Here is a 57,671-nt window from a genome sequence, read left to right as displayed (position 1 = left end):
TGGTACCGCGGGGCACTACCAGGTAATCGCCGTAACCAAATTTCAGCTGGCCATATTGTGTTTTGAGTGTACCACTGCCTTCATGCACAAAGATCATCTCATCCGCATCCGCATTTTTATAGAAATAATCCTCCATGCTTTTACGCGGAGAGGCCAGTACAATGTGCAGGTCGCTGTTGACCAGTACCGCTTTGCGGCTTTTCAGAAAATCGTCTTCCGGCTGAATGTTGAACCCCTGGAAGCTGCGGTGTTTCAGCATTTTCTCTTCCGCCACCTTTGGTGCTACGCTGTAAGGTTCATCTACGCGGACGATTTCGGTAGGCGGGTGACAATGGTACAAGAGGGATGAATGGGACGAAAATCCTTCCGTAGAAAAGAGTTGCTCCGAATAAAGGCTCCCATCCGGTTTGCGAAACTGGGTATGGCGCTTATGCGGAATCTGTCCTAGTTTATGATAATGTGGCATAACAGGGAATATTGATAGAAATAAGGTGATTGAATTGGTGTATGATTAAATAATATACCGTCTGTGAATAATAAATGATGCTGATGTAGTAGTTACCGTAGTAATTAACGGACCGCAGTATGCGACCGGATAGTGCAGGTTATGAACGCTGCTGTAAAGTTACGCTAATTAAAAAGGTAAAATCCCGGCTGAGCGGGTACAGGAAGGTTAAGCAATAGCCGAATCCATGGCGAGGGTGGCCATAAGGAAATAGTAGCGGAGCTGACTATTGGAAGTATATTTCAATAATTCCGGCAATGCAGTTTGATTTACCTGTTAAAGTTAATGGATTTTTATATTAAACCAATTTTTTAGTGGGGAGTGGGTGTACCGGCAAAACCTTCGGTTTTGCCGGAGCTGGGTTCCGCGCTTCGCGCGGAACATGCTGAAGCTGACGCGTGAAAGCCCGATTATTGTCATTGTAATGTCATGGTATAATACAAATAAATAATTAAAAGTACAGAACATTGATTTAACGCCTGCTATCAATTCGCATATAATTCATAATAATATTCAATTATCATCTACCTAAATTTAAAAACGACTAATAAAACATACAAAATTTGAAATTTTTATAAATATCCACACTGCGCTTTTATTTACCGTTGTAATTATAGACTTTTGTAACGTAATCGTCATACAAACAATAGTGCTACAGAAAAATACATATCACTTCTCCTCCACTCCCACCTCCCAGCGGGAATGCATGAGCACTATTATTACAACCACCATTATTACAACCCCAGTGCGGGGTTAGTTTTCACATATCATCCAATGACCACGCAGGTGGTAACCAAACCGGAAGGATCGGAATATTTCTACGTATAAATATTATTCATTATGCAAGTTTTAAAATTCGGCGGCACATCCGTTGGAAGCTCCAAAGCAATAGAACAAGTATGCCAGATATTAGTGAAGCATAAACCCGCAGGTAAATACGCCATCGTAGTATCTGCCATGGGTGGCATCACCGACAAACTCATCAACGCTGGTCAACTCGCCGGCGCTGGTCAGGAAGAATATAAATCTGTATTACAGGAAATCGAGACACGCCACCTCGATGCTATCCGCGAATTATTCCCGATTACTGCTCAAAGCAGTCAGATAAGCCAACTGAAAAAGAAACTCAACGCCCTTGAAAACCTCTGTGATGGCATCTTCCAGGTAGGTGAACTGAGCGCACGCTCCCTCGATAAAATCATGAGCTTCGGGGAACTGATTTCCTGCGTGCTGGTAGCAGAGAAACTGAAACAACAGGGCCTCAACGCCAACTGTAAAGATAGTCGCCAGCTCATCGTTACCGATGGTAACTTCGGTCATGCAGCCGTGAATTTCCCAGCTACTAATCATAATATACAAGCCTACTTTGCTGAGTCAGCAGCCGACTACACCGTACTCCCGGGTTTTGTAGCCGCTACTGCCGACGGCGAAACTACCACCCTGGGCCGCGGTGGCTCCGATTACACCGCTGCCATTGTTGCAGCAGCTGTAAACGCCAGCGTTCTCGATATATGGACAGACGTGAGTGGTATGATGACCGCCGATCCACGCATCGTATCACAGGCCATTCCTATTGCTCATATTTCTTATGAAGAAGCAATGGAACTCTCCCACTTCGGTGCTAAAGTAATCTACCCGCCTACCATCCAACCGGTAATGGATAAACGAATTCCTGTTTGGATAAAAAATACCTTTGCCCCTGAAGATTATGGCACACTCATACAGGACAGCTCCGAGCGCAGCATGGCCGTTACCGGCATCAGCGGCATCCAGCAGATAGCGCTGCTGACCCTGGAAGGCAGCGGCATGGTGGGTATCCCCGGCTTCTCCAAACGCCTGTTTGAAGCCTTATTACGGGAACGCATCAACGTAATCCTCATCACACAAAGCTCTTCCGAGCACTCCATCACCGTGGGCATCCACGAAGGGGAAATGCTCCGTGCCAAAGCCGCCGTAGATGAAGAGTTTGCAACAGAAATACACGAGAAGAAAATAGAGCCGCTGCAGGTAGAAAAAGACCTCAGCATCGTAGCAGTGGTAGGTGATAAAATGAAGAATCACCATGGCACCAGCGGTAAACTGTTTGGTACACTGGGCCGTAACGGAGTGAACGTGCGTGCGATTGCACAGGGTTCTACCGAAAAAAATATCTCCGCAGTGATCAACAAGGCGGATGTTAAAAAAGCACTGAACCTCATCCACGAAACCTTCTTCGAAAAACCGCTGAAACAGGTGAACCTTTTCGTAGCAGGCGCCGGCAACGTAGGTGGTAAGCTACTGGAACAACTGCAACAGCAACAGACCTTCCTCCAGGAAGAGCTGGGACTGCAGATCCGCGTAACCGGCCTGGCCAACAGTAAAAATATGCTGCTGAGTGAATACGGCATCAAACTGAGCGACTGGAAAGAGCAGCTGCCACAGGCCGATGCCAGCGACATCCCCGCCTACATTGCCCGTATCAAAGCACTGAACCTGCGCAACAGCGTATTCGTTGATAACACCGCCAGCGCCGAGGTAGCAAAAACATACCACGAGTTCCTCCAGCATGGTATTTCTGTGGTCACCTGCAATAAAATTGCCTGCTCGTCCGACTATCAATACTATAAAGAGCTGAAAGAGCTGGCGAAGAACTACAACGCTTCCTTCCTCTTTGAAACCAATGTGGGCGCAGGATTACCGGTGATCAACACCCTCAATGACCTGATCCGCAGCGGCGACCGCGTACACAGCATCGAAGCGGTGCTCAGCGGCAGCCTTAACTTTGTGTTCAACAATTTTGTAAATGGTGCTAACTTCCGTGATGTAGTACAGGCAGCACAGGACGAAGGATATACCGAACCAGATCCACGCATCGACCTGAGCGGCGTTGATGTAATGCGTAAAATCCTCATCCTGGCCAGAGAAAGCGGCGCCAGAATGGAAATGGAAGATATCACCAACAACCTTTTCCTGCCACAAGCCTGCCTGGATGCCCCGTCTGTAGCCGATTTCTACGACCAGCTGGACGTACACGCCGACCACTTTAAACAGTTACTCAGTAACGCGGTGGCCGCAGGCAAACGCCTTAAGTTCGTAGCCCGTTATGAAGAAGGCAAGGCTTCCGTAGGATTGCAGTGCATAGCACCAGAACACCCCTTCTATAACCTGGAAGGAAAAGATAATATCGTACTTTATACCACCAGCAGGTACCGTGAACAACCGCTGATCGTGAAAGGAGCAGGTGCAGGAGCTGATGTTACCGCTTCCGGCATATTTGCTGACATTATCCGAACCGCCAGATAGGGTTAATAAAACGTTATCCTTATCACCACATTTCCGTACCTGAAAATCAATGATTAAATTAAGTATATGGATTCTATAAAAGTATTTGCTCCCGGCACTGTTGCTAACGTTGCCTGCGGATTTGATGTAATAGGACTGGCTATGGACGCACCTGGCGATGAAATGATCCTGCGCAGGAGCAATGAACCCGGCATCCGTATCACCGCCGTTCACGGGGCAGATCTTCCCCTGGACCCGCTGAAAAACGTTGCAGGCGTGGCTGTACAGGCACTGCTGCAGAAATATGAAAACCCGGAAGTAGGTATTGAAATCGAAATATTCAAAAATATTCACCCCGGCAGCGGTATCGGCTCCAGCGCCGCCAGCAGCGCAGGCGCGGTTGTAGGCGTCAACTACCTCCTCGGTCAACCCTTTACACGTAAACAACTGGTGCGGTTTGCCATGGAAGGCGAACGACTCGCCTCCGGTTCGGCCCATGCCGACAACGTAGCCCCCGCTATCCTCGGAGGGTTTACTATGGTGCGCAGCTACCGCCCCCTGGATATCATTGCCCTCAACTCCCCTGCGGAATTATGGGTATCCGTGATTCACCCGCAGATAGAAGTAAAAACTTCCGATGCCCGTGAAATCCTAAAACAAAAAGTACTGATGACGGACGCCATCCGCCAGTGGGGTAACGTTGGTGCCCTGGTAGCCGGCCTTTTCCAGGAAGACTATGAACTGATTAGTCGCTCCCTCGAAGACGTGATCGTAGAACCGGTACGCAGCATCCTGATCCCTGCTTTTCACGAACTGAAAGTAAAATGCAAGGAAGCAGGCGCCCTCGGCGGCGGCATCAGCGGCTCCGGCCCGAGTGTGTTCATGCTCAGCAAAGGCGAAGCCAACGCTCGCAAAGTCGCAGCAATGATGGACAAAGTATATGCACCACTGGGTGTGGATTATAAAATATACGTTTCCCAGATAAATACTGCAGGAGTAAAAGTGATTGATTAACTAATTTAAAGAATGCATTATGCAATATTACAGCTTGCAAAATCCAGCTCTCAAAGTATCCTTTGAAACCGCCGTTACTGAAGGAATGGCGCCCGACAAAGGATTGTATTTTCCGGAGCAGATTCCACAACTGGATCCTACGTTTCTGAAAAACCTCCATCAGTATACTGACCAGGAAATTGGTTATGAAGTCATCAAAGCATTCGTAGGAGATGAAATTCCTGAACCACAGTTAAGGAAGATTGTAGCAGACACGCTGCATTTTCCCTTTCCCATACAAAAAGTTTCCCGCGCCACGTACGCGCTGGAGCTGTTTCACGGCCCTACCCTCGCCTTTAAGGATGTAGGTGCCAGGTTTATGGCAGGGTGCCTTGGCTATTTCCGCCGCAACAGCACCAAGCCGGTAACCGTACTGGTAGCCACTTCCGGGGATACCGGCGCCGCGGTGGCCAGTGGTTTTTATAATGTACCGGGTGTAGAAGTGGTGATCCTGTATCCTTCAAAAATGGTAAGTACCCTACAGGAAAAACAGCTGACAACGCTCGGTGGAAACATCCGTGCACTGGAAATCCTGGGCACTTTCGATGACTGCCAGCAGATCGTAAAAACAGCTTTCCTGGACCAGGAAATACAGTCCAAACGACCGCTGACATCCGCCAACTCCATTAACGTGGCCCGCTGGCTACCACAGATGTTCTATTATTTCCTGGCCTACCGTCAAATGAAAGCAGCGCATCCGAAACTGGTGTTTTCTGTGCCCAGCGGCAACTTCGGCAACATTTGCGCCGGCATGATGGCAGCAGCTATCGGCTTGCCGGTGTCGCACTTTATTGCCGCTACCAACGCTAACGATACCATTCCCCGCTTTATGCAAACGCAGGAATATAAGCCAGGCCGCGCCGTTCCTACGCTGTCAAACGCTATGGACGTGGCTGACCCGAGCAACTTCGTGCGCATCCTGGAGCTGTACGGTAAAAACTTCCCACAGCTGGCTGCCAGCATGAGCAGCTACAGCTTTAACGACAAGGACACCGCCCGCGCCATGGAACGTGTATATAAAGAATACCACTACATGCTGGACCCTCACGGTGCCGTAGGCTACCTGGGCCTACAGCAATACCTGGCCGAAGATCCGGATGCTACCGGCGTGTTCCTGGAAACTGCCCACCCGGTTAAGTTTGAGGACACTGCTCCAAAAGCGATCCGCGACGAAATCCATACACCTGCCAAGGTGATGTCGCTCTACGGCAAAGAGAAATCTTCCATCGTATTACCGGCAGATTACCAGGCAGTTAAAAAAACATTATTACAGTTAGAATTTCAGAATTCAGAATTAAGCCATTAACTTGGCGCTGTATGAGAAAACTAACTATCCTTGCCATAGGACTGGCTATTGTGGCCTGCAACCAACAGCAGGCACACAATAGTCAGCAGCAGGAGCCCGCCGTGGACTCCGTACTAAACGCTGATATAATACAACCTGTCACCGACTCCCTGCAGCAATTCCCTGACAATCACGCGCTGTATTACCGTCGCGCTCTCCTCCTTTTCAATACCCATCCTGAGCTGGCGCTGAAAGATTTTCAGCAGGCCGCCAAACTGGATGCAACCAATACGGACTATTGGGCAGGTGCCGGCGAAGCCGCACTGGTAACTGGTAATAATAAACTGGCTACTGAACTTTTTACGAAAGCACTCACCACTGCTCCCGGCTACCCATACCTGCAATACAAACTGGCGATCGCGCATGTGGAGGAAAAGCAGTATGCGGCGGCGGATAGTTTGGCTGACCTGCTCACACAAAGCAAAGATGCCAGGGACCAGGCCTTTTACCTCAAAGCCCGCATAGCAGAAGATCACCAGGACACCACACGGGCGATCCAATACCTGCGACAAGGCGTGGAAGTGGCTGCCAGACCGGAGTACGAGGCGCTGATGGAGCTGGGGGATCTGCTGAGCAGCCGCCGTGATGCAGCTGCCATTTCATATTACGTACAGGCGTGGAAGTTAGACTCCGCCAATGCGGTACCAATGTATAACGCCGGCCAGCTGTATGAGCAACTGCAGCAAACCGATGCGGCGATCAGTGCCTATCGGAAGAGCATAGTGGCCGATCCCGGGTACGAAGCAGCCTACATGGCGCTGGCTCATATCTCCCGTAAACAAAATAACTGGAAAGATGCTTTTACATTTTATAACCTGGCCGCCAAAGCCGCGCCTACAGATGCAGAAGCCTACTACTACCGGGCTATGAGCAACGAAAAGCTGGGCAAAAAGGAACTGGCGCTGGAAGATTATATTAAGGCTTCTTCGTTCAGAAAGGATTATGGAGAGGCAAAGGAAGGAATAAAAAGACTGAGCAAGTAATTGCTTAAATTTACACGGACCAAAAATATTTGCCTTTGGAAAACAGACCTGTATTAATTGCCCCCTCGCTGTTGGCGGCTAACTTCCTGGAACTGGGAAAAGCTGCGGCTATGCTCAATGAGAGCGAGGCCGACTGGTTTCACCTGGATGTGATGGATGGAAGATTTGTGCCCAACATTAGTTTTGGTTTACCTGTTATTTCGCAGATCAGCAAGGTCGCAAAAAAAACCTGCGACGTACACCTGATGATAGAAGAACCTGAAAAATATGCGGAAGCCTTTCAGAAGGCTGGTGCCAATATGCTCACCGTGCATTACGAAGCTTGTCCGCACCTGCACCGGAATATTCAGCAGATCAAAAGCCTGGGCATGAAAGCCGGTGTGGCATTGAATCCGCATACCCCTGTAGGGCTGCTGGAAAACATTATCCGGGATGTGGACATGGTGCTGATCATGAGTGTGAACCCAGGTTTCGGCGGACAGTCGTTCATCGAACAAACCTATCATAAGATTGCGCAATTACGCCAGTTGATTACCGACAGCAATGCGCATGCACTTATTGAAGTGGATGGTGGCGTAAGTGCGGACAATGCCGGCCAGCTGGTGCAGGCAGGTGCAAATGTACTGGTTGCAGGAAGTGCGGTATTTGCTTCAGCGGATCCCGCTAAAACGATCAGCGAGCTCAAATCTGCTGCTGTGGCAGGCTTAGGAAAGATGTGATATAATCTCTTTCGACAGAGGTTTGGTAAGATAACCACTTACAAACGCATAAGAACGGACTCTTTCCTTGTCTTTTTCATCAATGCTGGAGGTGAGCACAAAGATCTTAATAGACTTAGGCAGCTCCGCCTGGAAGGTGGCATATTCGTCGAGAAATTCCCATCCATCCATCACCGGCATATTCAAATCCAACAAAATTAAATCAGGCAGTGCAGCTGCCACATTCGTGTTTTCTCTGAAATAGTCCAGCACTTCCTGGGCATCAGAGAACACACGGATATTACTGCTTATACCCTGCCGCTCAATCATAATTTTGGCGATTTGCTGGTGAATCGGGTCATCATCCACAATAAAAATCATATCGATCAGGTTCATATAAGCATATTATTCAGGCCTAAAAGTAATAATAAATTTTGTTCCAAAACCGGGCTTACTTTCTGCTTTGATGCTTCCGCCCATCGCTTCCACCTGAGTTTTGGTAATAAACAAGCCTATCCCCTTCGCATCTTTATTTTTATGGAATGTTTTTCTGAAGCCAAATAATTTGTTGCCGAACCGTTCCATATCTATTCCCACGCCGTTATCTTCCACGGTGAGAATGATGGCATCGTTTTCTACCCACGTCTGTAAACGCAGTGCCGGCACACGTTCCGGCGAGCGGTAACGAATCGCGTTAGTGATAAAATTTTGCAGGATGCTGTCGAGATAAACTTTGGAATATACCAGTGCAGGCGCTCTTTCAAAGTCGGCCGTAATCTGAATCTTACTATTCTCAATATCTACCAGCAAAATATCTTTTACTTTCTGCAACCGGTCGGTGAAGTAGAGTTTTTCTTTTTCCACGTTCACATCTTTTCTGATCTGCACTACTTCTACGAGGTCGTTGAGGGTTTCATCTATCTTTTTAATCACCTCATGCAGCATACCCAGGTAAAGCTCCCGCTCCTGGCTGGATGTAGCCTCGTTATGCATTTGCATCAGCGCTTTCAGGTTGGCGATTGGTGCACGCAGGTTATGGGAGGTGATATGTGCAAAGTCTTCCAGTTGTTTATTCTGGTTAACCAGGTTTTTATTCAGGTTAGAGAGTTGATCATTCGCCTTCCGCAGTTCCTTCTGCATTTTACGGCTTTCCGTGATATCGCGGATAAACACGGAGATGCCGCCGTCCTGCATGGGCGTGAGCAGGAAGTCGTACCATTTATCCGGGATGGGAAAATAGATACCGAACGACTGGGAAGTATTTTGTTTGATACACTCCTGGAGTCGCGCATAGAACACGGTACCGCTGAGTTTCGGGAACACTTCAAAGATATTGGCACCAGCCAGTTCTTTGCGACCGATCATTTTCTCCGCTTTCTGGTTTACGAAGTTAAGGAGGCCATCCGGTTCCATGGCGGCGTAACCCATGTCCATGGTATCAAAGAAAAGCCGCATCAGCTCTGTATTTCGGGTGAGTGCGTCCCGTATGGCTGATTGTTCAGTGATATCCTGTACAACGCCGTATATGCGTTTAGGTTGGCCGGTAGTAACATCTGCGCGGCCTATACAGCGTATACGTTTGGTAATATTTTGCTGTAGGGAGATGGTGAGCTGCACATCGAACGGCTTACCGGTACGGATACACGTTTCGATGTGATGTGCGAGGTTCAGTCGTGACTCTTCCAGGTAGAGTTGCAAAACGGCATCCAGGGTGAGGCGGGTACCGGGTATACATTCGTGTATGTGGTAGGCCTGGTCGGACCAGCGGATGGTATTGGTTTCCACTTCCAGCTCCCAGCCACCTATTTTACCGATCTGGCCTGTTTGCAGCAGGAATTCCTGGTTTTTAACATTTTCCAGTTCCTGCATTTTTTTATCTGTGATATCGTTTACCAGTGCCACTACGATGCGTTCTTTATCCATCGGATTTTCTACCGGGAACACGGTGAGGTCCAGGTATACTTCCCGTTCTACGGAGGTCCAGCGGGCATCTTTGGTAAAGTCTACTTTCTTTTCCAGGCGCAGGGTTTCGTTTTCCTGCAGGGCACGCTGGAAGAGATCGTCGAGTTCAAAGGTGGTGGCAAACTCGTCGTTCATCACGTTAAACTGCCGGCGGGCGGCGGGATGCGGCGAGTTAAAAAAGTTACGTTGTGTTTGGTTAATGCGACGGATAAATCCAAAGTTATCGAACTGGATGTAGCCGATCGGCAGGTTTTCGATGATATTATCGAGCAGGCGTTCACTCTTCTGGAGGCTGATTTCGGCGAGTTTCTTTTCGGTGATATCGTCGAGGATCAGGAAGAGGTTAGCCATATTGGACTGCTTATCTACCACGGGAAACACGGTGGCTTCATAATATACCGGGTAGATGCGGGTGATATCGTCGTAATTTTTTTCCGTGAAGTTCAGTAAGATTTCTCTTTTCTGTGTTTTACGGCCCTGGCGAACCTCTTCGAAGAGTTTGGTGAGTCCGTTGAGGCGGTATTGCGGATCTTGCAACCAGTTATAATCTGCCTGCTGAAAGAAAGGGTGTGCCTGTCCCCATATTTCCCGCTGGCGGCTATTCATTTCCATGCTGGTTCCTTCGGGAGAGAATTGCTGGAGGCCGATGGGGAGGTTTTCCAGGATTTGTCTGAAATACTGTTCATCTTCCTGGATGCGGAGTTCCGATAATTTCCTTTCGGTGATATTGAGGCCGATGATAAGGAATTGGGTGAGTTGGCCGTTATCGGCTATGATGGGATTGATACCAGCTTCGATCCATAGCGGAGTGATGCCATTGATGAGGAACCCTATTTGTTCCTGCACCGGGGTACCGAGTGCGAGTTTTTGGCCAATAGCGGTCCATTGGTCCCTGTTAGCAGGGATCAGGATAGACTCGAACAATTGACCTTCTATGGCCGAAACGGGTAGCTGCAGCGCGTTCAGCATCAGGTTATTCACCGAGGAAATGGTACCGTCTGCATTCACAGAAACTGAGAGCGCACAGGCATTAATGGCAGCTTCCAGGTGTTGTAGATGCCGGTAATGCTGATCCAGCATAGCTATGTTCATATGATAGCGGAACTTAATATCGTTGTCTGCAAAGGGCCTAAAATAGCTATTCTACAGGAAAAAACAGCTTTAATTCCATAAATGTACTTAAAATGTTGATGGGCAGGGCTATTATGTGGCCGGAGGTTATCGAGATAGCGGGCAAAAAGTTGTGGTACAGTAAGATTGTTTATCCACGTTTGTGGATTAACTGTTTTCTGAAATTGTGTTGAAGGTAATATATTCGCATTCAGATGGTACCAGCAAACCAGTTAGCAGGTAGCCAGCGGTACAGAATTTAGTATTAGCTTAACAAGATTGCTATCCTGGTTGCGTAAGAATTAAATATATTCGGTATGAGAACACCGATTTTTCCTGGACAATTAAATCTTTAGATCATTGACTGAAACCATTATCAACTTAGACAGTATTAATCCCATTGAGTTTTTCGGTGTCAATAACGGAAAGCTGGATTTACTGAAGAAAAAGTTCCCATTGTTGAAAATCCTGTCCAGAGGTACCCAGCTAAAGCTTAGCGGCTCCCCTGAGGAGGTATCAACAGCGGAGGAAAAGATTGGCCAGATTGTGAAGTATCTGGAGCGCAACGGCAATCTTACCGAGAACTATTTTGAGCAGATCCTGGGAGATGAAGAGGGTACTGGTATTGATAATTTCAGTGACCGTAACCCCAATGAGGTATTGGTTTTCGGACCGAATGGCAGAACTGTCAGGGCACGCACAGCTAACCAGAAAAAGATGGTGAACCTGGCGGATAAAAATGACATAGTGTTTGCCATTGGCCCGGCCGGAACCGGTAAAACCTATACCGCCGTAGCGCTGGCAGTGAGAGCGCTGAAGAACAAGGCTATCAAGAAAATCATTCTAACCCGTCCGGCGGTGGAAGCAGGTGAAAGCCTGGGTTTCCTGCCAGGAGATTTGAAAGAAAAGATTGACCCTTACCTGCGTCCGTTGTACGATGCGCTCGATGATATGATACCGGCAGAAAAGCTGAGTTATTATATGGCCAACCGTATTATTGAGATTGCACCACTGGCGTATATGCGTGGCCGCACCCTGGACAATTCCTTCATTATCCTGGATGAGGCGCAAAACGCCACAGACCTGCAGATTAAAATGTTTCTGACACGTATCGGCGCTTCTGCCAAAGCTATCATTACCGGTGACCTTACCCAGATTGACCTGCCTAAAAACCAGAAATCGGGGTTGGACAAAGCTACCCGTATCCTTCGTAACATTGACGGGATTGGGTATGTAGAGCTGGATGAAGAGGATGTGGTGCGTCACCGACTGGTGAAAGCCATTATCAAGGCGTACGATGCCAATAAAGATTTATAGGGGTGTTGGCACTCCTCATAAGGGGAGTGCCACTACTTTTAACGCTTCGTTAACGAGGTTTCGCGTATGTTCACCGCCGCTAAGGGCAAACATTTTAGTGACGTTAAAGAGACGGAACTTTGCAGAATTGATTGTTTAACCCTATTTTTGTTAGCGATATATTAATAATTTATCCACCGCATGACCAATATTCGTCGATTCCTGTTTTTGGCAGTGATACCAACCTTACTGCTGAGCAGTTGTAAGAAAAAGGCCACCCCTGATGAAGTGGCACTTGCTTTTATGCACGCCATACAGGATTCGAATTTTGACAAGGCAAGGGATTACGCCACTAAAGAATCCCAACAGGTAATACAACTCTATTCCTTCTTTGATGCCCGCCGCAATGAGGCGGAGAGAGAAAAGATCAAGAATGCCCAGATTAAGGTCGTAAAAACGGAAGAAAGCGAATCAGGCGACAAAGCCTCCGTAACTATCCTCAACTCTTCTGCCCACCAGGAGGAAATATTGCAACTGGTGAAGGAAAGTGGTCAATGGAAGATTTCCCTGACGTTTGAAAGCATTATTCCTAATTATATCCCACCTCCAGACGGGGCTATCATGGATAGCGCCACTGCCGTACCTGTGGATACTACCCTGCCGGGTGGTGCCAACGTGCCACAGGCCCAGTAGCAGCCTGTTTTCCCGGAACATAACTGCCGGGATAATAATAATTTAGCTATTAACGCTGAGTTATGTAATTTTGCACCGCAATAAGCACTGCGGGGGCAAAACTTATTATTTTGTCTTAAGCTTGCATTGAACTATAAACTTATAACGTAAAGATCTATTATGATGACAAATCCCTGGCATAGTGTGAGTCCCGGAAATGAAGTACCACACATCGTAAATGCCATTATTGAGATTCCAAAGGGATGCCGTGCCAAATATGAACTGGATAAAGAAAGCGGATTACTGAAACTGGACAGGGTACTGTACTCATCTGTTTACTATCCTGCCAACTACGGGTTTATACCTCAGTCTTACTGCGATGACCATGATCCACTGGATATCCTGGTATTATCGCAGGTTGATTGCGTTCCGATGTGTATTATCGAAGCAAAAGTAATCGGTGTAATGCAAATGATCGATGGCGGTGAAGCGGATGACAAGATCATCGCAGTGGCGGCTAACGACATGAGCGTAAACCACATCAACGATATCTCTGAACTGCCTCCTCACTTTATTGAAGAAATGCGTCATTTCTTCGAAGAATACAAAACACTGGAAAGAAAGACTGTGAAAGTGGAAGAATTCCAGGATAAAGCGAAAGCAGAAGAAATCATTAAGAAAAGCTTTGAGGATTATCGCAAGATTTTCAAACAGAGTTAAATAGCTTGTTATGAGCGAAGGAAAAGACTGATGCTGCGGTGTCAGTCTTTTTTTTGTTTCGGAGATGTTTGGTGCTGGAAAAGGACTGGCAGGTCACCTTCGGTGACCTGCGCGCGAGGAGCCCGACGCAGTCCGGCTCTACGGGAACCGAACAAGAGCAGCATGATGGTATTACAGGAACCGCTTTATTATCCTGAGTTTATGCGTCCTTTCCCCGGTGTCAATATTGGTTATTCCCTGATTGTCTATCGGATCAACGCGCACCCTGCCGGAAGCGTGTATGATTCTCTCGTCACTTAATAAAATACCCACATGGGTAATCCGACCCTCCTCATTGTCAAAAAAGGCCAGATCGCCCGGCTGAGCCTCCTGGAGGAAATCCACGGTTGTACCCTGGGTAGCCTGCTGGTAAGCATCTCTTAGAAGAGCAATCCCCACCATTTTGTAGACATTTTGGGTAAAACCGGAACAATCTATCCCAAAAACGCTCCTGCCGCCCCATAAATAGCCCGTTCCGAGGTATTTGTAGGCTGTAGCAATCAATATGCGCTTTTTATCCTCTTCCGCCAGGCGCAAAGAGCCTAATTCACGTGGATAGAATACGGTATAACGCCCCCATGTCGACATCAGCCTGTCCCCTTTTACGAGGCAGCCAAAAGGAACCTGCATGGCAGAACCCTGGAAGTTAACTTCATTAACATATTCTGGCAGGTAAGCCAGTGCCGAAGCATTGTACACACTTTCCTCCACCTCTTCTATCTGATTTTCAGCAATCCAGCCTACATAATCATCATATTGATTTTTGACCTGTACCCAACCACCCGGCGCGGAGGCAAGAATTTCCACACATTCGCCCCAGAGCAACTGAGAGATCATCTCACTTCTATGCGCTGATTCCATGCGCAAAGGCGCAACAGGCACAATAACAACCGCGTATGGCATATGAATTGTATATATCCGTTTGGTGATCCAATATTATTAATTCAGAAATGAACTTTTTCCGATTCTATACGTAAATATAAAATAATAAGTTTATGCACCAGCAGTTAACCAGTTTATCGGATAAAGAGTTGATATCCCGGACCAGAAAGCAAAAAGACCGGGAGGCAGAAGGCGTATTGATGGATCGCTACAGTCATTTACTGGTCGCCATCACACTGCCGCAACTGCAAAAAAATCCCAGCCTGGACCCCAACATTGTTTTCCCTACTTTATTACAGCGACTCAGCGCCAGTTTACGCACACAATCCATTTATAAAGCCAACGAATGGATTTTGCATATGCAGCGGGGTTATCTGAATAACCAGGACAAAGCAACGCCTTTTTACCCCTCCAGGGAAGCGAGAGATTTACTGCATATCGAAAATAAGGTGGATAGAGCATCTACCAATACTATAGACCGCCAGGAGATCATCGTCCGGCTTGAACAGGCGTTACAACGACTGGCACCGGAGGAGAAAAAACTCCTGGATGAATTTTATGTAGAACAAAAGTCATTCAGTGAACTTGCTGCAGCCAAAGGCTGGAACCGCGATAAGGTACGCAACCAGCTGAAAGCTGCCAAAGCTAAACTGGCGAAGCTTTTCATTAATCAAGCCTATGTTAAGTAATTCAGTCAACAACGACAAGGTGATCAAAATCTTCTCAGGCATCCGTTGCGTGAGTAAAGATCAGCTCCCCCGTTATCTGGACGGAAGGCTGACCGAAGTGGAGAAACACCTGGTAGAGCAGCACCTCACCGATTGTGACCTCTGCTTTGAAGCATTACAGGCGCTGGAAAAGGAAGGCAGTACTGAAAAGTATGCCGACCTCACCTCCAAGCTGCAACGCTATATCCAGCAAAGCATCCGCCCGGTATCGCAGGAACAGAAGGTGGCCCAGTATACCCGCAAGGAACGCAACAAGGAAAACCTCCTCGTATATTTCTGGGTACTGGCATTCGCCATCCTGGGTGTAAGCGGCGTGTACGTCCTGAAAGGGCATATGCGCAATAACCCTACCATTCCCAGACTAATGGTATCAGCCATTCCGCCGGCAGAAGCAGCGAAACTGCCCTCCTCCGAAACTGCGGTGACTTCGCAACCAATTGTAACCGCAAACCACCCCAGTAATATTCCCAGCGCGCCGCCGGCAGTCGCTACTACCGCCCCTGCCAGCAGCACTGCTGCGCCAGCTGCGGTAGATTCTGCCAGAATAAAACTGCTGGCAGCAGAAAGAGCCGCTAAAAGAAAGGCCCAGGCCGACAGCCTCCTCAAAGCCAATCAGGATGCTGCCGAAGTTAGGCGCCAGGACAGCCTGAAGAAACTGGCAGAGGAAAAAGACAAGGAACAGAAGGAAAAGGATGCTGCTGAAGCTGCCGCAAAAGCCGCAAAAGAAAAAGAAAAGGAGCCGGAGCCCGCACCTAAAAAAGAAGAAGTAAAGAAAGAAGAAGCAGCTCCTGCTACCAACAGCATAGAAAGCCTATACAAGAGTGCGCTGCAATATCAGCAGCAAGGTAACTTGAGCGAGGCCATGGACCGGTACAAACGCATTGAAGCTAACGGCAGCGGAAAATACGTGGAAATGGCCCGCTACCAGCTCGGCATCTGCTACCGCAGTAAAGGCCAGAGCGCCCGCGCCAGACGCATGTTTAAGGAAGTGGTGAAGATGGACGGCAGCCTGAAAGCAGCCGCCCAACAGGCGCTCGATACCATGTAATTTAACAGTGAAAAAATAGTAGTTGATGAATCCGCGCCTAAAGCGCGGATTTTTATTTTCAAAAACTTTATGGAATTTTGCAATATGCTGCATCATATGAACAGCATTCCATTTTTTTAGCCTGTGAATAACTCAGCAATAAATACACTAACAGACCAGGATTTACTTCAACGGTACAAAGCTGACGGCAACAGCGAATGGATAGGCGTACTATTCGACCGCTACGCGTTACTGCTACTGGGTATGTGCATGAAGTACCTGAAAAACGAAGAAGACGCCCGTGACGCCGTCCAGCAGATCTTCCTGAAAGTATTATCGGACGTACATAAGCACGAAGTCCAGTTTTTCAGAGCATGGATTTACCAGGTAGCCAAAAACTACTGCCTGATGCAGCTGCGACAGCAGCATATGAAGTACAGGGAGGAAATCACCGACAGCACCATGGGCAAAATGGTAGCTGAAGAAGAAGACAAGCGCGTACACCAGGAAAAGGACATCATGCTGGAACACATGGAACAGGCAATGGTGTTGCTAAACGCCGACCAGCGCATTTGCCTGGAACTTTTTTATCTTCATAAAAAATCCTACCAGCAAATTGCCGACGAAACAGGTTTTAACCTCATGCAGGTGAAAAGCCATATTCAAAACGGGAAGCGTAACTTAAAAATCATACTGGAGAAACAACAACGCGCAAACAAAAGTTAATTTGCACAAAGTGATATGAACGAGCATTTGAAAGATATATTTGTCGCTACAGGCTGCCCTTCCCAGCAGCAGTTGCTGGATTACGTCCAGGGAAAACTGACGCCGGAGGAACAGCATGAGGTGGAAATGCATCTGGCAGACTGTGAATTATGCAGTGAAGCGCTGGATGGATTGTCTGCGTTTAACGACAAAGAAAAGCTGCCGGCTCTCGTGCGGGAGATGAAGTGGGACCTGTTGAAGAAACTGCATAAGAAATACCGGAAGAGTCGCCGGCCGGAGAATTTTAATATATACATTGCCGTTATAGTGCTGGCAATTATTTTTCTTGTGCTTGCTTTATTTTGGGGGTATCATTTTTATACGCAGCCGAAGTAAAAATTTTGTCTTTTTTTCTCGCAAAGCAGCATAAGCAGGTAAGCAGCTAAGGTTTGTGTTTTGTTGATAAAATGATTTTGCCGATGCCTTCGGCATCGGCTGGAGGAGACCGCACTGCGTGCGGCACGGCTGCAATTAATGTTTTAGACCCGGCATACCTTTTCCCGCATCACCTGAGTAGAGCAGCACTGCCTGCGGCGCGGCTACAATTAATGTTTTAGACCCGGCATACCTTTTCCCGCATCACCTGAATAGAGCAGCACTGCGTGCGGCACGGCTGCAATTAATGTTTTAGACCCGGCATACCTTTTCCCGCATCACCTGAGTAGAGCAGCACTGCGTGCGGCGGAACTACCACCCATCATTTGGGGAAGGCCTGCCCAGCATAAATTCTTTTAACCGGCGCCAATGCGCCGGTTAAAAGAAAAGCGATAGCCGAAGGCTATCGCTTTTCTTTTAATACAAAGTTCTGTTCTCCTTCTCTTTCCACTGTCCAAACACCTCCAGGGCTGCCTTACTTGGCATATGTACTAACGGAATTTTGCGCGCTTCCAGCGGCAGTTGCATCTCCCTGTAAATAAAAGAATCATCAAAAGCGATGGCTGCTGCATCCTCCTTTGTATTGGCAAAATAGACCTTTGCCGGCCGGGCCCAATATATAGCACCCAGGCACATAGGACAAGGCTCACAGGAGGTATATATCTCGCAGCCGTCTAGCTGGAAGGAATTGAGTCGCCTGCAGGCATCACGGATGGCCATTACTTCGGCATGTGCGGTAGGATCGCTGTTGCACAACACCTGGTTCCAGCCCTCGCCTACTATCTCATCTCCCTTAACCACAATGGAACCAAAAGGGCCACCATCACCATTGTTCATGCCACGGGCCGATAACGCGATGGCATAATCCATGAATTTCTTTTCTCTTTCTCCGATCATAATTTGAGGGTTTTGGACTTATACTAATATAAGAAAACCCCGCGAGGAATCGCGGGGCTTATTGTAAACTATGTATCGTCGTATTTAGAATTGCTTTGTTATTATTTGTTCCTCACAACCACCACACCGTCAAATACATCGATCAGTACTGGTTTGGTTTTGTCGATATCGCCTGCCAGAATCTTTTTACTTAACAGGTTAATGATCTCTTTTTGAATGAGGCGTTTCAGCGGTCTTGCACCAAACTGCGGATCGTAACCCTGAACAGAAAGGTACTCTAACGCATAATCAGAAAATTCCAATATCATGCCATTCTTTGCCACCATGTCCTTCAATTGTTGTAATTGAATGTTAATTATTCCTTTGATCTCATCGCGCATCAATGGCTGGAACATGATTACTTCATCTACACGGTTCAGGAACTCCGGACGGATCGTGGCTTTCAGCAATGACATCACCTCTTCTTTGGTTTTGTCCACGATTTCTTCCTTGTTTCCTTCGTCTATATTTTCGAAATTTTCCTGGATAATATTGCTACCCATGTTGCTGGTCATGATGATGATGGTGTTCTTGAAATTCACCACGCGACCTTTATTATCGGTGAGGCGGCCATCATCGAGCACCTGTAACAAAATGTTAAAAGTATCCGGGTGGGCTTTCTCGATTTCATCCAGCAACACTACGGAGTAAGGCTTACGTCTAACGGCTTCGGTGAGCTGACCACCTTCATCGTATCCCACATAACCCGGAGGCGCTCCTACCAGTCGGCTCACGCTGTGTTTTTCCTGGTATTCACTCATGTCGATACGCGTCATCATGGTTTCATCATCGAAGAGGTATTCGGCGAGTGCTTTCGCCAGCTCTGTTTTACCTACCCCGGTGGTACCGAGGAAGATGAAGGAACCGATCGGGCGGCGCGGGTCCTGCAAGCCTGCACGACTCCTGCGGATGGCGTCAGAAACGGCGATAATCGCTTCTTCCTGCCCTACTACACGCTGGTGCAGTTCCTGTTCCAGGTTCAGCAGCTTATCCTTTTCGCTCTGCATCATTTTAGATACCGGGATGCCGGTAGCTTTAGCGACGTTTTCAGCGATATCTTCTGCGTCCACTTCTTCTTTGAGCATGCGTTTGTGGTTAGCAGAGAGATCTTCCAGGTCTTTCGTCAGATCGCTCACCAACTGCTCCTGCTCTTTCACTTTCCCGTAGCGGATTTCAGCTACGCGGCCAAAATCACCGTTACGTTCTGCCTGTTCTGCTTCTAGGCGCAGGTTTTCGATGGCAGCTTTCGCGTTTTGTATTTTGTCGACCACTTCTTTTTCTGCCTGCCATTTTGCTTTGAAGGTATTCCGTTCATCGCTGAGGCGGGAAATTTCTGCGGCCAGTTCACTCAGTTTATCTTCGTCGTTTTCACGTTTGATGGCCTCTCTTTCGATTTCGAGCTGGCGGATACGACGTTCCAGTTCATCCAGTTCTTCTGGCATGGAGTTCATCTCCAGGCGGAGTTTAGCGGCGCTTTCATCGATCAGGTCGATCGCTTTGTCCGGCAGGAACCTGTCGGTAATATAGCGATGGGAAAGCTCCACTGCTGCGATGATGGCTTCGTCTTTGATCAGTACGTGGTGGTGACTTTCATATCTTTCTTTGAGGCCACGAAGGATGGAGATGGCATCTTCTACAGATGGTTCATCTACCAGTACTTTCTGGAAGCGGCGTTCCAGGGCCTTATCTTTTTCAAAATATTTCTGGTATTCGTTGAGGGTGGTAGCACCGATGGCGCGGAGCTCACCGCGGGCCAGGGCGGGCTTCAGGATGTTGGCAGCATCCATGGCACCTTCCATGGCACCGGCACCGATCAGCGTATGGATTTCATCGATAAAGAGGATGATTTCTCCATCACTTTCGGCTACCTCTTTTACCACACCTTTCAGCCTTTCTTCAAACTCACCGCGGTATTTGGCACCAGCCATGAGCGCACCCATATCCAGGGCGTAGATGGTTTTAGACTTAAGGTTTTCCGGCACGTCGCCATTGATGATGCGGTGGCCGAGCCCTTCCACGATCGCCGTTTTACCAACACCAGGTTCCCCTACGAGGATCGGGTTGTTTTTAGAGCGGCGGGAAAGGATGTGCAGGGTACGTCTGATTTCCTCATCGCGACCAATCACCGGATCGAGTTTACCTTCCCGGGCCAGTTCGTTGAGGTTTTTGGCGTATTTCTGCAAAGTATTGTACTGGGCGCCCCCGGACTGCGAGTTAACGGTTTCGCCCTTACGTAATTCTTTAATAGCCGCTTTCAGACCTTTTTCAGTCAGGCCTGCATCTTTAAGCAGTTTGGCGGTATCATCGCTGCCACCGAGGATAGCCAGCAGCAGGTGTTCTACGCTGACGAACTCGTCTTTAAACTCTTTCAGCGAGGCACCGGCCCGCAGCATAACGTTGTTAGCGTCGCGACTGAGTACCTGACCAGGTTCTCCGCCCTGAATGCGCGGGTATTTGTTGATTTGTTCATTGAGCTTGCTGTTGAGGAACGTGGTGTTCACATCGTTCTTTTTCAGCAGGTATTCCACAGGGCTGTCCTGATCTTCCAGGAGGGCTTTTAACAGGTGACCTGTATCGATGGCCTGGTTCTGGTTGTTGAACGCCAGTTGCTGTGCTTTTTGCAGTATTTCCTGCGATTTAATAGTGAAATTATTCAGATTCATAAGTTACTTTTTCTCCTTTTTTGTGTCATCAAACTTGGTATAGGTAACAACAAAGGACGATCCAATGTTGAACTACCGGAAATTTTGACAGAATGTGCTAAACAAAACTGCAGTTTTAGCAGAAAATACTGGTAATTACTGCTAAATTAGCATCAACTCCCACCAAAAAGCGATGGTATATTAGCAGCATACCAATTCAATATGAGGCAGCTATTTCTGTTTTTCGTACACGCATTATTGTTAGTTGTATTTTTTTCTCCGTTGCAGGCGCAGGACTTTGTAGTGGACGTGCATCCTGCCAAAACGGTGCAGGTAATCCGGCAGTACCGTTCCCAATACCCCGACTGTAACCTGACCATCCGTTATAAGCCCGGCACTTATTACCTTGACAGTACGCTGGTGATATCCGCTTCGCTCACTAACGGCAAGGGGTATACGATCATCCAGGGAGCTCCCAATCAAACTACCACGATCAGTGGCGGTAAGGCGCTCACCGTAAAATGGCAGGTCTATAAAAACGGGATTTATCGTGCACCGGTAAATATTTCCTGGGATTTTGATCAATTGTATGTAGATGGTAATGCCGCCGTAAGAGCGAGGTATCCAAATTACGATACTACTGCTTCCCACTATAACGGCTATGCGGAAGATGCGCTTAGTAAGGCGCGAATTGCCAGCTGGAAACATCCGGTGGGCGGGTATATTCATGCCCTGCACCGGGCGGAATGGGGTGGTTACCACTATATGATTACCGGCGTAAATGCGGATACCAGTCTGCAACTCACCGGTGGCTACCAGAATAACCGACAGATGGGCATGCATAAAACGATCCGGTTTGTAGAGAATATTTTTGAAGAACTGGATACCGCCCGTGAATGGTACTATGACAAGGCAACGCGCTTTTTGTATTATAAACCAGCTGGTGCCAAGGCGCCGGCAGCGGACATTGTGGTATCACGGCTGAGTGGTTATTTTATTTTTACGGGAGATGCCAGCGCACCTGTGCAGCGTGTAACCGTAAAGGATATACGGTTTACACAGGCCAAAGCTACCTTCATGGAAACGAGGGAACCGTTACTGCGCAGCGACTGGGCGATTTACCGTGGCGGCGTGATCCTGCTGGATGGCACCCGCGATTGCACCGTGCAGCACTGCGTGTTTGAGCAGAATGGCGGCAACGCCATCTTCCTCAGTAATTTCAACCGCCATGCGATGGTACTGGGTAACCGCATACAGCAACTGGGCGGCAATGCCGTTGCGTTTGCGGGTAATCCGGATGCGGTAAGATCTCCCTTATTTGAATATAATAGCAGACAGGATTTTGCAGCCATGGACACTGCCCGCGGCCCTAAAACCGATAACTACCCCGATTCCTGCGCCGTGGTCGATAACCTGATTCACGACATCGGCCTGATTGAAAAGCAGGTGGCCGGGGTACAGATTTCCATGAGCGCCCACATACAGGTATCACATAACAGCATTTACAATCTCCCCAGAGCCGGCATCAACATTAGTGAAGGCACCTGGGGCGGGCATGTGATCGAATACAACGACGTTTTTAATACTGTGCTGGAAACAGGTGACCACGGCTCCTTTAACTCCTGGGGGCGGGACAGGTGGTGGTACCCCAATCGCAGGGAAATGGACAGCATTGCCGCGCTGTACCCCTGGCTGGTAAAGCAGGACGCTGTATATACCAACGTTATCCGGTATAACCGTTTCCGTTGCGACCATGGCTGGGATATAGACCTGGACGACGGATCTTCCAACTATGAAATTTACAATAACGTGTGCCTTCACGGCGGGCTTAAACTGCGGGAGGGCTTTGACAGAAAGGTTTACAATAACATCATCGTGAACAATTCCTTTCATCCGCATGTATGGTTTAAAAATAGCGGAGATGTATTTACCAACAACGTTGTAATGACGCGCTATAAGCCTATTGGGATTAACTATTGGGGCAGGGAAATTGACAGGAACTTTTTCCCGGATAGCGCCGCACTGGCTACAGCACAGGCTAATGGCACGGATGTGCACAGTGCTTATGGCGATCCGCAGTTTGCAAATCCGGCGGCCGGTAATTATACCGTACGTAATATAGCTGCCAAAGACTTTACAAACTTTAATCAGTTCGCTTTCGGGGTGATATCCCCTTCCCTTCGTGCGCTGGCAGCCAAGCCGTTATTTCCGGCTCCCGGCAGCAGCACGGAAGCCACTACTGCCAGCTGGCAATGGCAAAACGGCACGTTTAAGAACCTGGAAACGCTGGGCGAACGTTCGGCCACCGGCATGGCCGACTACGAGGGCGTGCTGGTACTTAAAGCCCCTGATCCAAGCGCAGGGCTGCGGGATGGCGATGTGATCCTGTTAATAGGGACGCATAAAGTGCGCAACATTCATGAATTGCAGCAGGTGCTGAAAACCGCCGTATATCCGTTGAAGCTGACGATTTTCCGGAATCAGCAGCAAATGACTTTGTAAACCATGCTTTACATCACCCATAAATGCGAAGAGGAGCCCCGTGAGGCTCCTCTTCTTGTATTGGTATAGCTGTTACAAAGCAATTACTCCCAGGTGGCTATAACCGCCTGATTTTTCGAAATCCAGTTTTTTACGCCTTCTTCTTCATGCCAGTCAGCGTCTGCGATAGCAGCTATCAGGGAGGAAAGCTGTTCCGCATTCAATTTGAACTTCCTGAAAAAGTTGACGGCGGTGGTATCTGTAACGGTGAATTCGTTATTGGCGATAGTCAGTATTTTTTCAGGTTCTCCAAATGCTTTCTTTGGATCTTCGAGGAACCGGAGTTTGAATTGGCTGAACATTAAATGCGGCTGCCAGCCGGTAACTACTACCTCCTGCTTTTCGTCAATATTCTTTTTCAATACAGCCAGCATCGCGGCCTCTGAAGAGGTTTGGAGCTGGTAGTCGAGTCCATAGGAGATAATGGCTTCCTCTGCGCTTTTCATAATACCGGCGCCCGCATCGATGCCTACTATTTTACCACCAAACTTACTCTTCATTTGCTGCAGGTCTTCAATGGTTTTTGCTGCCGAATAGTCGGGCACCACCAGACCGATCCTGGCCCCATCGAAGATGGTGTTCAGCACCGTAATCTTTTCTCCGAAATTGCTCATATAGGCTTTGTGCGTAACCGGCATCCAGGCATCCATGAAAATATCCGCATCGCCGCTGGCTACGGCTGCAAAAACGGGGGCCACATCTGCATTCTTCAGCGTTACCTTATACCCTTTTTTCTCCAGCAGGTTTTTAGCCAGATAAGTCATAGCCTGCCCTTCGGACCAGTTTACGTAGGCGATGGTAATTTTTTTGGTATTGGAATCGCTCTGCTGACAGGCCGTAAAACCTAGTATCAGCAGCGCGAAAAAAGCAGTTAATATGGTTCTTTTGTTCATGATCTCTATTTTTTATTTCCCGGCTTTCTTTTTCCCGAAGGACTGTGTAATACGATCCAGTATAATGGCGAGGATCACCACTGCGATTCCACCTTCAAAGCCGATCCCGATTCTCAGTTGCGTAATCCCTTTCAGCACGATTTCACCCAGGCCTCCGGCGGCGATCATGGCAGATATCACTACCATGGATAGGGCCATCATAATGGTCTGATTTACGCCAGCCAGTATGGTAGGTAATGCCAGCGGCAGTTCTACTTTAAACAGCAGCTGCGCGCGGGTGGCACCAAATGAGCGGGTTGCTTCCACAATATCTTTCGGCACGCCCTGTAAGCCGAGCGTGGTGAGTCGCACCGCAGGCGGCATAGCAAAAATGATGGTCGCAAAAACGCCCGGTACTTTACCCAGTCCGAAAAACAACACTGCTGGTATAAGGTATACGAAGGCCGGCATGGTTTGCATCAGGTCCAGTACGGGCCGCATTATTTTAGCTACCAGTTTGTTTCTGGCCGCCCAGATACCAAAAGGTATGCCAATAAGGAGGGCTATAAAAGCTGATACAAGGATCAATGCGAGTGTTTCCATGGTTTGCGGCCAGTATCCCATTCCATAAATGAGTCCTAACCCCAGCAATGCAAATATGCCGATGGACAATCCGGCCCGGCGCCAGGCCAGTACTGCCAGCAGCACAATTAAGATATAGGCCGGCACAATGTCCAGCAGGCCTTCCACTCCATTTACCATTACTTCTACCATCTGTTTGATGGCATGAAACAGCGGGCCAAAGTTGTGTGTAAGCCAGTTAATGAATTGTTCAATATATTTTCCGATTCTAATCATATGCTTCGTTTAGTCATAAGGGTTATAATGTCTGACTACCGGTTGTTTCGATAATCAGGGCTGTCTGGGAGATGAGTCCCACCAGCTTATTGTTTTCAGGATTCACTACTGCCACTGGTTTATCCGTTTCGGCGATAAACGGCAGCATTTGTTCCACGGTGGTATCCGGGTAGGCTACCGGCACTTCGCGGTGGATAACGGATTCGATGGTAGGTTCGCCGCGGCGTTTGACTTCGAGAATTTCTTTGAGGTATACGAATCCGAGGAAATGTTTGTCGACTGTAACGGCGGGCAGTATATCCAGGCCGGTGGCGCGCATTTTACGCAGGCTACCTTCCGGACCATCTTTACGGAATACGGCGCTTACCGGTTTGGTATCCATGAGAGAGGAGGCGGTAATGATGGCTTTGCGGTCTACCTTTTCCACGAAGGAGGATACATAATCGGTGGCGGGCGCCGTGAGGATTTCTTCCGGCGTGCCTACCTGTATCACTTCCCCGTCTTTCATGATGGCGATGCGGTCGCCCAGGCGGATGGCCTCATCCAGATCGTGTGTAATGAAGACGATTGTTTTATGCATTTTTTCCTGCAGGTCGAGCAGTTCATCCTGCATTTGGGTGCGGATGAGCGGATCGAGGGCGGAAAAGGCCTCGTCCATCAGCAGTACTTCCGGATCGTTTGCCAGTGCGCGGGCCAGGCCTACGCGCTGCTGCATACCTCCGGAGAGGTTGGAAGGCAATTGTTGTTCATAGCCTTTTAGGCCAACCATTTCGATTACGGCGGCCGACTTCTGATTCCTTTCAGCTGCCGGCATGCCTTGCAGCTCCAGGCCGAATCCTACATTTTCAAGGACGCTGCGGTGTGGCAGGAGTCCGAACTGTTGGAACACCATGCTGATTTCCTTGCGGCGTATTTCCTGCAGCTGTTTGTCATTGAGCTGGGTAATATTGGTTTCGTTGATGAAGATATTACCTGCAGTAGGTTCAATTAACCGGTTGAGGCAGCGCAACAAACTGGACTTTCCGCTACCGGAAAGGCCCATGATCACAAAAAACTCTCCTTTCTGAATATCGAAGGAGGCTTCCTTTACACCTACGGTGCAACCCGTAGCGGCGAGGATATCCGCTTTGCTTTTGCCTTCCTTAAGCATGCGCAGGGCGGTTTCCTTATCGCGACCAAAGATCAGTGTAAGATTTTCTATTTTAAGTTTAGGTGTCATCGTTAGTTGATTTAGAAGTAATACCCGATATTGATATTAAAGCGGCTATGCCATTTTTCGCCGGGGGTACCGGCGGCAAAAGCTTCGTTCCAGACGGGTCCCAGCCAGGAATGATTTTTTCCTGCTGCCCAGTCGATATAAGTAACTACAGGACCTGCGGTGATCATACATCCCAGTACATTCATCTGTGAATCCTGAAATCCTGCCACTTGTTTATCCATATAGGAGTAGTCGTTATAAAATGTCAGTGCACTTATCGGCCCCCATTTTACCGGATGTGTGTACGACACGGAGGCGGTATGGATAAATGCATTAGCAGCAACCTGGTAGCTGGCGCCGTAGGCGGCCATATCAATTGCATCTTTGTATTGGGCTGAATCTGCTACATTGTATTGATAATACATCGATTGCAGCTTCAGGTTCCACTTACGAAAGTTAAGATTGGCATGGATGGCGGCTGCGTAGTGACTACCCATTTCACGGGTAGGGATGTTATAGAGTCCACCAGCCATAACAGAAGCGCCGATACTATTGTTGGCATTCAGGAAATATTCGGCCCTGGCGTTACCCTGGTTTACCTCTTTATTTCTGCCGGCAACATCGTAGGAGTAGCGGCCCGGATCAGTGGGCGTATCATCTCCAAAATTCAGTTCTTCTGCATTTTTGAAGAAAGCCAGTTGGTATTTCCATCGGTTGCTGGTGCGTTCAAATTTGATTCCCATATCATAGTCGTCTTCTTTTCCAACATAATAGGGGAGATTGAAAAACCAGCTGTGTGAATTGTAGGGCAGGTTCCCGAATGGTACCTGGGTAAGGCCGATATCGATACGCGTGCTATCGTTGAAATGCCAGGTAACATAACCTTCTTTGAGCATGGCACCACCAAAATCTTTTGAATAGAAGCGGTATTCCGCATGCAATGATAAATTTTTCCAGGAGGCATCCGCGTTGATGCGGAATACGTCGTATCCGAAGTCGCCCCCACGCTTTACCTGTTCTTTTTTCCAGGAGGAGTTATTGTAATTAAACCGCAACGCACCTCCGATGTGGAGTTTCGGTTTTTGTTTTGTTTTCGTACTATCCTGACCGTTAGCAACTAACGGACAAAGCAATGCAAAGCAGCAGATAACTTTAAATCCATTAGAGACGAGGCCGGAAATTGCTGATTGAATGACATAGGTTACCCTTGCCACTGATGATCGCACAATCATAGCAGTCATAGTTCTAATGTGTTTTATGCTGATCGTTTCCTCTGCGACATAGGAATCCTATATGCAGGAACTGCATGTTAACAGTTAGTCGGAAATGAAACCGGGCGCGATGTGGCCCGAAGTGATCAATACCAATAAATATTGACTGTTCTATCGTAATGAGCGTGCTCGGAAGGCACATTAAACAGTCGAAATTGCGTCAAAGCTTTGCGAAGATACGAAAAAACGGAGAGGAAGCCAAACGATTTCTTAAAAAAATGTGAACAAGGCGGTAACGAGCATTGTTATTGACTAGCTACTATTGCTTTTTACAGCGCAAGAGAACTATTCCGCACGTAACGATTTTTTCATCTTAAAACCCTTAAAATTATGTCATTCGACTTATTAGAGAGTGCAAAAAATCTTTTTAACGGCAACGTTATCAGCCAGGCGTCCGCGCAGTTAGGCGAGAGTGAGGGAGGTATTCAGCAAGCGTTGTCGGCCATTATTCCGACAGTGTTAACTGGTTTGTTACACAAAACAGAGAGCACCGGAGATGTGGGTGGCTTATTAAATTTAGTAAAGGGGGCGGCTTCAGATGCATCGCCGGCGGCGCTGGGCAGCGCCTTACAGGGCGGTGCCGGCACTTTGCTGAGCAAGGGTACTGATTTACTCAGAAGCCTGTTTGGCGACAAGGTGGGGGCGATTGCGACCACCCTGGCCGGATATGCCGGCATTAAAGAATCATCAGCTACTACCCTGCTGCAATCCGCTGCACCGGCAACGCTGGGTACGGTGGGACAGTATGCGATCCAGAACAACCTGAATGCAGGCGGGTTTGCGGCCTTTTTAAATTCGCAGAAAGATAAGATTTTAAATGCGGTGCCCGGAGGAGTGAATCTGGCTGGCATATTAGGTTTAGGTAGTTTATCCGCCATTGGTTCCAAACTGAGTGGCCTGGCCGGTAGCTTTGGCAACGCAGTTGGCGGAGCGGCAACATCTACCGTAAACACAGTAAAACAAGCGGGCAATGGTAAGTGGATATGGTCATTACTCCTGATACTGGTAGCCATTATTTTGCTGTGGTACTTGATGAAAGGCTGTGGAGGTAACAAAAACAATGACGTGGTTACCGATAGTATTACTACCAGTCAGCTGGCAGATTCAGCCGTAGCGCCGGTACCGGCCACCACAGAGGTGACCCGTGAAAGCATACAGGTGAGCCTGCCGGATGGTACGGTGCTCAATGCCTATAAAGGTGGTATTGAAGACCAGCTGGTCAACTTCCTGAAAGACGACAGCAAAGCTGCCGGTAAGGATGTTTGGTTTGATTTCGACAACCTCAATTTCAAAACAGGTAGTGCGGAGATTACGGAAGAGAGTAAAGTACAGCTCAGTAACCTGGCCGCGATCCTGAAGGCGTTCCCTAAAACAAAAATTAAAGTTGGTGGCTATACGGATAAAACCGGTGATGCTGCTATTAATAAAAAGCTGTCGCAGGACAGAGCGGATGCTGTAGTAAACGGACTGAAAGCCCTTAATGCAGATGCAGCACAGCTGCTGGGCGCCGAAGGCTATGGTGCCGAGTTTGCAAAAGCAGCCGCCGATGCACCTGATGAAGAAAGGAAAAAAGACAGACATATCAGTGTAAGCGTACGCGAAAAATAATCACGCTGTAGTAATCAATAAAAAGGCGCCACAGATTGGGTTCTGTGGCGCCTTTCCTATTTGTGAATATGCTATTCCTTCACCAGTACCATGGTGTTTCTTTCTGCTTTGTACACGCTGTTGATAAAGCTGGCATAAGCGGAAAAATCAGCTGCCGGGAAGCGGCCGGACTGAATGTTATATTTTCGTATATACGTTACCGTGTTACCGTTCATCTTCACCGCTGCGTCGTAAGTACCGAACTTCGTTTGCAGGGAAACAGGTTGCGGGAGCGACTCAATTTTATAACCGGCAGGGATGGTGATATTTACGGTGTCGGCATATTGCTCTCCGTAAGGGATATCCACCGGGGATGTTCTGGCCGTATCAGTCGCAATCTTACGCCCCATCCGGTTGGTAATATTGGGCTTCAGGAACATGCGCTTACCGGTGAGGGAAGCGTAGTTATTAGCGGTTAATTCGATCGTTTCTGTGATATCCGGCAGGCGGTTGGCGTGTACTGCTGTAGTATAGCCGGTAATGTCGAAACTGGAAATCTCCATGGTTTTACGGAGGTATTCCTTTTGTTTTTCCTTACTCAGCAGGTGTACCATCTGAAGAAGATCATCCTGCAATATGCCTGTGGTATTTACGGTAGATACCACCTTCAAATTACCTGCATCATCCATGGTGGCATTGGTGGTACTGAACCTTTTATTATCCTGCTGCGTATAAACCGGCGTGTGTATCAGTTTACTGTTGGTTTCATCCAAAAGGAGCACTGCACGGTCGGCAGTGAAGCTGCCGAGGTAACCAGGCGGATTGAGGTTGCTGGTGCATTCCAGCCACGTAGTATCTTTACCGTTAGGTACCATGGCGATCACGTGATTGAACCAGGTGGTGGCAAAATCTTCCGGAATGTGCATAGGCACTTCATCGGCGTTTACCAGTACGGAGTGCGCCCTGATACCCACTTCACCAAGCATGGCACACATGAGGTTAGAGAGGCCTTTACAATCGCCATAACTGGTTCTGGCAGTGGTGATCGCATCGATGGTCTGCATCCCTCCTACTCCCAGGGAGATACTGATATAACGATAGTTTTGCTGTAGATATTTATACAACGCGGACACTTTTTCCTCCTGCGTTTTCAGTGGATCCGCAATAGCATGGACTTTTGCTTTCAGCGCTTCCGGCAGTACATCTCTCCCTTTATTAAGGGCATAAAAGAAGTTGCCTAATTCCTGCCAGGTGGTGAATTTCCCTTGCACCTCGCCGTATTTAGCTTCCGGAGGTGCCATCAGCAATAATGGATAGCGTTCGTGCATGCCAATTGCCCTGGTTTCCCGGCGCATGGGTGAAAGGTTGGATAAAGTCCAGGTATAGCTCTTACCCTCCTTCACCTCTTCCACAGCAGGCTTTACGTCTGACTGCAGCATGCGGTAACGTAAGTCAGCGCCGGCTGGCATAATCACATTGCATACTGCTTTTTCAACCGGTTCGTCGAACCAGCTGAGGGGCCCCCATCTGCTGAGGTAAATAGCACTGTTATACTTGTATTCTTCTTCAAATTCGATGGTATAAGGATAACCCACACCGGTAAACGAATATCTTTTACCACGGGTATCTGAAATGAGGCTTACATCGCCACCTGCAGGCAGGTCCATCATATCGCTCTGGCGCACTTTTTTCACCAGTTTTCCGGCGGCATCATAATAAGCGGCAGATGCGCTGCGTAACTCCATCAGGGAGCTGTAATGAAAGGTAAGGTCGCTGCGGTGATCCGCTTCTGCATCCAGGATTGTCACCACCTGGTGGTGCACGTAACGCACTTCTTTCGGGCTCACATAGCGATAGGAAGTTTCATCCAACCGCACTACACTATGTGCATTTTTTTTCAGTGCTTCCGGGATAGCAGAAGCCGGGTAATAGGGGTCTGCTGCCAGGGCGGGCGATGCCAGCCCACACAGCAGCAGACAGGTAGCTATATACTTCAAGGTTAAGCTTTTTTCTTTAATACAATTTGTTCCGCCTGTTTTTTAACCACTACATCGTAGAACTCACGCAGGCTGGCGTAATCTTCCGGCAGGAAGGTAGCCTTGTTAAATTTGATCCTGCTGCGCATCTGAATGCGGCCGCCTACATCCTGGATCAGGTACTGGAAGAAACCTTCATCGTCATTGAACTTCACCATGCTGGATTTAGGCAGTTCATCCACTACATAACCTTCCGGGATGGCGAGGTTCAGGGTATAGATTTCATCCATCACAGCGTTCATTTCTACCGGGAACTTCCGCTCTTCTGATTTGAAGATATTATGCTTGTACTCCTCTCCCATCATAGGTTTGATGTACAGGATATCATCATTGCCGGCGTTATTCATTTTAAAATCATAATCTACCATTACGGAAGCGTCGAGACTATCGAGATCTGCTACGGTAGCGTTAGAGATTTCAATCTCTTCCCCGAATGCCTTTTGCAGCGACTCCTTATACCCTTCAAGTTTTTTATCCTTAATGGTATTGCGGATATTATAGGATTGCAGGTAGGTAGGTCGTTTCTGGAACTTACCTACGAATGCCCCTTCGGCGTTGCGCTCCATGGAAATGGTGGTGATAGCGATTTCGCGGAGAGAATCCGCTGAGATGGAGATGGCCGTACCGATACCATCCACCACTCTGGCGTCACCGTTATAGGTTTCCGGCATCAGTTTATTGAAGCCCAGCAGCGGGTGGGAAGCATCCAGTTTCACCTGTTGTCCGTCTATTTCCACTACTGCAATTACGTAGTTGAAGGAAGACAGCAGCGGGTAGAAACTTACGTAGCCATGATCACGGGTGCTGAGGATTACAGGGTATGCGTTGAGGTTAGCACGGCGCAGGAGCCCTACCAGCAGCAGGTTGATATCAGATACTGCACCTTTTTTACTGGTGAGGGTTGTTTTCAGTTTCTGCGTGGTACCGAGCGCGCGATCGTCTGTACAAACCACATTGCTTTTAACCCAGTTAAAGATTCTTCTGGCCTTTTCTTCATCGGTGGTGGCACCTTTGATGATATCATTGGTGGTGTTGTCCATGAAGTTGTTATTCTTTTCCATGGCGGCACCGAACTCCTGGTTTTTATTCAGTTCTTCCATCAGTTTAGGCCAGGTATTAGAGTAGGCTTTTTCTACCCCGTCGAAGTTGGTGGCAGCCAGCTGGAACTTGATCTGGGCAACGTAGTTGTTAACAGAGGTGATAAAACTTTCCGGGCGTATAGGCATTACGTTTCTGGCACCGAGGCGGAATTCCGTAACGTTGGCCGTCATGGTGTAGTTTTGGGAAGCTCCTGCACCGCCTTGTGGCTCGTAGCGGAAATTATAGGAGGCCCTGTAATCCCGTTTTGAATTCACTTCAAAATCGATGTATCCTTGTCCCACTCGCATAAAGCGGGTGAATTCAGGGATACCGACGGTATATTCCGACCAGAGGGTAGGTATACTGTGCTGGAACTTCCAGGCAGGTATTAAATGCCAGTATGGGTAGGTGATCGTGTAGCTGTACTCGATGATACTGCCAACTTTTACACCGGGGATAGCGAACTTCTTAATTTCGCCCATATCGTCCACCTTTTCAGTGAAGATATCTTTACTATCGAGGGTGCTGGTCACCATTTTACCGTTTTCCATGTTGTAGGAGGCAGCTTTGATTTTGCTGACTTCTTCCATATCGCGGCCTACTTTATCCAGGGAGATGGAAACTTCGCCATATTCGAAACCGGCTTTATCTACAACTTTATAGCGGCGATGCACGCGAAAGACCACGCCGAGGTCCCCTTTGGTAGTTTCGAAGGAGGAGCTGCCTATTTCAGAGATCAGGATGGCATGTGCGCCGGTATCTTTATCGAAGCTCAGGTTAAACTCCGCCGGGTCCACTTTTCCAAACTTCATTTTAGATCCGTCCTGAGCAACGGCTGCTACAGATAACAAACAGCTGGCAATGAATGCCAGGGCGACAGATTGATAGCGCATAATTAAGATGGTATAGGTATTAATTTCGGGCAAAGCTAAAAAAATACTCAAATATGCTCAGCGGGGAATTACACAGGACAAGTTGTAATTTCGCAGTGTGGAACAAACGAGGTATATAAAAGATCTTGCCAGGGAGCTGGGTTTTGACTACTGTGGCATTTCGGCGGCGGTGCAGCTGGATGATGATGCCCGCAGACTGGAACAGTGGCTGAAAAAGGGAATGCATGGCAGTATGCATTACATGGAAAACCATTTTGACAAGCGAATTGACCCACGCAAGCTGGTGGACGGTGCGAAATCCGTTATCACACTTTTATACAACTATTTCCCTTCCGAAAGGCAGCGGGAGGATGCTCCTAAAGTTTCCAAGTATGCTTATGGGGCGGACTACCACGAAGTGATCCGGGAGAAATTAAAAACGATGCTGGCCAGGATGCAGGAGCGGATTGGTGCGGTGCAGGGCCGGGGATTTGTGGATTCCGCGCCGGTATTGGAGCGGAGCTGGGCCAGGCGCAGCGGCCTGGGCTGGATGGGTAAGAACGGGAACATTATCAACAAACAATCCGGGTCTTTCTATTTTATAGCTACGCTTATTACTGATATTGAACTGGAGTACGATGGGCCGGTGGCCGATTACTGCGGTACCTGTACCCGGTGCCTGGATGCCTGCCCTACCGGCGCTATTGTATCGCCGGGCGTGGTGGATGGGAGTCGCTGTATTTCTTATTTTACCATTGAACTGAAGGATCAGCTGATCCCGGAGAAGATGCAGGGCAGCTTTGATAACTGGATGTTTGGCTGTGATACCTGCCAGGATGTATGCCCCTGGAACCGTTTTTCCAAACCCAATACTGAAGTGGCTTTTACGCCTATACCTGCTATTCTGAATTTTTCTACCAGCGACTGGGAAGAAATGACGGAAGAGGCGTTTAAGACCATCTTCCGTCATTCGCCGCTCAAGCGCAGCAAATATGCGGGCATACGCCGCAACCTGCATTTTTTGGAGCGGAAGTAATTATTTTTTTGCCGGCACCTGTTTCAGCAGCCATACGGCCAGGTCGGCGGCGGCGCTGTAGTTCTGAAACTCAGCAGGCAGCTTTTTCCCATCCGTATACTCATTATAAAACCAGGGATCTCCCACGGCGAATACGGTACCCTTGCCTACTTTGGCTACGGCCATGAGGATGTTATTATCCGCATCCTTATGTACCGCTCTGGCTGGTGCTTTGAGGGTGAGGGTGGAAACTTCCTTGATATATGCTTTTTTCACATTCGCGAAGATTTCGTGGTTGGGCGGGAAAAATACGGCGCCCTGTTCAAAGTTGCGGCCCTGCACGCGGTTTTTAGAATCCCCGTTGAAGTGGATACCGAAGCGATCGGAGAGCTTATTGAAGTTGGTAAACTCCGAGTTCAGGGAGTCGTTTTGCAGCAATACCAGTACTCCACCGGCTTTCACCCAGTTATAAATCGCTTTCGCGTAGGTATCATTCATGTAGTTGGGAGATGCAGTTTCCTTCTCTGTATCAGGGTCAACTATAATATAAATGCCGGTGCCTTTAAGGGTGGCGGCGGACGGTGCCACTGCCAGGGTATCACGTTTGGCTCCTAGTGAGTCAAAGATGTGCCCCCAGAGGGAGAAACCGCCATACTCCTGCTCTTCCCAGGTGTAATGCCAGCGGATGGTGTTGCCGGCCTTATCTTTTTTGTATTCGTGGTTAAAGAAGTAGTCGAGCGTAACTTTCACCTCTTTTGTGGGTGATTGCTGTGCCCAGGCGGGCGCGCTCATGGCCATCAGCATTAGGGAGAGTACTCCGCGGAAAATTCGTGAACGTGGCATTTTCTATTAGTCTTTAGTCGATTACAATATTAGTGGTTGCGTGGACTTTATCCCGCAACTTTTTTCGCAATGAGTGATAGTATTTTTTCCAGCGGAAGGGCCTTCGGCCCTTTTATCGCGGACTTTTTTTCACGCAGAGCAGCATAAGCAGGTAAGCAGCTAAGGCTTATGTTATGTTGTTTTGCGGATTTTCCGCTGCCTGCGGCAGCGGTGGGAAATCAGGGCCTGCGGCCCTGGCCCGCGGATTGACTTTTGTCCTATCGCGATTTGGACGATGTCTGCGGAATCAGCAACACCCTTATTTTCCCCAGGCTTACAGTCCGGGACAGTTAGCAACTTTCAAACTATTACTTTTGTCGGAGTTTAGCCGGTGGCACCGGGAGGTCCGGAAGTACCCTCTGAACACAAACTTATCAAGCTAAAATACTTGCAAAATCTGCAAAAATAAACCTGCTAATACTTGACATTCGGTTTAGCATGAGCTACATTTGTGAAGAGCTAAAATAGGGCAAATTATAAATCTTTCTAAGGATAATTTGTCAGATTGACAATAATTACTGTTACCTGTAAGCAGCCAGAGATGGCCCTTGCAGTATATATAGCGAAAAAATATTTAAGATTTTATGGACCTGAGTGCCATAACGTGGAATTTTAGCAATAAAGGTCGAATTCTTTCGACCTTTCTCTTTTTTTAGCCGTAGTATAACTATATTGCCGCTACGTTATGTCAACCAAAGCAGTGTGATCATGAGGAAGTGGACTTCCGTAAAAATGCTACTCGTATCCATTATAGTTATACTACTGCACGCAGCAGCCCTGCGGGCGCAAACACTACATTACCAATTCAGCCACATCGATAATAACGATGGCCTGCTCCACAACCAGGTTAACTGCCTGTATAAAGACAGCAGCGGGTTTATGTGGATAGGTACCGTATCAGGGCTGAACCGCTACGACGGGTACAACTTTCGCAGCTTCCAGCACGACGCAAGAGATACGACCACCCTCTCGGATAATACCATCGAAAAAATTCAACCGGGACCAGGGAACACCCTCTGGCTGTTTACCCGCAACGGCATTGACCTCTACAGCCCCGCCACCAATAAATTTGATCATCATCCTGAACGGCTGCTCCGGCAACTGGGCATCCCCTCCGGCACCGTCAGCGACGTGATCCGCGATAAAGAACGCTTCATTTTCCTGAAAGACAGCAATGGCATCTACCTGACTCAAACCGGTAAACCCACCATACACCTGCTCCCGGAAAAGAACAAACCCGGCAGCATCGCCACCGCCTCCGTGGCCGACCTGGTAGCCGACCACAAAGGGCATTACTGGATCATTCATACCAATGGCACCCTCGAAATGCTGGATGCCGCCACCGGTAAGGTTTTGAAACGGAATACCACCCTGCAGCAGCAAAACGGTGGCGGCTACACGCTATGCCTGGATACCGACGGAGACCTCTGGGCCTATGGCGACAAAGACGACAACGGCGTATGGTACTATGAAACCTCCGCGGATAAATGGACGCACATCAGCCAAACGTCACCCGGCATCTCCCTGAATAATAATATCGTTAGAGGCATTGTACCCGGCAACCCCGGGGAAGTGTGGATAGGCACCGATCACGGTGGAATTAATATCATCAGCAAAAGAAACAAAACAGTACAGTACATCGAAAATATTGCAGATGACCAGCGCAGCCTCAGTCAAAACAGTATTACCACGCTGTACCGCGACAACAGCGGGATCATCTGGATCGGGACCTTCAAAAAAGGGTTGAATTACTACCATGAAAACATGGTGAAATTTCCCCTGTTTCAATACCAGGCGTATAACCGTAACAGTTTGCCCTTTGATGACGTGAACCGATTTGTGGAAGATGCCAAAGGCAACCTCTGGATCGGCACCAACGGCGGCGGACTGATCTACTTCGATCGTACCAATAATACCTTCAGGCAATACAGGCATGATCCCGCCAACCCAGCCAGCATTTCGGGCAATGTGGTAGTGAGCCTGCTGATCGACCACCAGGGGCAGCTCTGGGCAGGCACCTACTTCGGCGGGCTGGATCGCTTTACCGGCAACGGTTTCGTGCATTATAAACATAACCCGGCCGACACTACGTCCATCAGCGATAACAGCGTGTGGGAACTAATGGAAGACCACCAGCACCAGCTGTGGGTAGGCACCCTCAACGGGGGTGTAAACATCTTTAACCCCGCTACCGGTAAGTTCCGGCGCATGAATAAGATATTTACTTACCGCTACGTATCCGCACTGCTGGAAGATCATAACGGACAGATATGGGTAGGCAGCAGCGAAGGCCTCACCTCCTACAACCCGGCCACCGGCACTGCTACCCGGTTTAACAGCAGCAACAAGCCAGGAAGTATCAGTCATAATAACGTCGTATGCCTGTTTGAAGACAGCCACAAACGCCTGTGGGCAGGCACCCGCGACGGTTTAAGCCTGTTTGATCCGGCTCCCGGCACCTTCCGGAACTTCCGTAAAGAAGACGGGCTGCCCAGTAATACCATTCTGAATATCCTGGAAGATGACCACAGCGGCCTTTGGATGAGTACCCCCAACGGCCTGGCGAATATGCAGGAGAAAAGCGGCGTGTATACCTTCAAGAATTATGATGAAGCCGATGGCCTACAAGGCAGAGAGTTTAATGAAAACGCCGCCCTCCGCACCAGCAAAGGAGAGCTGATATTTGGTGGTGGCAACGGTTTCAATCTCTTTTACCCGGACCAGATTATTCTAAATAAAAACATACCACCGGTAGTGCTCACCGATTTCCAGGTGTTCAACCAACGCATAGAACCCGGGCAGCAACTGCAGGGGCGCACCATTCTGGACGTAGCCATCCCCATGACCAAATCCATTACGCTGCGCCATAATCAGAACATGTTTTCCATTGAATTTGCCGCGCTGAATTATTTCCACCCGGAGAAAAACCGCTACGCATATATGCTGGAAGGCTTTAACAACAACTGGTTGTATACCGACGGCACCCAGCGAAAAGCCACCTTCACCAACCTGGACCCGGGCGATTACACCTTCCGGGTAAAGGCCTCCAACAACGACGGTATCTGGAACGACACCGGCGCCACCCTGCACATCCGCATCCTGCCACCATTCTGGAAAACATGGCCGGCATTCCTGCTATATGCCCTGCTGATCATCGGCGCACTGGTGCTTGCCCGCAGGATTATCCTGGAAAGGGAACGACTCAAATTCAGGGTAGCAGAGCAGATCCGCGAAGCAGAACGCATGCACGAATTGGACTCACTAAAAATTCGTTTCTTCACCAACGTGAGTCATGAATTCAGAACACCACTGAGTTTGATCATCACACCGCTGGAGCGGCTGATCAGCATGGGCAGCGACAAACAACTCAACGGACAGCTGCAACTCATGCAACGCAATGCCCGCCGCCTCCTCAACCTCGTAAACCAGTTGCTCGATTTCCGTAAACTGGAAGTAGAACAAATCAAGTTGCATGCTACTCCCGGCGACCTCGCCGCATTCGTGGAAGAGCTGACCCACGGGTTCTCTGATCTCTCCGAGAAAAAACATATACAGCTGGATTTTCATAGTAATGTGCAGTCGCTCCCGATGAGCTACGACGCCGATAAAATCGAAAAAATCATTTTCAACCTGCTGTCCAACGCCTTCAAGTTCACACCTGAATATGGCAAAATAGCGGTGGAGATTCAATACGACGCTTCGCAGGAGCAGGTGCAACTGCTGATAAAAGACAATGGCATCGGTATACCGCTGGAAAAGCAGGCGCACATTTTCGAGCGTTTCTTCCAGCATGATGTAGCCGGAACCGTGATGAACCAGGGCAGCGGCATAGGCCTCAGCATTACCCGTGAGTTTGTGAAGATGCACGGCGGCACCATTGTGGTGGATAGTGCCCCTGAAATGGGTAGTTGCTTTACGGTCACACTGCCAGTACAGTCCGACACTGCTATAGCCGGTACTGTAAGCACCCAGGTGCGCACTTTGCCGGAGGCGGCACCCGGATCTCCCCCAACCCAACAAAAAGACCTGCCAAAAATATTGCTGGTGGAGGACAACGAAGATTTTCGTTTTTACTTAAAGGATAACCTGAGCCAGTACTACCATGTGGAGGAAGCCGAAAACGGCCAGGCTGCCTGGAAGCTGCTGCAAACCTATCAGCCGCAGCTGATCGTAAGCGACATCGCCATGCCGCAGATGGATGGGCTGGAACTTTGCAAAAAAATACGAGGCAGCGCCAAAACCAATCACCTGCCTGTCATACTGCTTACGGCCAGGGCCGAAGAAGCGCAGCAGCTGGAAGCCCTCGAAACCGGTGCTACCGATTATGTGACCAAGCCGTTTAACTTCGAAATGCTGTTGTCCAAAATCCGCAATATTGTACAGCAGCAGCAATCGCTCCGCAAAACCTTCCAGCAGCATTTTGATGCCCACCCGAGTGAAATTGAAATTTCATCGGCCGACGAGCAATTTATCCAGCAGGCGATCGCGATCGTAGAAAAAAATATCTCCAACCCCGACTTCTCGGTAGAGGAGTTGAGTCGCGCACTTTTCATGAGTCGCGTATCCGCTTACAAGAAAATATTGTCCATCACCGGTAAATCACCCATAGAATTTATCCGGAGCATCCGCTTAAAACGGGCCGCCCAACTGCTGGAAAAAAGTCAGCTGACGGTAGCCGAGGTGGCCTACGAAGTAGGTTTCAACAACCCGAAATACTTCACCAAGTACTTTAAGATGGAATTCAACGAACTCCCTTCGGTTTATAGCAAAAAGAAATAAAACCCTCCATGGTAGCGGATTCCTTAACAATCCGCTACCGAAACAACCTCTTTCCGGTTAACATTTTGACCCATAATCTGAAACAGAACCGTACCCTCAAAGTGAGGCTCCCCTTTTATTTTTGCTGGCATCGTTATGAAAGCTGTAAGGCTGCCGACGCCAAAATTCCACACTAATATGATAAAGAGGACCTTTCCGATTGCATTATTGACTTGTATCGCTTCCTGGTGTTATGCCGGGCAGATAGAAAAGCTCGCCGACGGCGTACTGATCAGGCTGGACAAACCTGCTAAAAACGGGGCATCCCAGGTAAGACTGCAGGTGATAAGTGACAACATTGTGCATGTAACTGCCTCTCCTGACAAGGAGATCAGCAGTACTCCCAGTATTATGGCGGTAAATGCTGCCGGTAATCATGTACCTTGGGACTATAAAGATCAGGCTGATTTTTATACGCTCACCACCAAATCGCTGCGGGTGGATGTTAATAAAAACACCGGCCGGGTTACCTTCCGCCATCCGGATGGTAAAATCATCCTGGCTGAAGAGGCCAGTGGTGGCCGCCAGTTTCAGCCGGAAAACATCAATGGTAAAGACCTTTACCAGATCCAGCAGATATTTGAGGTGAACCCGGACGCAGGTTTGTATGGCCTGGGCCAACACCAGGCGGGATTGATGGATTACAGAAACGAGGACGTGGATCTCACCCAATATAACTCAGTAGCGGTGGTGCCTTTCCTGGTATCAACGGACAAGTTTGGGATATTATGGGATAACTATTCCGTAACTAAATTCGGTGATCCCCGTGAGCGGCAGCAGCTGAATGCCCTGCACCTCGTGGCTGCCGATGGCAAGCCTGGCGCTTTATCCGCCACCTATACCGATAAAAAAACCGGTCAGGTATACCTGCAACAAAAGGATAGTGTGATCAACTATGAGTTCCTGGAAGACCTGCACCGCCTCCCTGCTAAGTTTCCGCTGGAAAAAGGCAAGGCCACCTGGGAAGGCTCCCTGCAGGGTGATGAAACAGGCGATTATAAATTTTTCATACAGGCTTCCGGCTACCTGAAAATCTGGATCAATGGCAAGTTGCAGCTGGATAAATGGAGAGAGAGCTGGAACCCTGGCCCCTCCCAGTTTAAGGTGGCTCTGAAAAAGGGTGTAGCCGTGCCCGTTAAAATTGAATGGATACCGGAAACTACGCAGTCGTTCCTGAGTGTAAAAACTTTGTCGCCCACACCGGCCGCCTACCGTAACAAAGCGGTGTTTACTTCTGAGGCTGGGGAGAGATTGGATTACTACTTTGTAAACGGCCGCACGATGGACGAGGTAATCGGTGGTTACCGCCATATCACCGGTAAAGCAACCATGATGCCGCAGTGGGCCATGGGTTTCTGGCAAAGTCGTGAACGCTACAAAACACAGGACGAAATCGAAAAAACGGTGGCCACTTTCCGCGAGAAAAAAATTCCGCTGGATAACATCGTGCTGGACTGGAGCTACTGGAAGCAGGATGAATGGGGCAGCCAGGAGTTTGATCCGGCACGCTTCAGCGACCCTGCCGGCATGATCGATCGCCTGCATAATAAATACCATGCACAGTTCATGATATCTGTATGGCCTAAGTTTTACGAGGGCATCAGCACTTACAAGGCATTTGATAAAAATAACTGGCTGTATAAACAGAACATCCTGAACCGCCAGCGCGACTGGATTGGCGAAGGTTATGTCTCTACTTTTTACGACGCCTTTAACCCGGACGCGCGTAAGCTGTTTTGGAGCTTCATGAACGAGAAGCTGTTCAGCAAAGGCGTAGATGCGTGGTGGTTAGATGCTACCGAGCCGGATATTTTGAGCAACGCCAGTATCGACAGTCGCAAAAAGCTGATGGACCCTACCGCTATAGGCCCTGCCACCCAGTATTTCAACACTTACTCCGTGCTCAATGCCCGCGGTGTGTATGAAGGCCAGCGTGCTGCCAAGCCGGATCAGCGCGTGTTTATCCTTACCCGTAATGCTTACGCAGGAATACAGCGTTATGCAGCGGCTTCATGGAGTGGTGATATTGCTGCCACGTTTGAGGAGTTGGCCCGCCAGATTCCTGCGGGACTGAACTACACCATGTCCGGCCTGCCTTACTGGACTACTGACATCGGTGGATTTTTCGTGGAAGATAAATACGACCATCCTGATCCTAAGGGCGCTGCAAAAGACGAGTGGCAGGAACTGAATACCCGCTGGTTCCAGTATGGTGCATTTTGCCCGCTGTTCCGCTCCCATGGCCAGTACCCATACAGAGAGATGTTTAATATTGCGCCGGAAAACAGCGAGGCTTACCAGTCAATGTTGTATTACGACAAGCTCCGCTACCGCCTGTTGCCATATATCTATACCCTGTCGGGAGATACTTACCATCACGACTATACGATCATGCGTGGTTTGCCAATGGACTTCGGTTACGATACCGCCACCCTTCGTATAGCCGACCAGTTTATGTTTGGCCCGTCGCTGCTGGTAAATCCTGTTACTACGTACAAGTCCAGAAAGCGGGATTTATATCTCCCTAAAGGAAATGGCTGGTACGACTTTTATACCGGAAAATATGAAGATGGAGGCCGCCGCATCACTGCAGCAGCGCCACTTTCAAAGATTCCTCTGTATGTAAGGGAAGGTAGCATTATTCCGGTGGGCCCTGAGCTGCAATATGTAGCGGAGAAAAAACCGGATACCATCAACGTATTTGTATATGCCGGTAAAGATGCCAGCTTTGCCTTGTATGAAGATGGCAACACCAATTACGATTATGAAAAAGGAGCGTATACCCGCATTCCGATGGAGTGGAATGAGGCAAAGAAAGAGCTGACAATTGGCGCCAGGGAAGGCAGTTTCCCGGGTATGCTGACTACAAGATATTTCAACATTATCATTGTGGATAAATCCCATCCGCGTTCGCCGGATCAGATAGAAGGTAATAAAAGCGAACTGATAACATATAATGGAATAGCAAAAACGATCAGGGCCTTCTGACCCAGATCAATTCCTTTTTAGTCGTCGTCCACGTAAGAAACTTAGATACATCACCCAGCCTAATAAAACACGTTAATCATGAAAATCTGGTACTTTAAAAGCAGTCCGTTGCTGAAGCAGTATATGCTTGGCACGGTAGCGCTGTGCAGCATGGCCATTGCAGCACCGCCCTCCTTAAAGGCTGCTGCCAACAAACCTGTGAAACTGGCGCCTGCGCGGCAAGCTGTTACCGGAAAGGTAGTAGATGCCAAAGATGGCAGTCCGTTACCCGGGGTAAACATTGTTATCAAGGGAACTACCAAAGGCACCATCACCCAGCCTGACGGCACCTTCAAACTGGAAGCCCAGCCGGAAGACGTGCTGGTATTGTCGCTGGTGGGATACACCCGACAGGAAATTCCTGTAAAAAATATAGCCGGCACCGTTATACGGCTTGCATCATCCGCCACAGGATTGAACGAGCTGATTGTGGTAGGTTACGGCGCACAAAAGAAGAAAGTAGTAACCGGTGCCACCGTGCATTTAGGTAATACAGAGCTGATTCAGAACCATAGCATCAGCGTGGAGTCGAGCCTCCAGGGCCAGGCGCCGGGGGTACAGGTGACTTCTAATTCCGGTCAGCCCGGGGATGCCTTGAAAATTGTGATCCGCGGTATCGGTACAAATGGCGACAGTCGCCCGCTGTTTATCGTGGATGGCTTCCCGGCAGATGACATCAACTATCTGAACCCTTCCGACATTGCTTCGCTGGACATCCTGAAAGATGCGGCCTCTACTGCTATCTATGGTACCCGCGCTGCCAACGGCGTAGTGCTCATCACTACAAAGAGAGGCAAGGAAGGCAAGATGGCGGTAACACTGGATGCCTCTTACGGCTGGCAGAACCCGAGCAGGAAGATGTCGCTCCTGAATGCCACCCAATATGGTGCTATCATGAACGAGGCTTCCATTAACAGCGGCAAGGTGCCTGTCTTTTCGCCGGATGCGCTGTCCAAACTGGGCACCGGCACCGACTGGCAAAAAGAAGCCACCCTTGAAAATGCCCCTATTCAGAATTATAGTCTCGGCTTCGGTGGCGGCAACGACAAGAGTGTATACTCCGCCTCTCTCTCCTATATGGGACAACAGGGGATCATGGGTATTGCAGGCCGGTCCTATTTCGAGCGTACTTCTTTTCGTATTAATTCCGAACATAAGGTTTGGGAAGACAGGGTGAAAGCAGGGGAAAACCTAACGTACTCGCATATACGCCAAAGCGGTATCGGTACAGGCAATATCTACAATAACTCCATCCGTGGCTTCCTGAATGCCAGCCCGGTATTCCCGGTGTATGACAGCACCGGTGCATACGCCCGCTCTCCGATGGCTGCGGACGAGGTAAACCCGATGGGTATCCTCGACTATACCCAGAATAACAAGAGTATTACGGACCGTTTGTTGGGTAATATTTATGTAGATGCTACCCTCATCAAAGGGCTGGTGTTCCGTAGTGACTTCGGTATCGACCTGTCGTATGTCTACAACCAGAGCTTTGTACCAGTGTACTCCCTGGCAACCAACAACAGCAATAAAAACTCCACTGCCTCACAGGGCATGTACCGCAACCTGAAATGGAACTGGGATAATACACTCAGCTACCAGCGCCAGTTTGGAAAGAACAACCTGAATGTAATGGTAGGAACTACTGCTTTGCTGTTTGACGGTTATAACGTAGGCGGCAGTGCCAGCGACCTGATCATCCCTGATATGGTGCATGCATTGCTGAGCAATGGCACCAACGACTCCCTCCGTAAGGTATTTGGTATGCAGGAAGGCAACAGAATGCAATCCTACTTTGGCAGGGTGCTGTATAATTTTGATGAAAAGTATATGCTCACTGCTACCCTGCGCCGCGATGGTTCGTCCCGCTTTGGTGCGGACAACCGTTATGGCGTGTTCCCGGGCTTTTCTGTGGGCTGGGTAGCTACCAACGAAAGCTTTCTCAAAACCAGCTGGCTCAACTTCCTGAAGCTGCGCGGTGGCTGGGGACAAAACGGTAACGATCGTATCCGCAATTTCGCGTACCTCGCTACCATTTCCAGCGTATACAGAAACTACTATTTTAACAACAATAAATCTATCGGTTCCTCTCCCGACATTATCGCTAATCCGGGATTACGCTGGGAGCGCTCCGAGCAAACCGATATCGGATTTGATGCAACCGTGTTCCACGACTTCAACATCACTTTTGACTGGTACAGGAAAGTGGCGAAGGACTGGCTGGTAACCGCTCCTATCCCGCAGCTGGCAGGTACCGGCGCGCCTACCATCAATGGTGGTAGTGTACGCAACACCGGTGTGGAGCTGGCCATCAACTATGGCCACAGCTTCGGGGATCTGCGCATTAATGTAGGTGGTAACATTACGTTCAATAAAAACGAGGTACTGGATATTCCTAACCAGGAAGGCGTGCTGCATCCGTCGTACAACGGTGTATTGTCCTCAAATATGGATGAATACTACCGCGCGGAAAACGGCTTCCCTATGGGATATTTCTATGGCCTGCAAACCGCCGGTATCTTCCAGAATCAGCAAGAAGTGGATGAATATGTAAGCAAAAGTGGTGGTAAAATTCAGCCGGGCGCACAGCCGGGAGATGTACGCTTTGTGGACAGAAACGACGATGGCGTAATCGATGCAAAAGATAAAACCAAAGTTGGTAGCCCCCTGCCAACGCATACTTACGGTATTAACCTTAACGCTACCTATAAAGGCTTTGACTTAAGCATTTTGCTGAATGGTGTGGGTGGTAACCAGATCGTAGATGGTACCCGTTCGTACGACCGTTTCTACAACAACTACACTACTGACATTTTTAACCGCTGGCATGGGGAAGGTACTTCCAACACTACGCCACGGGTAACATTGGGTGATGAAGCCAACGGTAATTACACCAAGTTTTCTGACCTGTATATCCACAACGGTGCATTCATGCGTGTGAAAAGCATCAACCTGGGATATGACCTGAAAAGCAGTCTGCTGAAGCATTCCGGCTTAGGGCAGGTAAGACTGTATGTTTCCGGCCTGAACCTTTTCACTTTCACGCAATATAGAGGACTGGATCCTGAAGTAGGCTTTGGTATTGACTCCTGGTCATCAGGCACCGACCTTGGCTACTACCCTCAGGCAAGAACGCTGCTGGTAGGATTAAATGTTAAATTCTAAAAGCGACCACTTATGAAAAAATTACTCCTCATATTTATTGCTGCCGGCATGCTGGCATCCTGCGGCAAGGATTTCCTGGAAACAGCTCCTAAGGACAGGAAAACGATTGAAGCTTTTTACAAAACACCGAAGGATGCTTTTGAAGCCCTGGTAGCTGCATACAGTATGCTGAACGTGGATGGTTACGGGAATATCTGGCTGAGCTCCACCATTGCATCCGATGAAGCTTTTGGTGGTGGCGGTAATGCCGATAACGGCTGGCTGCAGTGGGACAAGAGCATTCCCCGTAATGATCTGAATGCAGAGGCGTGGAATAAGTATTACACTGCGATTTACCGCTGTAATATTTTCCTGCAAAACATTGGTAGTGTGGATTTCAAAAATGACACCGCTACCCGTGACCGTTATATTGGCGAAGCCAAATTCCTGCGGGCCTATTATTACTTTGATCTGGCGCGCATGTTCGGCAATGTTCCGCTGATTACCAAGCCGCTGCAACCGGGCGATTATTATATTCCACAGGCTACTCCCGATAGTGTATATACGCAGATTGCCACTGACCTGAAGGAAGCAATCGCATTATTACCTGCTACGCAGTTTAGTGCCATTCCTTCCGGCGAATATGGCCGTGCTACCAAATGGGCGGCAGAAGCGCTGCTGGGCAGGGTATTCCTGTATTACACCGGCTATTATGGTAAACAAAGCATTGGGGCCGTTACGTCTAAAGCCGATGCACTGTCAGCGGTGGAAGATGTGATAAATAACAGTGGCCATGGGCTGGTGAGCAAATTCAATAACTTGTTCAGGGCCAGTGCCACTACCAATGAATATGCCGGCCAAAACAACCAGGAAGGAGTGTTTACGATTCAGTATACCTACCTCGGTTTGGGAGATCAGAACCAGCAGAATGGTAACCGAGTGCAGGTAATGATTGGTATCAGGAGCCAGGTGCTGGGGCCATATTACAAGGGCTGGGGTGCAGCTACCGTAAATCCTAAGCTGTATGATGCGTATGCACCGGGCGATACCCGCCGGAGTGCCAGCATTATCAGCATTGATGCAGAAGGTTATTCCAGCCAGTATGTGGTAGGTGATCAGGCACAAAACACCAACTTTTTTATAAAGAAGTATACCCCGGTCAATGACAAAAAGCCCGAGGATTTGGGTGGTAATTTCCAGTGGGACAACTACGACAACTACGTGGCGATCCGTTTTGCGGATGTGTTGCTGATGGGTGCTGAATTACAGTTGGGCACCAACAATGCGAAGGCGCAGCAATACCTGGATCAGGTAAGGGATCGCGCTTTCCAGGATCAGCTGCACCGGGTGGTGCTTACCAGCAAAGATCAGATTATGACAGAGCGCAGGTTTGAGCTGGCGCTGGAAGGGCAGCGTTACTGGGATTTGCTGAGGCAGGGTGTGAGTGTTGCGAAAGCAGCTATCGACAATCCATCTACAGATGCAGCGTTTAACATCAGCTTCCGCAGTGAAACCAAGGGACTGTTTGCTATTCCGGAAACGCAGATCAACCTGAGCAATGGTACACTTGTTCAGAACACCGGCTGGTAATTGTTCACTGTTAAAATTAACAACCATGAAACGTTTTCAATTATATATAGTGCTCTTACTAGCTGCGTGTATGCATGCCTGTGAGCCGTATGAAAAAAGCATCAGTCCCAGCAGTCCTGACGGCATTCAGCTGGACTTCACCGTTACCCAGAATCCCGCTTACGACAACGAGGTAACGTTGAAGAGCAATACCAAAGGCGCTATTCCTTACTGGGACTATGTATTTGGCGGCACCAATCAAAAAGATGCGGTGGTGATCATGCCTTTTGGCGGCGAGTTTTACATCAAGTACTTCGCGTATGGTGCAGAAACACCAAAGTATGATTCAGTGAAGGTGAAGATCACGCAGAACGATCCTAAATATTTTGCCAGTCCCAACTGGAATTTGCTCACCAATGGTGCGGCCGGTAAAACATGGGTATGGGCGTTGGATGTACCGGACAAGAGTTATCATGGGGTGGGCCCTGGCGACTCCCCTACTCCTACCTGGTGGGTGCCTTCGCTGGCGGAGATGAGTGATGTAGCCAATGATGAGATGGTGTTTAACCTGGATAAGGGGCTGAATTTTCAGCTGAAGCATGATGGGAAGGTCACCAATGCCGGGTTTACTTTTGATCCGGAGAAAATGACCCTTAAGATCAATGGTGCGGATATCCCTAAAGGGGAAAAGACTACTTATAATATTTTGAAGCTTACTGCCGATGAGCTGTATATGGTACAGCAGGGTGATGGGTGGCGGAAGTACTGGCACTTTAAGCGTAAAGGATTTATATTTTAAAATTCCACTGTTGGAGGCTGTCTCATTGGTTTTTTTCCGGGGATTATGGCGTACAGCAGGTACGCCATAATCCCCGGAAGCAGGCAGGCCGAAGGCCTGTCCGCTTCCGGGGAGAAAAGACTGGTGAGGCAGTCTCCCTTTTTAACTTATTACAGTATACAATATGCTGTTTTGGTTGTTACCTGATGCCGGTGTTCTCTAACACCGGCTATTTTTTTGGAGAGATATTTATTATCTTTCTGTACAAACCGTCGTTCATACATGGCTACACACGTGCTCACTGCACCGGGACTAGGCAGTTCCGGGCCCCAACATTGGCAAACCCTGTGGGAACAATTGATCCCGGGCACCAAACGTATAGAACAAACTTCCTGGGATGCCCCTGTATGCGCAGCATGGGTGGTGCATATTGAAAAAGAGGTGGCCGCTGCCGGGCCGCAGGTGGTGATTGTGGCGCACAGTTTAGCCTGCATTGCCGTGGCTCACTGGGCCGCACAAACGAAGCGCCCTATAGCTGGGGCTTTACTGGTGGCGCCGCCGGATGCGGAGCGTCCCGGTTTTCCACCAGAGGCGCTGGGCTTTACTCCTATCCCCAATAAAATACTTCCTTTTAAAACCATTGTGGTGGCCAGTACCAATGACGAATACTGTTCGCTGGACCGGGCCACTTACTTTGCCGCTACCTGGGGTAGCCGGTTCATCAACCTGGGCGCCAAAGGGCATATAAATGCACAGTCGAACCTGGGCGAATGGACCGAAGGCATGCAGTACCTGCGGGAGTTGCTGCCGGCGGGGGTAAAGATATAATATGTGATTATTTAAGCTGTTTTTTGAGCGTCTGCGCTTTCTCATATGCTGCTGCTTCTGCTGGAATTTTATTGATCCAGGAGGCAGCACTGTCTGTTTGGTGGCGTTGTGCATAATGCACTGCCAGGTAGAATGCCGCATCATATTTAAAGACGGACTCTCCTGCGAAAGTTTTTTCCAGGTCGGCTATGCCCTGCGCCGGTGAGGTCGTATAGATACCCGCGAGGCCGCGATAGTACAGGGCCTGGGCATTGGTACTGTCGGTTTGCAGACAGGAATCCAATAAACTTACCGCCTGCGTGTATGCTTTATGGTTAAACAGGCTGGCGGCACGTAGCAGCAGCGTATCATTGTTATTGCCGCGTTCTGCGGATACTTCCATGGTGGTGGAATATTGCTGCAGAAAATCTTTTTCAGGCGAATGGCGGATCACCAATACTGCTATCAGGATTGCTGCTGCGGCCGCGGCGCCTATCAGGTATTTACGGATGGACACTACTTTGGAAGGGGTATTGAAATAGCGGCTTCGTTGCTGCTTAAGCGTGGCTTTCAGCGCATCCAGTTGCGCATCCGGTGGGAGGCGCTGTGCCAGTATGGCCTTTACCTCACGGTAATGCCTTAAGGCCGCTGCCAGGGCTGGGTCCTGCTGCATGGTGGCCTCAAAGCGAGCCGCTTCCGTAGCGTCCATTTCGCCATCCGCGTAACGGATAATATCTTCATTATTATAACCAGTCATACCTTAAAAATTTTGAGCCTGTACATAGGAAAGAAGGGTGGCCATACATTCCGATTTTTTCTTGCGCAGGTAGCCGTAGGTAACGCCGAGTGTGGCAGCAATTTTTTCCTGTGCCTCTCCGGTAAGGGTGAGGCGGAGTATTTCCCGGCATTTTTCCCCTAAGCGTTCAAACTGCGACATTATAAAAGCGGTACGGCTTTCCTCCTGTATCGTTTGTTCCGCTGCGGCAAAAACATCTTCCCCAACATCATATACATCATCCAGCTTTTTTGTTACCGGCTGGCGGCCTCTTTTTTTTATATCATTCAGCCATTTTCTTTTGCAGATGAGTAAGAGGAATGGTTCGAAGGGGCAGGTGAGCTGCAATTGCTTATGTTTCGCCTGGTTGTATATATCTATTAAAGACTCCTGGAAAATATCGGCAGCATCATCTTCTGTGCCCTGGTGTTGTAGAATAAAGTGTTTAATCCTTCCCGAAAACCGCTGATAGATCTCCTGCACTATTAACGTATCATTTTTCAGCAGGCCTTCCAGGTAACGTTGATCGGGGTGAATTGCCATCTGGGATTGAATTATACGGTTGATATCCTTAAAAGTACAGTTTTCCTGAATTTTTTTTTGAAAAGGGGGGTAACAAATTTCAGGAGCCGTTGATCTCTATACAAACAAACCTGAAAAACTCACCAACAAAAATAATTGTTATGAAAAGAATCTCTGTAAAATCGATCGTCTTTTTCTTTGCTGCCACCCTTACCATTGGTGCCTGCAAAAAGAATAACAATAATGACGCACCTGCAAAAGGTCAGGATGCGATGATGCTTGCTGATTTGTTAAACAACCATGCCCCAAAGTTCGAGACCTTCACGGTGGATGGCGCTGCTGGCGGTGTTATTACCACTACGAAGGGTACAAAATTTCATGTGTCCGGGAATGCATTTGTGACGGCTGCGGGACAACCTGTTACCGGGCCGGTAACGATCAGTATCCGGGAGATCCGGGATGTGAGTGCGATGATACTGGCGGACAAAGCGACGGTTACCAGCGATGGCAGGCTGCTGGAGTCCTACGGGGAGTTTTTTGTGAAGGCAGTGCAGGGAGCACAGGTCCTTGGCCTGCAACGGAACAATGATGGTGGTATCCGGGTACAGGTACCGGCTAAAGCGGCGGCTAACGGCGCTAATAAGGAAGTGCCTATGTGGAGCGGCGATACCACCATTACCTTAACTCAATACGGCTACAATCACATCAATCAGCCGGTTACCCTTACCTCCCAGGTGCAAGCTGTTAAAGGCGTAGCCTGGAATCAGATACCTTTCAGCTTTGCCTTTTTTAATTCCACCAACAGTTCTATGGACTTCAGACTCGATAGTTTACTCCGCTGGGTAAACTGTGACGGACTTGCGTCCCTCCCTAATCCTAAAACAACGGTGATGGCTTATTTTACCAATCACTTTAACAGCGAAACCACGGCAAGTTATGGCGGCGAACAGCCCAGCATGCTGTTTTTCAAGCCTAAAAACATGAATACGCTGGTTAAATTCTACAATGTTATCCTCTCCGCTCCCGCTGGTAAAGATGGTTTCCACAGCTATCAGTCTTCTATCCCTATTGGCCTGGAAGGTACGTTCCTCGCTATCAGTGCCGTTAACGGGCAGTTTTACGCCGAGCAGAAATCAGTGGTGATTGGCACTCCTTCCGGTAGCGATAACTACACCACCGTTAGTTTTGACCTGCAACCGGTGGATGCCGGCTCACTGCTGGCGCTGATCAACGGGATGAATAGTAAATAACTGGCCTGTTATCCGTTTACAATACCCCCAAATGCTGAAACGCAGTAAGCTGGCCATGTGCCGGCTTATTGCGATTTGTATAATAATTATCTATATTTATATGGTATGAAATATTTGTTCCCTATCATCGTACTGTTGCTCCTAAAGCCTGACCTTATGATGGCGCAAACAGCACCTATGCCACAGCAGCCTTCCTTTCCGCAAGATACCGTGCCTGCAGAAATTGTGGTGACAGGTGAAGACGACAGCATACAGGTATCCGCAAAACTGCGCCCCTTGCGGCAGATAGCCGGTGCACCTGCTGCGTTTTATACCTACTTCTGGGAACTGGGTGATGGAACTTTTAGCTTCTCCAAAACACCGGAGCTACACTACAAGGATACCGGTACCTACCAGGTACGGCTATACGCTACCAACAACTACGACGATGGCAAGGCGCCTCCCACCAAACCCCGGCCCATCAAGGTGAAGAAGCCGTTGAAGCCGGCCATCTGGGCCTCGCACTTTTTCAGGAGCAATGGCAATATCGAAATGAAGATCAACAGCAACCCTAAACCGGGAGAAGACTTTGTGGCACTGATCGGCTACAGAAATGTAACAGGTGAGGTACCCTCCGGTTCGCTGGTGCTTTTTTACAACGAGCGTCAGTTTGACCGTTCCTGTTTTAACATCGCGGATACGCGTAATTACAGTGGTATGGATTCCAGTTCCATGCAGGCATTGCTGGCACAGGTGGAAGGAAATCCGGAAATACTACTCGCCCGTGGCCCGGCCGCTGGCGGTGGTTATACGCCGAATGCCGCTGCAAAGGCGCTGCTATTGAATATGCAGCAAGCCTACAGTGGTCATACCGTCATGAAATTTAATGCCATGGACCAAACAGCAGAAAAGTTCCTGTTTGTTACCATGCATACCCTGCCGGAGATGATTGCAGATACTAATGCAGTGGTGAGCATGACAGCGATACTGGTGCCAGACAACCCCTCCCTGCAGCCGGAGGCCTTTACGCTGGAAATGCCGGTGGTGGCCTCCCACGACCCCAACAGGATGCAACTGAAAAAGCGGCGCATCAACTACCGACTCATGGGAAAAAAGAAAGAGCTGACCTATAAAGTACAATTTCAGAATACCGGTAAAGGACCCGCAAAAAAAGTAGCCATCGGTATTGCGGTGCCGAAACAACTGAATACTGAAACTGTTGCTATCAACAGTATGAGCCCTGTTTGTATCGCCTGCGACTCCGCCTATAACACACAAAGCTGTATTGATACCGTGCGTACGAAAGATAGTTTGTATTTCGTATTTAAGAACATCTACCTGCCGGGTATGCAGCAGGATGGCGTAGCCGACCCCGACAGCACCAAAGGTTTTATCAGCTATACCATTCGCTTTAAGAAGAAGCCTAAGAAAATTCCGTTCAGCAGCAGCGCCGCCATTATATTCGACAAAAATGAACCTATTTATACCAACAGGGCTACGGCAAAGTTTATCAAAGGCATTTCACCGGCTATCGTTGCCGGGTATACGTTTTCGCCGGATAAGGGGGACTATACGCTGAAAGGCCCCTTGCAACTGGGAGCCGTGCTGGCACCGTTTGCACCATCGCGGCCCTATTTCCAGCTGGAAGCCTACGCCGGGCTACTGGAAAAAGAGGTGCATGAAAATGGCTTCACCCGCGATAAGCGGGATACTACCGTGGATGGGCGGGCCTATATGGTGAGTGGCCGCAGCAGTGCTACTACCGTGAACCGCAGTTCCCTGCAGGTAGTACCCCTGCATTTCCGCTACAATATTACCCGGTGGATAGGCGTAGGCGCCGGTGCGTTAGCGCAGGTGAATATCTCCACAAAAACAACTATTGAAAACAGGGCTTACCTGTCTGATTTTCAGCAACCCAATGTAGTGTTAAAAACGGTGAGCAGTACAGTTACGGAAAACACCGCCTGGTTTGCCTCCTTTAATGCGGCTGCCTTTGCTGACCTACAGATCGGCAGCGTAAAAGCCGGACCTGCAGTGGGATTACGGTATATCAGGCAGGTAACCGGTAATACACCAAACAGATTTTTTGTATACGCTATATACCGATTGTAAAAAAACATAACTTCAGCTATTAAATGGCTGAAGGCTCCGGACATATCAAGTGGCTAAAATACCTGTTGCTGCTGCTGGTGGCAACACCTCTGCTTTCATTTCAGCAGCCGGCCGCTGATAGCCTGCCCTGCTTCCGTAAAAGGGATGACCTCTCCGGCTGGATCTATGCACAGTTGGAGTTACCCCAGCATAACCAGGGGGCCAAAGCCAGACAACTGGAAACTACGATCAACAAGTGCTGGCGTGCGCCGCGTACCATCGGCGAAAAACAAGCATGGCTGGACCTCCTTACCAACGCCGGCTACTATTACCTGCAATCAGGGGATATCCTTGCTTCCACCACCATTTACCAGCGTACTTTTGAGTGGGCACGTATTAACTTCCCAACGGTTGATCCTGCATTTTTACTGGAACATATTTTAAAGCCGCTTGGAAATAACTATACCCGCCTGGGCGATTATGACCAGGCTATTTACATTCATCGTGTATCCCTGGCCGTGAGTGAGGCACTGGAAGATAAGGCCGCCATGGCAGCCACCTATAGCAACCTGGCAAATACCGCCGCCAACAGGCGGGAATATGATTTTGCCCTGGAATGTTGTCGCAAAGGGATCACCTTAGTGGATAAACGTAGTGCCTTACATGGACTATTATTATCAGAACAGGCGGATGTATATCATCAGCTTAAAAATGAGGTGTTAGCCCAGCGATCCATTATACAGGCCATCCGCATTTTGGAAGAACAGCCAACCCGCGATATGGCAGCCGCACACTGGTTATACATGGCTTATCAACAGGCCGGAGATATCAATGCTGCTACGCCGGCCATGGCGATGAAGTATTACCGGCTTGCACTGTCCTTTCCTACTGCACGCCTACCCTACCGCCGCAGGGAGCAGGCCAAATTATTTGTACGGTTGGCCAGGGTCCATTTTGCGCAGCGCCATACAGCCGAGGCACTGGCGAGCTTAGACAGCTGTGCCGCTTTACTGCTGCCAGGTAAGGACCTACGAAAAATTAACAGTGCCGATGTATATGCCGAAAATACACTGATGGATTTATTTTACACTTTAGCGGAGGTACATGGCAGCCAGCAGCACTATGCTGCGGCCATGCAGTACTATAAACTCACTTTCGCTACAGAAAGGCAGCTACGACAGGAATATGTATCAGCCGCTTCACGCGAGCTGTCTGTTACGGATATTCGTGAACGTTATGCCCATGCCATTGCTACGGCGTATGCCGCCTGGAAAGCCGGTGGTCAGCAACAATACCAGCACGACCTCCTGCTGTTTATGGAAGACAGCAAGGCGCAACTCTTGTGGGAACAGCTGCACCTATTGAACCGAAATGTGAAAGATACTTTGCAGCAGCAGATCCGGACAATAGAACAGGCGCAAGCCTACTACCAGAAGGAAGCATTGCAGCAGGGCGGTGCGGACAGTACCCTGCGGCAACAACAGCAACAACTGGCCTGGAAGTTATCACAGCTGCATAAGCAGGCTGCACATACCACTCCTGATACAAGTTTGAACCTGACCACTATCGTGAAGAAACTAGCCCCACACAGCTATATCCGCACTTATTTTACTGCAGGCGACCGCGTGTATTCCTTGGAGTTAGGCCACGATGGTATCCGCTACCTGGATTGCCAGGACATACCGGCGGACAGCCTGCGGTATTTCCGCCGGCATTATTTTGATGAAGGACCACAAGCAATGGCGGGCAGCCCGGTACAATATTACCGCCATGCCTATACGATTTACCGCCAGTTGTTTGGCGCACATCCTCCGGAAGCAGGTGCCTCCTACTGTTTGCTGCCGGACGGGAGTTTAGCCGGCCTGCCGGTAGAAGCACTGGTAACGAACCCGGTGTATAAACCTGCGGTGGGCAAATGGCCTTTCCTGGTGAAGCAGGCCACGTTTTCCTATGCATGGTCGCTCCGCAGCTGGTATATGCAGCAAAATGCCCTGCCGCAGGAGCCGAAGTTTACGGGCTTCTTTGTATCGGACCAGCGGCAGCTGGGCAACTTACTGGGCGTTGCCAGGGAAAAACAGTTATTGCAGGAGGTAGTGCAGGGAGCGTTGTATGACAATGAGGCGGCCAGCACGGCACGACTTAAAACCGCCTTACAGCAGGGTGGCATCCTGCATATCAGCTCCCATGCATTTATTCAGCAGGATAGCATAGCGGCGCCACATATTGCCTTATACGACAATCCTTTTTATTTGTTTGAGCTGCGCAAAACGGAGCAACATCCCGCGCTGGTGGTGTTGAGTGCTTGTCGCACTGCCGACGGGCGATACATTGCAGGTGAAGGTGCTGAAAGTATGGCCAGGGCATTTGTAGCTACCGGCACCCCGGCCGTGGTAGCCGCATTGTGGAATGTCACCGATGCTGCTGCCCCGGTACTGATGCAGCATTTTTACCAGGCGCTAAAAAAAGGGGACAATGCGGCCATGGCTTTGCAACAGGCTAAAATTTCGTGGCTGGAGGATAGTAAGGTGAGTGAACTGCATAAGCTCCCCTATTACTGGGCAGCTTTGAGTTACCAGGGAAATGTACGGCCGATTATCCATCAGCAGCATTTTAGCTGGTATTGGTGGCTGCTGGCAGGGGCACTGGCGGCTGTTGGGTGCTTATATGTGTGGATGCGCCGTGCCCGTACTAACAACAATTAACACAAACATAAACATCCCGATTTTCAACAAGATAACTATGGCCTTACCTTTGGCCTGCTTATCCAACTTTTCAGTGACTATGGCAGACAATATCAGGTGGGAGCGATTCCAGGAGGGCGATACTGTAGCTTTTGAGCAACTGTTCCAGGAACACTGGAATGCATTGATGTATTACACCTGTAATATCATTTCGGACGCTGATATGGCCAAAGATGTGTTACAGAATTTTTTCCTGGAACTCTGGGAGAAGCGTGCCTCCCTGCCGGTACCGAATGAAACCCGTGCTTTCCTGCTGTTTTTGCTGCGCTTACGCATTTTAAATGCCTTACGCAAAGAGGATATACGCAGTAAACATGAACATGTGTTTGCGCGACTACTGGCTGACACTACCGCCAATACCACCGATCATTTGTATTATAAACAGCTCTACGAAGAACTGCATCAGCATGTAAACCAGCTGCCGCCACGGATACAGGAAGTATTCCGGCTCAGCAGGTTTGAGCATTTGTCCGTAGCAGAAATTGCTGCCAGGCTGGGGGCATCAGAGCAAACGGTACGTAACCAGCTGAATACAGCTAATAAGCGGCTGAAAGTGATGCTGAAGGGGTCTGTTGCAACCGTGCTGCTTTAAGCTTTTCATGCAGCGGTTGGCCGCCTTCGGCGGCCGGCGCGATCTTTTTTGCACGCAAAGCAGCATAAGGGGCATAAGCAGCAAAGACCTGCATTTTGTTATATATGCTATTTTCGTTTACAAGAGACCTACGGTTTTTTCTAGACAGATGCCGCCAGGCAAAAGCCGATCAGAACCACATCCTATCCAACATAACCCCAGTCTTACCTGCGTGGCTGCTCCTATGTTTGCCATAAACAACAAAACACAAGCCTTTGCTGCTTACCTGCTTGGCTGCTCCTATGTTTGTATTAGAATTTATAATAGAAAGATTTCAAAGACTTAGTTTTGATTTAAATAATAAAATAAAAAAGGTGAGAGTACACTT

The 57,671-nt window shown here is 48.8% G+C and carries 40 protein-coding genes (1 of these 40 running past the window's edge); 25 read left to right on the top strand and 15 right to left on the bottom strand.

Going from position 1 to position 57,671, the window contains the following annotated elements:
- Positions 1–466, bottom strand: the 5' portion of a protein-coding gene (locus BUB18_RS24370) for a homogentisate 1,2-dioxygenase (RefSeq protein WP_073086135.1). It extends 692 nt beyond the left edge of the window; the window shows 466 of its 1,158 coding nt (coding positions 1–466); its start codon is at positions 464–466; its stop codon lies off the left edge, out of view.
- A gap of 879 nt (positions 467–1,345) precedes the next feature.
- On the opposite strand from BUB18_RS24370, the gene thrA reads away from it, so the two are divergent.
- The 5 genes from thrA (at position 1,346) to rpe (ending at position 7,866) form a co-directional block, all read left to right on the top strand.
- A complete protein-coding gene (gene thrA / locus BUB18_RS24365) occupies positions 1,346–3,787 on the top strand; it encodes a bifunctional aspartate kinase/homoserine dehydrogenase I (protein ID WP_073086133.1) in 2,442 nt (813 codons plus the stop codon).
- Between the two features lie 66 nt (positions 3,788–3,853).
- Positions 3,854–4,780 (top strand): homoserine kinase, encoded by a 927-nt coding sequence (locus BUB18_RS24360; protein ID WP_073086131.1) that lies wholly within the window; start codon positions 3,854–3,856, stop codon positions 4,778–4,780.
- A gap of 19 nt (positions 4,781–4,799) precedes the next feature.
- The gene (gene thrC, locus BUB18_RS24355) at positions 4,800–6,125 is read left to right on the top strand and encodes a threonine synthase (protein WP_073086130.1); all 1,326 of its coding nucleotides are present in this window, start codon (positions 4,800–4,802) and stop codon (positions 6,123–6,125) included.
- A gap of 11 nt (positions 6,126–6,136) precedes the next feature.
- Positions 6,137–7,147, top strand: coding sequence for a tetratricopeptide repeat protein (locus BUB18_RS24350; RefSeq protein ID WP_073086129.1), 1,011 nt, complete (start codon positions 6,137–6,139; stop codon positions 7,145–7,147).
- A gap of 35 nt (positions 7,148–7,182) precedes the next feature.
- The gene (rpe, locus tag BUB18_RS24345) at positions 7,183–7,866 is read left to right on the top strand and encodes a ribulose-phosphate 3-epimerase (protein ID WP_073086128.1); all 684 of its coding nucleotides are present in this window, start codon (positions 7,183–7,185) and stop codon (positions 7,864–7,866) included.
- Here rpe and BUB18_RS24340 read toward each other — a convergent pair.
- Positions 7,852–8,241 (bottom strand): response regulator, encoded by a 390-nt coding sequence (locus BUB18_RS24340; RefSeq protein WP_083550712.1) that lies wholly within the window; start codon positions 8,239–8,241, stop codon positions 7,852–7,854. The two genes, rpe and BUB18_RS24340, sit on opposite strands and share 15 nt — an antisense overlap.
- 9 nt (positions 8,242–8,250) lie before the next feature.
- Complete coding sequence (locus BUB18_RS24335) at positions 8,251–10,899, bottom strand: PAS domain-containing sensor histidine kinase (RefSeq protein ID WP_083550710.1); 2,649 nt, start codon at positions 10,897–10,899, stop codon at positions 8,251–8,253.
- Positions 10,900–11,277: 378 nt separating this feature from the next.
- Here BUB18_RS24335 and BUB18_RS24330 point away from each other — a divergent pair, with 378 nt between their 5' ends.
- The 3 genes from BUB18_RS24330 to BUB18_RS24320 all read left to right on the top strand — a co-directional run bounded on the left by BUB18_RS24330 (position 11,278) and on the right by BUB18_RS24320 (position 13,605).
- Complete coding sequence (locus BUB18_RS24330; RefSeq protein WP_073086124.1) at positions 11,278–12,234, top strand: PhoH family protein; 957 nt, start codon at positions 11,278–11,280, stop codon at positions 12,232–12,234.
- Between the two features lie 180 nt (positions 12,235–12,414).
- Positions 12,415–12,906: a nuclear transport factor 2 family protein gene (locus BUB18_RS24325; protein WP_073086122.1), complete on the top strand. Its 492-nt coding sequence runs from the start codon at positions 12,415–12,417 to the stop codon at positions 12,904–12,906.
- Positions 12,907–13,065: 159 nt separating this feature from the next.
- The gene (locus tag BUB18_RS24320; protein WP_218377688.1) at positions 13,066–13,605 is read left to right on the top strand and encodes an inorganic diphosphatase; all 540 of its coding nucleotides are present in this window, start codon (positions 13,066–13,068) and stop codon (positions 13,603–13,605) included.
- A gap of 171 nt (positions 13,606–13,776) precedes the next feature.
- Here BUB18_RS24320 and BUB18_RS24315 read toward each other — a convergent pair whose 3' ends face one another.
- Positions 13,777–14,547, bottom strand: a complete 771-nt coding sequence (locus tag BUB18_RS24315) for a C40 family peptidase (RefSeq protein ID WP_073086118.1) — start codon at positions 14,545–14,547, stop codon at positions 13,777–13,779.
- Positions 14,548–14,639: 92 nt separating this feature from the next.
- Between BUB18_RS24315 and BUB18_RS24310 the strand changes: the two genes are divergently transcribed.
- The 4 genes from BUB18_RS24310 (at position 14,640) to BUB18_RS24295 (ending at position 17,382) form a co-directional block, all read left to right on the top strand.
- Positions 14,640–15,215 carry a sigma factor-like helix-turn-helix DNA-binding protein gene (locus tag BUB18_RS24310; RefSeq protein ID WP_073086116.1) on the top strand — a complete coding sequence of 192 codons (576 nt, stop codon included), beginning with the start codon at positions 14,640–14,642 and terminating at the stop codon, positions 15,213–15,215.
- On the top strand, positions 15,205–16,302 hold the full coding sequence (locus BUB18_RS24305) for a zf-HC2 domain-containing protein (protein ID WP_073086114.1): 1,098 nt from the start codon (positions 15,205–15,207) through the stop codon (positions 16,300–16,302). The genes BUB18_RS24310 and BUB18_RS24305 overlap by 11 nt, the downstream gene beginning before the upstream one ends.
- A 123-nt stretch (positions 16,303–16,425) precedes the next feature.
- A complete protein-coding gene (locus BUB18_RS24300) occupies positions 16,426–17,007 on the top strand; it encodes an RNA polymerase sigma factor (protein WP_073086112.1) in 582 nt (193 codons plus the stop codon).
- Positions 17,008–17,022: 15 nt separating this feature from the next.
- Positions 17,023–17,382, top strand: coding sequence for an anti-sigma factor family protein (locus tag BUB18_RS24295; RefSeq protein ID WP_073086110.1), 360 nt, complete (start codon positions 17,023–17,025; stop codon positions 17,380–17,382).
- Positions 17,383–17,838: 456 nt separating this feature from the next.
- On the opposite strand, the gene BUB18_RS24290 is transcribed toward BUB18_RS24295, so the two are convergent.
- The gene (locus BUB18_RS24290) at positions 17,839–18,318 is read right to left on the bottom strand and encodes a nucleoside deaminase (protein ID WP_073086108.1); all 480 of its coding nucleotides are present in this window, start codon (positions 18,316–18,318) and stop codon (positions 17,839–17,841) included.
- A 101-nt stretch (positions 18,319–18,419) separates the two neighbouring features.
- Positions 18,420–21,020: an ATP-dependent chaperone ClpB gene (gene clpB / locus BUB18_RS24285; RefSeq protein ID WP_073086106.1), complete on the bottom strand. Its 2,601-nt coding sequence runs from the start codon at positions 21,018–21,020 to the stop codon at positions 18,420–18,422.
- A 201-nt stretch (positions 21,021–21,221) separates the two neighbouring features.
- Here clpB and BUB18_RS24280 point away from each other — a divergent pair, with 201 nt between their 5' ends.
- Complete coding sequence (locus BUB18_RS24280; RefSeq protein ID WP_073086104.1) at positions 21,222–23,501, top strand: right-handed parallel beta-helix repeat-containing protein; 2,280 nt, start codon at positions 21,222–21,224, stop codon at positions 23,499–23,501.
- An 83-nt stretch (positions 23,502–23,584) separates the two neighbouring features.
- On the opposite strand, the gene BUB18_RS24275 is transcribed toward BUB18_RS24280, so the two are convergent.
- The 4 genes from BUB18_RS24275 to BUB18_RS24260 are packed head-to-tail and all read right to left on the bottom strand — an operon-like array spanning position 23,585 to position 27,709.
- Positions 23,585–24,433 (bottom strand): glycine betaine ABC transporter substrate-binding protein, encoded by an 849-nt coding sequence (locus tag BUB18_RS24275; RefSeq protein ID WP_073086102.1) that lies wholly within the window; start codon positions 24,431–24,433, stop codon positions 23,585–23,587.
- A gap of 12 nt (positions 24,434–24,445) precedes the next feature.
- On the bottom strand, positions 24,446–25,270 hold the full coding sequence (locus BUB18_RS24270) for an ABC transporter permease (protein ID WP_073086100.1): 825 nt from the start codon (positions 25,268–25,270) through the stop codon (positions 24,446–24,448).
- Between the two features lie 22 nt (positions 25,271–25,292).
- Positions 25,293–26,489: a quaternary amine ABC transporter ATP-binding protein gene (locus BUB18_RS24265; protein ID WP_073086098.1), complete on the bottom strand. Its 1,197-nt coding sequence runs from the start codon at positions 26,487–26,489 to the stop codon at positions 25,293–25,295.
- 11 nt (positions 26,490–26,500) lie between these two features.
- Positions 26,501–27,709 (bottom strand): hypothetical protein, encoded by a 1,209-nt coding sequence (locus BUB18_RS24260; protein ID WP_218588102.1) that lies wholly within the window; start codon positions 27,707–27,709, stop codon positions 26,501–26,503.
- A 360-nt stretch (positions 27,710–28,069) separates the two neighbouring features.
- On the opposite strand from BUB18_RS24260, the gene BUB18_RS24255 reads away from it, so the two are divergent.
- Positions 28,070–29,347 (top strand): OmpA family protein, encoded by a 1,278-nt coding sequence (locus BUB18_RS24255; RefSeq protein WP_073086096.1) that lies wholly within the window; start codon positions 28,070–28,072, stop codon positions 29,345–29,347.
- Positions 29,348–29,418: 71 nt separating this feature from the next.
- Here BUB18_RS24255 and BUB18_RS24250 read toward each other — a convergent pair whose 3' ends face one another.
- Entirely contained in the window at positions 29,419–31,323 is a 1,905-nt protein-coding gene (locus BUB18_RS24250) for a DUF3857 domain-containing protein (RefSeq protein WP_073086093.1), read from the bottom strand.
- A 2-nt stretch (positions 31,324–31,325) separates the two neighbouring features.
- Positions 31,326–33,335: a transglutaminase family protein gene (locus tag BUB18_RS24245; RefSeq protein ID WP_143160085.1), complete on the bottom strand. Its 2,010-nt coding sequence runs from the start codon at positions 33,333–33,335 to the stop codon at positions 31,326–31,328.
- A gap of 97 nt (positions 33,336–33,432) precedes the next feature.
- Here BUB18_RS24245 and queG point away from each other — a divergent pair, with 97 nt between their 5' ends.
- A complete protein-coding gene (gene queG / locus BUB18_RS24240; RefSeq protein WP_073086089.1) occupies positions 33,433–34,350 on the top strand; it encodes a tRNA epoxyqueuosine(34) reductase QueG in 918 nt (305 codons plus the stop codon).
- On the opposite strand, the gene BUB18_RS24235 is transcribed toward queG, so the two are convergent.
- Entirely contained in the window at positions 34,351–35,172 is an 822-nt protein-coding gene (locus BUB18_RS24235; protein ID WP_143160084.1) for a DUF4350 domain-containing protein, read from the bottom strand.
- A gap of 747 nt (positions 35,173–35,919) precedes the next feature.
- Between BUB18_RS24235 and BUB18_RS24230 the strand changes: the two genes are divergently transcribed.
- From BUB18_RS24230 to BUB18_RS24205, 6 genes are all read left to right on the top strand, one after another.
- Positions 35,920–39,990 (top strand): hybrid sensor histidine kinase/response regulator transcription factor, encoded by a 4,071-nt coding sequence (locus tag BUB18_RS24230; RefSeq protein ID WP_073086085.1) that lies wholly within the window; start codon positions 35,920–35,922, stop codon positions 39,988–39,990.
- A 177-nt stretch (positions 39,991–40,167) separates the two neighbouring features.
- Positions 40,168–43,017, top strand: a complete 2,850-nt coding sequence (locus BUB18_RS24225; RefSeq protein WP_073086083.1) for a TIM-barrel domain-containing protein — start codon at positions 40,168–40,170, stop codon at positions 43,015–43,017.
- A gap of 78 nt (positions 43,018–43,095) precedes the next feature.
- Positions 43,096–46,221 (top strand): SusC/RagA family TonB-linked outer membrane protein, encoded by a 3,126-nt coding sequence (locus BUB18_RS24220; RefSeq protein ID WP_083550707.1) that lies wholly within the window; start codon positions 43,096–43,098, stop codon positions 46,219–46,221.
- Positions 46,222–46,233: 12 nt separating this feature from the next.
- On the top strand, positions 46,234–47,790 hold the full coding sequence (locus tag BUB18_RS24215) for a RagB/SusD family nutrient uptake outer membrane protein (RefSeq protein WP_073086081.1): 1,557 nt from the start codon (positions 46,234–46,236) through the stop codon (positions 47,788–47,790).
- A 25-nt stretch (positions 47,791–47,815) separates the two neighbouring features.
- On the top strand, positions 47,816–48,568 hold the full coding sequence (locus BUB18_RS24210; RefSeq protein ID WP_073086079.1) for a hypothetical protein: 753 nt from the start codon (positions 47,816–47,818) through the stop codon (positions 48,566–48,568).
- A 261-nt stretch (positions 48,569–48,829) separates the two neighbouring features.
- Positions 48,830–49,375: an RBBP9/YdeN family alpha/beta hydrolase gene (locus tag BUB18_RS24205; RefSeq protein WP_073086077.1), complete on the top strand. Its 546-nt coding sequence runs from the start codon at positions 48,830–48,832 to the stop codon at positions 49,373–49,375.
- 7 nt (positions 49,376–49,382) lie between these two features.
- On the opposite strand, the gene BUB18_RS24200 is transcribed toward BUB18_RS24205, so the two are convergent.
- Positions 49,383–50,111 carry an anti-sigma factor gene (locus tag BUB18_RS24200; protein ID WP_073086075.1) on the bottom strand — a complete coding sequence of 243 codons (729 nt, stop codon included), beginning with the start codon at positions 50,109–50,111 and terminating at the stop codon, positions 49,383–49,385.
- A gap of 3 nt (positions 50,112–50,114) precedes the next feature.
- Positions 50,115–50,672 (bottom strand): RNA polymerase sigma factor, encoded by a 558-nt coding sequence (locus tag BUB18_RS24195; RefSeq protein ID WP_073086073.1) that lies wholly within the window; start codon positions 50,670–50,672, stop codon positions 50,115–50,117.
- A 140-nt stretch (positions 50,673–50,812) separates the two neighbouring features.
- Between BUB18_RS24195 and BUB18_RS24190 the strand changes: the two genes are divergently transcribed.
- The 4 genes from BUB18_RS24190 (at position 50,813) to BUB18_RS24175 (ending at position 57,304) form a co-directional block, all read left to right on the top strand.
- Positions 50,813–51,901, top strand: coding sequence for a hypothetical protein (locus BUB18_RS24190; RefSeq protein WP_073086071.1), 1,089 nt, complete (start codon positions 50,813–50,815; stop codon positions 51,899–51,901).
- Positions 51,902–52,006: 105 nt separating this feature from the next.
- Positions 52,007–53,992 carry a PKD domain-containing protein gene (locus tag BUB18_RS24185; RefSeq protein ID WP_073086069.1) on the top strand — a complete coding sequence of 662 codons (1,986 nt, stop codon included), beginning with the start codon at positions 52,007–52,009 and terminating at the stop codon, positions 53,990–53,992.
- A 23-nt stretch (positions 53,993–54,015) separates the two neighbouring features.
- Complete coding sequence (locus BUB18_RS24180; protein ID WP_073086067.1) at positions 54,016–56,673, top strand: CHAT domain-containing protein; 2,658 nt, start codon at positions 54,016–54,018, stop codon at positions 56,671–56,673.
- Between the two features lie 79 nt (positions 56,674–56,752).
- Entirely contained in the window at positions 56,753–57,304 is a 552-nt protein-coding gene (locus tag BUB18_RS24175; RefSeq protein ID WP_178372201.1) for an RNA polymerase sigma factor, read from the top strand.
- The last annotated feature ends 367 nt before the right edge of the window (positions 57,305–57,671 follow it).

Origin of the sequence: Chitinophaga jiangningensis (assembly GCF_900142605.1) — a bacterium.
Lineage (GTDB): Bacteria > Bacteroidota > Bacteroidia > Chitinophagales > Chitinophagaceae > Chitinophaga > Chitinophaga jiangningensis.
Note: the sequence above shows the minus strand (reverse complement) of the source record. Positions and strands in the feature narration are given on the sequence as shown.

What these genes read in the sequence shown, in the direction of transcription:
- BUB18_RS24270 (WP_073086100.1), bottom strand. Translation starts at nt 25,270, where the DNA reads ATGATTAGAATCGGAAAATATATTGAACAATTCATTAACTGGCTTACA.
- BUB18_RS24195 (WP_073086073.1), bottom strand. Translation starts at nt 50,672, where the DNA reads ATGGCAATTCACCCCGATCAACGTTACCTGGAAGGCCTGCTGAAAAAT.
- BUB18_RS24175 (WP_178372201.1), top strand. Translation starts at nt 56,753, where the DNA reads ATGGCAGACAATATCAGGTGGGAGCGATTCCAGGAGGGCGATACTGTA.
- BUB18_RS24315 (WP_073086118.1), bottom strand. Translation starts at nt 14,547, where the DNA reads ATGCCATACGCGGTTGTTATTGTGCCTGTTGCGCCTTTGCGCATGGAA.
- BUB18_RS24180 (WP_073086067.1), top strand. Translation starts at nt 54,016, where the DNA reads ATGGCTGAAGGCTCCGGACATATCAAGTGGCTAAAATACCTGTTGCTG.
- BUB18_RS24190 (WP_073086071.1), top strand. Translation starts at nt 50,813, where the DNA reads ATGAAAAGAATCTCTGTAAAATCGATCGTCTTTTTCTTTGCTGCCACC.
- BUB18_RS24235 (WP_143160084.1), bottom strand. Translation starts at nt 35,172, where the DNA reads ATGCCACGTTCACGAATTTTCCGCGGAGTACTCTCCCTAATGCTGATG.
- BUB18_RS24260 (WP_218588102.1), bottom strand. Translation starts at nt 27,709, where the DNA reads ATGACTGCTATGATTGTGCGATCATCAGTGGCAAGGGTAACCTATGTC.
- BUB18_RS24200 (WP_073086075.1), bottom strand. Translation starts at nt 50,111, where the DNA reads ATGACTGGTTATAATAATGAAGATATTATCCGTTACGCGGATGGCGAA.
- BUB18_RS24350 (WP_073086129.1), top strand. Translation starts at nt 6,137, where the DNA reads ATGAGAAAACTAACTATCCTTGCCATAGGACTGGCTATTGTGGCCTGC.
- BUB18_RS24310 (WP_073086116.1), top strand. Translation starts at nt 14,640, where the DNA reads ATGCACCAGCAGTTAACCAGTTTATCGGATAAAGAGTTGATATCCCGG.
- thrA (WP_073086133.1), top strand. Translation starts at nt 1,346, where the DNA reads ATGCAAGTTTTAAAATTCGGCGGCACATCCGTTGGAAGCTCCAAAGCA.
- BUB18_RS24210 (WP_073086079.1), top strand. Translation starts at nt 47,816, where the DNA reads ATGAAACGTTTTCAATTATATATAGTGCTCTTACTAGCTGCGTGTATG.
- BUB18_RS24335 (WP_083550710.1), bottom strand. Translation starts at nt 10,899, where the DNA reads ATGAACATAGCTATGCTGGATCAGCATTACCGGCATCTACAACACCTG.
- BUB18_RS24185 (WP_073086069.1), top strand. Translation starts at nt 52,007, where the DNA reads ATGAAATATTTGTTCCCTATCATCGTACTGTTGCTCCTAAAGCCTGAC.
- BUB18_RS24280 (WP_073086104.1), top strand. Translation starts at nt 21,222, where the DNA reads ATGAGGCAGCTATTTCTGTTTTTCGTACACGCATTATTGTTAGTTGTA.
- BUB18_RS24275 (WP_073086102.1), bottom strand. Translation starts at nt 24,433, where the DNA reads ATGAACAAAAGAACCATATTAACTGCTTTTTTCGCGCTGCTGATACTA.
- BUB18_RS24265 (WP_073086098.1), bottom strand. Translation starts at nt 26,489, where the DNA reads ATGACACCTAAACTTAAAATAGAAAATCTTACACTGATCTTTGGTCGC.
- BUB18_RS24325 (WP_073086122.1), top strand. Translation starts at nt 12,415, where the DNA reads ATGACCAATATTCGTCGATTCCTGTTTTTGGCAGTGATACCAACCTTA.
- BUB18_RS24290 (WP_073086108.1), bottom strand. Translation starts at nt 18,318, where the DNA reads ATGATCGGAGAAAGAGAAAAGAAATTCATGGATTATGCCATCGCGTTA.
- BUB18_RS24205 (WP_073086077.1), top strand. Translation starts at nt 48,830, where the DNA reads ATGGCTACACACGTGCTCACTGCACCGGGACTAGGCAGTTCCGGGCCC.
- BUB18_RS24225 (WP_073086083.1), top strand. Translation starts at nt 40,168, where the DNA reads ATGATAAAGAGGACCTTTCCGATTGCATTATTGACTTGTATCGCTTCC.
- BUB18_RS24295 (WP_073086110.1), top strand. Translation starts at nt 17,023, where the DNA reads ATGAACGAGCATTTGAAAGATATATTTGTCGCTACAGGCTGCCCTTCC.
- BUB18_RS24245 (WP_143160085.1), bottom strand. Translation starts at nt 33,335, where the DNA reads ATGCGCTATCAATCTGTCGCCCTGGCATTCATTGCCAGCTGTTTGTTA.
- BUB18_RS24215 (WP_073086081.1), top strand. Translation starts at nt 46,234, where the DNA reads ATGAAAAAATTACTCCTCATATTTATTGCTGCCGGCATGCTGGCATCC.
- BUB18_RS24220 (WP_083550707.1), top strand. Translation starts at nt 43,096, where the DNA reads ATGAAAATCTGGTACTTTAAAAGCAGTCCGTTGCTGAAGCAGTATATG.
- BUB18_RS24255 (WP_073086096.1), top strand. Translation starts at nt 28,070, where the DNA reads ATGTCATTCGACTTATTAGAGAGTGCAAAAAATCTTTTTAACGGCAAC.
- clpB (WP_073086106.1), bottom strand. Translation starts at nt 21,020, where the DNA reads ATGAATCTGAATAATTTCACTATTAAATCGCAGGAAATACTGCAAAAA.
- BUB18_RS24230 (WP_073086085.1), top strand. Translation starts at nt 35,920, where the DNA reads ATGAGGAAGTGGACTTCCGTAAAAATGCTACTCGTATCCATTATAGTT.
- thrC (WP_073086130.1), top strand. Translation starts at nt 4,800, where the DNA reads ATGCAATATTACAGCTTGCAAAATCCAGCTCTCAAAGTATCCTTTGAA.
- BUB18_RS24340 (WP_083550712.1), bottom strand. Translation starts at nt 8,241, where the DNA reads ATGAACCTGATCGATATGATTTTTATTGTGGATGATGACCCGATTCAC.
- BUB18_RS24360 (WP_073086131.1), top strand. Translation starts at nt 3,854, where the DNA reads ATGGATTCTATAAAAGTATTTGCTCCCGGCACTGTTGCTAACGTTGCC.
- BUB18_RS24305 (WP_073086114.1), top strand. Translation starts at nt 15,205, where the DNA reads ATGTTAAGTAATTCAGTCAACAACGACAAGGTGATCAAAATCTTCTCA.
- BUB18_RS24320 (WP_218377688.1), top strand. Translation starts at nt 13,066, where the DNA reads ATGATGACAAATCCCTGGCATAGTGTGAGTCCCGGAAATGAAGTACCA.